Raw genomic sequence first — 42,627 nt, 5'->3', positions numbered from 1 at the left:
GCTGGCCGGGGGGCGGGCCGTCGAGCAGGGCCCGACCCGAACCGTCCTCTTCTCACCCCGAACGCCCGAAGCGCGGGCCTACCTCACCGGAGAACTGCCTTGGACATCCTTCGCCGCGGCATCCTGACCCTCGGACTGCTCGCTGCCCTGACGGCGGCGGTCCCGGTCCAGGCCGAGCCGTCCTCGATCGTCGTCGCCTCGACCACCTCGACCGAGCAATCGGGCCTGTTCAAGCACATCCTGCCGTTGTTCAAGGACAAGACCGGCATTGCCGTGAAGGTCGTGGCCCTGGGCACGGGCCAGGCCCTCGACGCCGCGCGCCGGGGCGATGCCGACGTGGTGCTCGTCCACGATCGCCCGGCGGAGGAGAAATTCGTCGCCGAGGGCTTCGCCAAGGCCCGCCAGGACGTGATGTACAACGACTTTGTCGTGATCGGCCCCGCCGCCGACCCGGCCGGCATCAAGGGCGCGACCCTGTCGGACGCCTTCCGCAAGCTCGCGGCCGCCAAGGCGCCCTTCGTGTCGCGGGGCGACCGCTCCGGTACCCACAGCGCCGAATTGCGCGCCTGGAAGGAGGCGGGGGTCGATCTCGCAGCGGCGCGGGGCGCGTGGTACCGCGATGTCGGCCAGGGCATGGGCCCGGCGCTCAACACGGCCTCGGCGTTGGGCGCCTACCTCCTCGCCGACCGCGGCACCTGGCTCTCGTTCAAGAACCGCGGCGACCTGACGATCCTGGTCCAGGGCGACACGCGCCTGTTCAATCCCTACGGCGTGATGCTGGTGAACCCGGAGAAGCACCCGACCGTGAAGGTGAAGGAGGGGCAGGCCTTCATCGACTGGCTGGTCTCGCCCGAGGGGCAGGCGGCGATCGCGAGCTACACGATCGACGGCGAGGCGCTGTTCTTCCCGAGCGCGGGCAAGACCGCGGACAAGAGCGTGGGCAAGGGCGGACAGTAAGGCCCCGGAACCCGGCCGGCCGGGTTATCCGAGCATCGACGGGGCCGCGTCCATCCGGATCGCGGCCCGGGCCTGCGCCGAGTCCACGTCCATCTGCGCGATCAGGGCCTCGGCGCTCGCGAATTTCTCCTCGCCGCGCAGGTAGGCCAGGAGTTCGACCGCGACCTCCTGGCCGTAGAGGTCACCGGAGAAATCGAACAGGTGGACCTCGAGGAGCGGCGCGCCGTCGTCGAAGGTTGGCCGGCGCCCGTAGCTCGCCACGCCCGCGAGCAGGCGACCATCCGCCAAGCGGACCCGCACGGCGTAGATGCCGTGCGCGAGTCCGCAGGATTCGAGGGCGAGATTGGCCGTCGGATAGCCGAGCGTCCGCCCGCGCTTGTCGCCGTGGCGCACGGTGGCCAGCACGAACCAGCGATAGCCCAGCAGCGCGTTGGCCCAGGCCACGTCGCCCGCCGCGAGCGCGGCCCGGATCGCGCTCGACGAGATCGGCGCGTCGCCCGGCCCGGCCGCGACCGCGGGCACGATCCGGCAGGCGATGCCCGCCCCGGCGCAGAGCTCGGCCAGGATCGCGGGGGTGCCGGACCGCCCGCTGCCGAAATGGAAGTCGTGTCCGATCACCACGCCGGACAATCCGAGATCGTCGCGCAGGAGCCCTTCCACGAAGCCCCGTGGGCTCGTGGCGGCGAGCCCCCGGTCGAACCGGCGCACGAACAATCCGTCGAGGCCGAGACGGGCGAACACGATCTCCTTGGCCCGCGGGCCGGTGAGGCGGAACATCGGCTGATCGGGGGCGAAGAAGGCGCGCGGATGCGGCTCGAACGTCAGCACCGCCGACGGGCGCGATCCGGCCTCGCGCCGCACCGTCTCGATCAGGGCGCGGTGACCCCGATGCACGCCGTCGAAATTGCCGAGCGCGGCCACCGCCCCGTGCAGAGCGGGCGGGACGGGATCGTCCTCACGGCAGACCGCGAAGGCACGGCCCACGGGGTTCGCACCGGTCTCCGTCCCGAGGGACGGGGCGTTCGGATCGCCTGACGGCATCGGCTCCTGCGAAGGCGTGGCTGCGGTCCGGCCGGGAGCGGCGGGACGGGGCCCGTTCCGATCGGCCCGGGCCGGTCTCCGGGCGCTCCCGAATTGGCGAAATCCGCCTGTCGGGTCAAGCGAGGCGGCGGGCCGAGGCGCCGCGATCGCCCGCCGCGCGACGGGCCTCGCGTTCCGAATGCGAGGCCCCTCTCGAAAGCGCCTCGCGCGCCGCCTTCGCGCCCGGTCCCGCGGGGCGCCGCAGGTCCCCTCCCCCGGGATTCGAGACTGTGCCGCCGCCGTCCGCGCGCCGGGGTCGGCGGTTAACCGCTTCGCAATTCGCGCGTGTCTAATGTCTCGAAGACGGGAGACCCCCTCGCCTCGCCTCTGGGACGCGACGCCGTTCGCGCGGGCGGGCCGCCGGAACCGACACAGGGACAACGGAGCACGATTCAATGGCCCTCGACCTCAGCATGCCGATCCTGGTGGTCGACGACTACCAGACCATGGTGCGCATCATCCGCAACCTTCTGAAGCAGCTCGGCTTCGAGGATGTGGACGAGGCGTCCGACGGCACCGCCGCCCTCGCCCGCCTGAAGGGCCGCAAGTACGGCCTCGTCATCTCCGACTGGAACATGGAGCCGATGACGGGCTACGAGCTTCTGCGCCATGTCCGCGCCGACGAGGGCCTGCGCACGACGCCGTTCATCATGGTCACGGCCGAGTCGAAGACCGAGAACGTCATCGCCGCCAAGAAGGCCGGCGTGAACAACTACATCGTCAAGCCGTTCAACGCCGCGACGCTCAAGACCAAGATCGAAGCGGTCTGCGGCGCCTGACCACGCCGCTGGTGCCCACCTGCGGCCGTCGCGTCCCGCGCCGGTCGCGGGACGGTGCCGAGGACGCGTCCTCCGGGAGCACGCTCGAGAGTTTACCCATGGGACCGATGGCAGCATTCGCGCGCGACGCCCGGTCGCAGCCCTCCACCCCGTCGGCGATGGTGCGAGAACTCCTCGACATCGCCGACTACATCGCCAACTTGCGGGATGCCATTGCGCTCCTGCGGGCCAACGAACTGACGCGCGACCGCCTGCCGATGGTCCATGAGGAGCTCGGCGAGGTGGTGGCCGCCACGGCGGGCGCCACCAACTCGATCATGGGCAATGCCGAGGCCATCCTCGCCTTGCCCGAGTCGCCCGGATACCGCGCCGCGGTCGAGGCGAAGATCTACGACATCTTCGAGGCCTGCGCCTTCCAGGACATCACCGGCCAGCGCATCGCCAAGGTCGCTGAGGCGATGAGCCAGCTCGAAGGTCGCCTCTCCCGCTTCAGCTCCGCGGTGAAGGCCCGGGACGCCGCCGGCGTCGATGAGGCCGAGAGCACCCGCCGCAGCCGCAACGAGGCGCTCCTGCTCAACGGCCCGCAGGTGGGTGGCCCCGCCACGGCGCAGGATGCCATCGACGCTTTGTTCGACTGACCGAGGCGAACCGCCCCGTCCGGTGCGGGCCCGGCTCGCGGACGTTCGCCGCCCCTCGAGGAACGCGCCGGCTGCGGCGGCGGAAAACCCCTCCGCGTGGAACGAGGCGCCCGGGCGGGTTACGGCCAAGCTGCCTTGATCGCGTCACCGCTTGTGCGAAAAACTGTCTAGGTCGTCCCGGACAACGGGCGTGGATTCGAACCAACGGATCCTGAGGGGCTGACCATGGCGAGCATCGACAAGCGGCCGGACCGTGCGACCGGCGACGTCCTCGACCGCGCCCGCGCGCAGGGGCGCCTCGAACATTCCATCGCGACCACCCTGCTCGTGATCGCCGCCGCCCGTGCCGAGCGGCAGGCTCCGCCGGTCCACGCTGCGCGCCAGCGGCTGGCCGAGATCTACGGCGCGACCCGCCTGCGCCGCCGCCTGGAGCGCGAGGCCCCGCCGGCCTGACGCGGGCTCCCTGTGATTCGCTCCTCCGGCCGGTTCCCTGGCCCGGTCGCGGCGCGGCGTCCACCGCGTCGGGCGTCGACGCGAGCGCCGACGCGCTTTCCAGCCTGATCCATCCGGACGATCGAAACGCCCCGAGGCCGGCCATGGCCTCGGAGGCTCAGCCCGCTCGGCGCAGGAAGTCGCGGAAGGGGCGGCGCTGGGGGGGCGGGGTCGGCGGCGGGTCTGGAGGCGGAGGCGGCGCCGCGGCCTGATTTTCCGTGAGGATCTCCGTGCGCACCGCCCGCGGCGCGGCGAAGACCGTGCCCTGCGCCAGCGGGACGTCGAGGTCGATCAGGTCCGGCACCTCGGTCTCGCTCTCGACGCCGGTCGCCACGAGGCGGATGCCGGCGCGGGCGAGCGACACCACCAGATCCTCGAAGGCGATTTCGGGCCTGGCCTCCGGCGGCAGCGGGCGCAGCAGCAGGCCCGCATGAACCTTGACGTGGCCGATCCCGCGTTCGGCGAGCGCGACGGCGTCGAAGCGCAGGTCGATCGGCCGGTCCATCACGAAGCCGATCCGGCCCCTGAGACCGGCGAGAAGGGCCGCCTGCTCGGCGTCGAGATTGCGCCAACTCGCCTGCGGCAGGGCGAGCAGGACCCGGCCGGCGAGATCCGGCCCGTCCGTGACCATCCGCCCGAGGGAGCGCAGGAAGCCCGGCTCGAACAGCGAATGCGGCGTCAGGCCATAGGCGACGGATGCCGGGCTGCCGCGGCCCTGGAGATGCCGGGCGATGGTGGCGACCCGCTGGAGCATCCGCCGGTCGAGCGCCGTGGTGCGGCCGTGCCGCTCCAGCACCGACAGGAAGGCGTCGGGCGTCAGGATGTCGGCCCCGACCCGCAGCCGCGCCAGGGCCTCGTAGGAGACGACCTTGCGCTGGGGCAGTGTCACCACCGGCTGTAGAAACACCTCGAGGCCGTCGCCGTCGAAGGCCTCGACCAGGGCCGCCTCCGCCGCCGGATCGCGGGGGGGCAATTCCGGTCGCGGCCCGGACGGCAGGCCGGTGCGCGGGATGAGGCGGGCCGGGGGCGGCGACAGCTCCGGCGCGGGCCCGCGGGTCGCCCGCAGGGCCGGCTCCGGGGACGGGATGATCGAGGCCTGCGGGACGACCAGGGGGGGGGCCGGACGGGCCTCTTCCTTCAGCCGGGCGATGTCGCCGTCCTGGTTGGCCACCACCGCGGCGAGCTCGCGCACGATGCCGCTGAGCAGTCCGATCTCCGCCGTGACCTCCTCGATGCCGGCGGCGAGCCTCGCCTCCAGCGCCCCGGCGGCCTCGCCCGGCGCGGCGGCCTGGGCAGGCGACGAGGCAGGGGACGAGGCGGGGGACGGCACCGCCTGGTTGCGGCTCTGGACGAGGGCGGAGGCGACCGCTTCCAGCTTCACCAGACGCTGCGACAGGACGCCGATCTCCCGCGAGACGACCTCCTGCGCGGCGTCGAGGGCCACGAGGCGGCGGCGCAGGAACAGTCCGGCGACGATCGCAAGGCCGGACACCCCGGAGGCGGCCCAGAGGGGGGCGACATAGGCGAGAGGGACGAGGATCAGGGCGCCGATCACGCCGAGAATCCAGGGAGTGCGGCGCGGGCTGATCGTCGAGGCTTTCGGTGTCTTCACCGTGGATCGGCGCGCTTCTTCTCGGGCGGCGACGCGCCGCGATGTCTTCGGAACGGATCGGGTCACGCCCCGAGGCCGGGCGGCGGCGGGCGTCGGCTTCGCCCCGGGCCCGTCGTGCCGCCAATGTCGCCGAGCCCGTACCACGCCGCAAGCCGGCCGGCCGGCTTCTCCCGGGCGAATGCGGCCTCCTTCCCCGGTCTTGCGCGTTCGACTTGTCATCGGCGGCGCCGGTGACGACATGGTGCGGGTCCGGGTGCGCCGTGGAACGGCCGCGCCCTGCCCTGCCGGGAGGTCTTCATGGATGCCAGCCGCCCGAACCCGATCGACCTCATGATGCGCGTCGACGGCATGACCTGCGAGGGCTGCGCGGAGGCTGTGCGCCGCACGATCCGGCGGCTCGACCCGGAGGCGCAGGTTTCGGTGGACGTGGCCCGGGGGCGCGTCACCGCGACGACATGCGCCCAGAGCCTCGACGTGGCCCAGGCACTGACGAAGGCGGGCTACGCCGCCTCGGCGATGACGGGCTGAGGGCGCCGTGGTTGGGCAGGAGGCCTTTCGGAACGACCTCGACGCGTGGTGGATGCCGTTCACCGCCAACCGAGCGTTCCAGCGCGCGCCGCGCCTGCTCGCAGGGGCCGAGGGGCTGCATTACCGCGACAAGACCGGCCGGGAGATTCTCGACGGCATCGCCGGCCTGTGGTGCTGCAATGCCGGGCACGCCCGCGCCCCGATCGTCGCGGCGATCCGCGCGCAGGCGGGCCAGCTCGATTACGCGCCGCCGTTCCAGTTCGGCCATCCGGGGGCCTTCACCCTCGCGGCGCGGCTCGCCGCCCTCGCCCCGGCCGGCCTCGATCACGTCTTCCTCTGCAACTCGGGCTCCGAGGCGGTCGATACGGCCCTGAAGATCGCCCTCGCCTATCGTCACGCCCGTGGCGAGAGCGGGCGGACCCGCTTCATCGGCCGGGCGCGGGGCTATCACGGGGTCGGCTTCGGCGGCATCGCCGTGGGCGGTTTGCCGAACAACCGCCGCGTCTTCGGTGCCGGGCTGGCCGGCATCGACCATCTGCCCCACACCTATGACCGGGAGCGCCAGGCCTTCACCCGCGGCGAGCCCGAATGGGGCGCCGACCGCGCCGACGCGCTCGAGGGGATCGTGGCGCTCCACGATGCCGAGACCATCGCCGCCGTCATCGTCGAGCCGATGGCGGGCTCGACCGGCGTGCTGCCGCCACCGCAGGGCTATCTCCGGCGGCTTCGCGACATCTGCACCCGCCACGGTATCCTCCTCATCTTCGACGAGGTCATCACCGGCTTCGGACGTCTCGGCCACGCCTTCGCCGCCGAGCGCTACGGCGTCACGCCGGACATGATCTGCTTCGCCAAGGGCGTCACCTCGGGCGCCGTGCCGATGGGCGGGGTGATCGTCGCCGATCCGATCCACGCCGCGTTGATGCGGGGCCCGGAGCGGGCGATCGAGCTGTTCCACGGCTATACCTATTCGGGTCACCCGCTCGCCTGCGCGGCGGCGCTCGCCGCCCTCGACCTGTACCGGGACGAGGGCTTGTTCGAGCGGGCGCGGGCCCTGGAGCCCGCCTTCGCCGACGCCGTGATGACGCTGCGCGGTGCGCCGAACGTCCTCGACATCCGCACCGTCGGTCTCGCCGCCGGCATCGACCTCGCGCCCCGGGCGGACGCGCCGGGGGCCCGGGGCTTCGCCGTGATGGAGCACGCCTTCCACGATCACGATCTGGTGGTGCGGGTTTCCGGCGACACGCTGGCCTTGTCGCCGCCGCTCATCGTCGGCGAGACGGAGATCGGCGAGATCATCGAGCGTCTCGGCGCCGCGATCCGGGCCGCAGCCTGATCGTTATCCCTCACGGAAACGGCATCCCCTGAAGAAACTTCTCGGGGTTTCTCAAAAAAATCCGAGACGCATTTTCTCCCGCCTTCGCCCAAACTGCCGCGATCGGGTTATCGTGGCCGGAAGGTCCGTCCTTTCGGGCCGTGCGTCGGTGCGTTCGCGCCCGCGCCACAAGAAACGACGGTGAGAGAAATGCCCTCAGACATCGAGATCGCCCGCGCGGCGACCCTGAAGCCCATCGCCGAGGTCGCCACCAAGATCGGCATCCCCGACGAGGCCCTGCACAATTACGGCAAGCACATCGCCAAGATCGACCACGACTTCATCAAGTCGCTCGACGGCCGGCCCGAGGGCAAACTCGTGCTGGTCACCGCGATCTCGCCGACGCCCGCGGGCGAGGGCAAGACCACGACCACGGTGGGCCTGTCCGACGGCCTCAACCGCATCGGAAAGGCCACCGTCGCCTGCCTGCGCGAGCCCTCGCTCGGCCCCTGCTTCGGCATGAAGGGCGGCGCGGCCGGCGGCGGCAAGGCGCAGGTCGTGCCGATGGAGCAGATCAATCTGCACTTCACCGGCGATTTCCACGCCATCACCTCGGCGCACTCCCTCGCGGCGGCGCTCATCGACAACCACATCTACTGGGCGAACGAGCTCAACATCGACGTGCGCCGCATCCACTGGCGCCGGGTCGTCGACATGAACGACCGGGCCCTGCGCGCGATCAACCAGTCGCTTGGCGGCGTCGCCAACGGCTTCCCGCGCGAGGACGGCTTCGACATCACCGTCGCCTCCGAGGTCATGGCGGTGTTCTGCCTCGCCCGTGACCTCGCCGATCTCGAGGAGCGCCTCGGCCGCATCGTCATCGCCGAGACCCGCGACCGCAAGCCGGTGACGCTGGCCCAGGTGAAGGCCACTGGCGCCATGACGGTGCTGCTCAAGGACGCCCTTCAGCCCAACCTCGTCCAGACCCTGGAAGGCAACCCGGCGCTGATCCATGGCGGCCCCTTCGCCAACATCGCCCATGGCTGCAACTCGGTGATCGCCACCCAGACCGGCCTGCGGCTCGCCGACTACGTCGTGACGGAAGCGGGCTTCGGCGCCGATCTCGGCGCGGAGAAGTTCCTCGACATCAAGTGCCGCCAGACCGGCCTGAAGCCCTCCGCGGTCGTCATCGTCGCGACCATCCGGGCGCTCAAGATGCATGGCGGCGTCAACAAGAAGGATCTCGCCAGCGAGAACCTCGAGGCTCTCGAGAAGGGCTTCGCCAACCTGGAGCGCCACGTGACGAACGTGCGGAGCTTCGGCCTGCCGGTGGTCGTGGGCGTGAACCACTTCTTCCAGGACACCGACGCGGAGCACACCCGGCTGAAGGAGCTGTGCCGCGACCGGCTCCAGGTCGAGGCCATCACCTGCAAGCATTGGGCGGAGGGCGGCGCGGGCGCCGAACAGCTCGCCCAGGCCGTGGTCAAACTGGCCGAGGGCGAGCAGAAGCCGCTCACCTTCGCCTACGAGACCGACACCAAGCTCACCGACAAGATCAAGGCCATCGCGACCAAGCTCTACGGTGCGTCCGACATCCAGATCGAATCGAAGGCCGCCGCCAAACTGTCCGGCTTCGAGAAGGATGGCTACGGCCACCTGCCGATCTGCATGGCCAAGACGCAGTACTCGTTCTCGACCGACCCGACCCTGATGGGCGCGCCCTCGGGCCATCTCGTCTCGGTGCGCGACGTGCGCCTCTCGGCGGGCGCGGGCTTCGTCGTGGTGATCTGCGGAGAGATCATGACGATGCCGGGTCTGCCCAAGGTCCCGGCGGCCGATACGATTCGCCTCGACGCCAACGGGCAGATCGACGGCCTGTTCTAGGACGTCGATTCCGAAGGGTGGTCGCCGGCTGTCGCGACGGCAGCCGGCACGAAGAGCGAGGGCGTCGTCCTGGGGCTGTGACCCAGGACGACGCCCTCAAAACGTTTTTACGGGTGCCTGTTCGACGGGTCCGCAAAGCCACCCTGGCGGGGCCGGGTTCGCCATCGGGCTGAGCGGCCGGGTTCGGCCGTTCCTGGGTGCGGCTTTTCTGAAATCGACGCGGGCGATGCGCCGGCGATCGGCCGAGCGCCACGAGCCGCCCGTCACGCCGATGCGCGCGGGGGCGGGATCCCGGTCGACAACCCCGTTCTCTCGCCCGTTCTCTCGTGGTGCGATCCGCGGCGCTTTCAAGACTCCTGCTCCCTGAGCCCGATCCGGAACCGCCCGGCCGAGCCTGAAGGGTGCCGTTCTCAGAGCATGCTGGGAAGGATGCGGTCCGGCGGGCGGTGGCCGTCCATGAAGGTCTTGATGTTGATGATGACCTTCTCGCCCATGTCGGTGCGGCTCTCGTGGGTCGCCGAACCCATATGCGGCAGCAGGACGACTTTGCCGGTGCGGGCGAGCCGCACGAGCCGCGGGCTCACGGCGGGCTCCTGCTCGAACACGTCGAGGCCGGCCGCCGAGATCTCTCCCGCCTCGATCAGCCGCGCCAGGGCATTCTCGTCGATCACCTCGCCGCGGGCGGTGTTCACCACGATGGCCTCGGGCTTGAGCAGTTTGAGGCGGCGGGCCGAGAGCAGGTGATAGGTCGCGGGCGTGTGCGGGCAATTCACCGAGACGATGTCGACGCGCGCCAGCATCTGGTCGAGGGATTCCCAGTAGGTGGCGTCGAGCGATTCCTCGATGCTCGTCGGGACCCGGCGGCGATTGTGGTAGTGGATCGACAGGCCGAAGGCCCGCGCCCGCCGGGCGAGCGCCTGGCCGATGCGGCCCATGCCGACGATGCCGAGCCGCTTGCCGGTGATGCGCCGTCCGAGCATCCAGGTCGGCGACCAGCCCGTGGTCCAGTCGTCGTCGGGAATGATCCGGGCGCCCTCGGCGATGCGGCGCGCCACGGTCAGGATCAGCGCCATGGTCATGTCGGCGGTGTCCTCGGTGAGGACGCCCGGGGTGTTGGTGACCGTGATGCCGCGCTCCAAGGCGGCGGCGACGTCGATGTGATCGACGCCGTTGCCGAAATTGGCGATCAGCCGCAGGTTGGGGCCCGCCTGCGCGAGAAGGCCCGGACCGATCTCGTCGGTCACGGTCGGGACCAGCACGTCGGCCTCGCGGATCGCCGTCGCGAGCGCCTCGGGCGAGAGGGGCGCATCGTCGTGGTTGAGACGGGTGTCGAACAATTCGCGCATGCGCGTCTCGACCGCGTCCGGCAGACGCCGCGAGACGACCACGAGCGGCTTGCGCTTCAACGACGACATGTATCCTCCCCGCGACGCCGTCCGTCCCCGGTCGGGAGCCTGGCTTACGCTCCCTTAACCACGCTGCGGCCAGATGGGGCCGGAAAGCGGACCGGCCGGCCTCCGGTCGCACCGCAGGACGTCCGGCCTCTCTACCAGAGAGGTCGGGGAACACAATGCGGACCGGTCTGCGGTGTGCGGATCGGCCCTCCGAAGGAACCACGGATTGAAAGACGACGGACCATGCGCCCGCCCGCCCTTCCCTTGGTGAACCCCGCCCGCCTCGCTCTCCTCGCGGCCGTGCTCGCCCTGCTCACCCCGCTGACCTCGCGGGCGGCGCCCGCCCCCGTTCCGGAGCTGAACCGGGGGCCGGTGACCAAGCTGCCCCTGCCCCGTTACGCCAGCCTCAAGACCGATCGCGTCAACCTGCGCGAGGGCCCGTCCAAGGACCATCGCACCCTGTGGGTGTTCCAGAGGGCCGGCCTGCCGATCGAGATCGTCGCCGAGTTCGAGACGTGGCGCCGCATCCGCGATTCGGAGGGCACGGAGGGCTGGGTTCTGCACTCGCTGCTGTCGGGCCGGCGCACCGCCCTCGTCATCCCGCCTTCGGGCGAGAAGGCGGACGCGGCCAAGTCGATCGTGCCGCTGAAGGCGCGGGCCGACGATGCGTCGGGCGAGGAGGCGCGGCTGCAACCCGGCGTGATCGGCAGCGTGAAGAGCTGCACCGGACAATGGTGCCGCCTCGTCGTGGCCCTGCCGGAGAAGCGGGGGGATGTCGACGGCTACATCCGCCAGGACCGCCTCTGGGGGGTCTACCCCGACGAGACCCTCGACTGACACGAAAAAGGGCCCGGAAACGGGCCCTTTTGCCGTCCGATCCCGTGCGCCGAATCAGGCGCGGCCGGACGTGGCGCGGCGGCGCAGGCGCACGATGACCTCGACGCCGGCGATCTCCATGCCATCGGGGGCCTCGGGCAGCGAGTCGACCGAGATGCCGCATTCCGGCATGTCGATGACGGCGCCTTCCTCCTCGAGGAAGAAGTGGTGGTGCTCGCTCGGGTTGGTATCGAAATAGGCCTTCGATCCGTCCAGCGCGAGCTGGCGCAGGAGGCCGGCCTCGGTGAACTGATGCAGGGTGTTGTAGACGGTCGCGAGCGAGACCGGCACCTTGGCCCGCATCGCCTCGTCGTAGAGCATTTCCGCGGTCAGGTGACGGTCGCCGCGCCCGAACAGCAGCCAGCCGAGAGACAGGCGCTGACGCGTCGGGCGCAGCCCGGCCCGGCGCAGACGATCGCGCAGGTCGGACAGCGGGCAGCCGCGCCGCGGGCCGGCCGGATCGGCCGACGAGGGGGCCCGCGCGTTCAACACGGCCTGGAGAGGCGTCAGATCGGACATTGCTGGGACTGATTCCCACAAACGGAACAGAACACGAGAGGAAAAGTATACGGAGGATACCTCGCTGCGGCAACCCGAGCAGGGCCGTCCGTCTGTGGTCGCAAGGGGGGGCTGCGTGCGGGAGGGTCCTCCGGCCTGCCTCCGGGCGGGAGCGGCGGCTTTGAGCGGGCGCGAAGGCTGTGCTAACGAGGCGCCGTTCCCGTCATTTCCCGTCCGGCGACCGTTCGGACACCGTCCGTCAACGAGGACTCGCACCCTCTCCATGGCCTCTCAAGAGCAGCAACCCGACGATGCGGCACCGCAGCGGGCTTCGAGCTACGCCTATGACGAGCTCCTGGCCTGCGGACGGGGCGAGCTGTTCGGGGCGGGCAATGCCCAGCTTCCCCTCCCGCCGATGCTGATGTTCGACCGCATCACCTCGATCGGCACCGAGGGCGGCGCCCACGGCAAGGGCCACGTGCGCGCCGAGTTCGACATCCGCCCGGACCTCTGGTTCTTCCCCTGCCACTTCAAGGGCGATCCCGTCATGCCCGGCTGCCTGGGCCTCGATGCCCTGTGGCAGCTCGTGGGCTTCCATCTGGGCTGGCTCGGTGCCCTGGGGCGCGGCCGGGCGCTCGGCGTCGGCGAGGTGAAGTTCTCGGATCAGGTCCTGCCGAGCGTCAAACAGGTCGTCTACGGGATCGACATCAAGCGCGTCCGCACGGGCAAGCTCGTTCTCGGCATCGCCGACGGCTGGTTGGAGGCGGACGGACGGCGCATCTATGAGGCGAACGACCTGCGCGTGGCCCTGTTCCGGTCCTGACCTCGGCGAAGCGCGGCCGCGCGCGGCAGCCCGACGCGGCGCGCGGGGGGGCTGACGACGCCCCGGCCCTGCCCGGCAGGCGGTGCTCATGGGGGTGCTTCTGCATCATTCCGCAGCACACGGCGGCTCCGAGCGATGCAGGCAGTTGAGATTGGGCGCGCATCATCCTAACTGACGCCCTGAGGAAACGCCGCGTTGACCGCGGCGCAAGAAGCCCGAGCCACCATGCGGCGTGTCGTCATCACCGGGATGGGCATCGTCTCGTCCATCGGCAACAATACCCAGGAGGTTCTCGCCTCCTTGCGCGAGGCCCGTTCGGGCATCGCCTATGCCGAGGCGCAGGCCGCCCACGGCTTCCGCAGCCAGGTCGCGGGGGCACCATCCCTCGTGGCCGAGGAGGCGGTGGACCGACGGGCCATGCGCTTCCACGGCGGTGGCACCGCCTGGAACCATGTCGCCATGGAGCAGGCGATCCGCGATGCGGGCCTGGAGCCCGGCGAGATCTCGCACGATCGCACCGGCATCATCATGGGGTCGGGCGGACCGTCCACCCGCACCATCGTCGAATCGGCGGCGATCGCCAGGGACAAGGGCCCGAAGCGGGTCGGTCCCTTCGCGGTGCCGAAGGCGATGTCCTCGACGGCCTCGGCGACGCTCGCGACGTGGTTCAAGATCCGCGGCGTGAACTACTCGATCTCCTCGGCCTGCGCGACCTCCAACCACTGCATCGGCAACGCGGCCGAGATCATCCGCGGCGGCCGGCAGGACATCATCTTCGCGGGCGGCTGCGAGGAACTGGACTGGACCCTCTCCGTCCTGTTCGATGCCATGGGCGCCATGTCATCGCGCTACAACGACACGCCGGCCCGCGCCTCGCGTGCCTATGACGCGAACCGCGACGGGTTCGTGATCGCGGGCGGCGCGGGCGTGCTGGTGCTGGAAGAGTACGATCACGCCAAGGCGCGGGGCGCGCGCATCTACGGCGAGGTGGCGGGCTACGGCGCGACCTCCGACGGGCACGACATGGTGGCGCCCTCCGGTGAGGGCGCGGTGCGCTGCATGCGTCAGGCCATGGAAGACCTGAAGGGCGTCACGATCGACTACATCAACCCGCACGCGACCTCGACGCCCGTCGGCGACGACAAGGAGATCGAAGCGATCCGCGAGGTGTTCGGAGCGGGTGACGCTTGTCCGCCGATCTCGGCGACCAAATCGCTCACCGGCCACTCCCTTGGCGCGACCGGCGTGCAGGAGGCGATCTACGCGCTCCTGATGATGAACAACGGCTTCATCTGCGAGAGCGCGCATATCGACGAACTCGACCCCGCCTTCGCCGACATGCCGATCCTGCGCGAGCGGCGCGACGGGGCCAAGCTCGGCCACGTCATGTCCAACTCCTTCGGGTTCGGCGGCACCAACGCGACCCTGGTGCTCAAACACCCCGACGCGTGAACGGACAAGCTCTGGCCGGGGCGCTTTTGCAGTGCCGCGGCCAAGCTTCTTCAAACCTTCGCAGTTGCGAAGAGTACGGCGTAGCTTACGGCCAAGTCTAGGATCGGCTGATCTCGGAACCGACCCGCGTCTTGCGCGTTTGGGACTTGTGATCGGAAACGTGCCATGATCGGATTTCTCGCCTTTGTCTGTGTTGCCGGCCTCGGTGTCGCAGGCAGTCTCGCGTGGCGCGCCAAACAGGCGCTGATCGACGATGCTCAATCAGGCACGCGCGGCTACTTCTAAGCTCCGTCTGTCGTCTCAAGCGGCCCCGTCGCCCCGCGGCGGGGCTTTCGCTTGTCGGGTGCCGCGCGTGGACAGCGCGGCGTTCGGCGGGCTAAGCGTCGTCGCGGGCGTTGCGGCGTCCCACCGGGAAACGCGTATGGGTTCGAGCGAATGACAGGTTTGATGGCAGGCAAGCGCGGCCTGATCATGGGTGTCGCCAACGATCACTCAATCGCCTGGGGCATCGCCCAGACGCTTCACCGGCATGGCGCACAGCTCGCCTTCACCTACCAGGGTGAGGCCCTCGGGCGCCGAGTGGCGCCGCTGGCGGCCTCGGTCGGCTCCGACATCGTCCTGCCGTGCGATGTCGAGGACATCGCCACCGTCGATGCCACCTTCACCGCCCTCGACGAGCGCTTCCCCGAGGGCATCGACTTCGTCGTCCACGCCATCGGTTTCTCCGACAAGGCGCAGCTCAAGGGCCGCTACGTCGACGTGACGACCCGCGCGAACTTCACGCGGACTCTGACGATCTCGTGCTTTTCCTTCACCGAGATCGCCCAGCGGGCCGCCGCGCGCATGCCCCGGGGCGGCTCGCTGCTCACGCTGACCTATGCGGGCTCGACCCGGGTCATGCCGAACTATAACGTGATGGGCGTGGCCAAGGCGGCGCTCGAGGCGTCCGTGCGCTACCTCGCCACCGATCTCGGCCCCGACAACGTCCGGGTCAACGCCCTGTCGGCCGGCCCGATGCGGACGCTGGCGGGGGCCGGCATCGCCGATGCCCGGCTGATGTTCAATCACCAGAAGGCACACGCGCCCCTGCGCCGGACCGTGACGCTCCAGGACGTCGGCAATTCGGCGCTCTACCTTCTGTCCGACCTGTCGGGCGGCGTGACGGGCGAGATCCACTTCGTCGATTCGGGCTACAACATCATTTCGATGCCCCGCCCCGAAGTGCTCCAGGCCCAGGACGAGGCCGGCGTCGTCGGCGACGACGTGTCGTGACCGCCCCGGGCCTCGCCCCGGAGCCAGGCCCCACGCCCGCATCATCGGTCACCCCAGCCAAATGTCCGGGTTCGCGCGGCGGGATGAGCCCGCCTCTCGGGTGTCCCCAGAGGGGTTGCCACTCCGGCAAGCCGGTCGCGACGGGCGGTCGGAGCCCTCGACCAGGATCCCGCATCTCGGATCCGCGGCGAGGCTCTCGGGCCCGGAGCCGCATCGGATTGTTTCGGGGGCCGGCCTCGATGGCTCCGGCCGATGTGCGAGCGTGTCGTCGCGCCGCTTGTCTGTGCATCCCCTGCATCCCAGGGTGCGGCCCGCGATGATCGCCTCGATTCGAGCTCGGCTCCCCTCCCCCGTCCTCGCCGGCCTGCTGCTCGTCGGCAGCGGCGGCGCGGCCGTTGCCCAGAGCGTGACGCTCGATCTCGGCGCGGGCGGCACGACCGAGCGGGCGCTGCAGCTCGTCGCCCTCGTCACGGTGCTGGCCCTGGCGCCCTCGGTGCTGGTGATGGCGACCGCCTTCACCCGGATCGTCGTGGTGCTGTCGATCCTGCGCTCGGCCCTCGGCACGCAGACCGCGCCGCCCAACGCCGTCATTGTCAGCCTCGCTCTGTTCCTGACCGCCTTTGTCATGGCGCCGACCGGGCGTGAGGCCTACCGCTTCGGGATCGAACCCCTCATGGCCGGGCAGATCAGCCAATCCCAGGCCTTCGAGCGGGCCTCCGCACCCTTCAAGACCTTCATGCTGCGCAACACGCGCGAGAAGGACCTGAAGCTCTTCCTCGACATGGCACGCCAGCCCACCCCGGCCGGTCCCGAGGCCCTGGGCCTTGAGATCGTGACCCCCGCCTTCATGATCTCGGAGTTGCGCCGCGCCTTCGAGATCGGCTTTCTCCTGTTCATCCCCTTCCTCATCATCGACCTCGTGGTCGCGTCCGTTCTGATGGCGATGGGCATGATGATGCTGCCGCCCGCGACCGTGGCGCTGCCGTTCAAGCTGATCTTCTTCGTGCTGGTCGATGGCTGGACGCTGGTGGCGGGTTCGCTCGTTCAGAGCTACGGAAGCTGACGCTGGCGCCCGCGCGCGCCCGATCGAGCAAGGACGCGAACGTATGGACCTGACCACCGTCACCGCGCCGTGGGCCCCGCGGATGCTGAGCATCCTGCGCATCGTCTCGGCGCTCATCTTCTTGGCGCACGGCACGCAGAAGATCCTGGGTTTCCCGGCGAGCAGCATGAACCCGCCGCTGCTGTCGCTCTCGGGCATCGCCGGCCTACTCGAACTCGTCGGCGGCGCGCTTCTCGTCGTCGGCCTGTTCAGCCGGCCGGTCGCCTTCCTTCTCTCGGGCCAGATGGCCTTCGCCTACTTCATCGCCCATGCGCCCAAAAGCGTCTTCCCGGCGCTCAATGGCGGCGATGCCGCGATCCTGTTCTGCTTCGTCTTCCTCTACATCGCCTTCGCCGGACCCGGCCCGTGGAGCCTGGACGCCCAGCGCGGGCGCGGACGCTTCTGACCGCTCTCCCCCTCAGGGCAGCGACGCCAGCAGGGTCCCCTTCAGCAGGGCGACGAGTTGGCTCTGCTGGGTCGTCCCGGTCTTGCGGAAGATCGGCTCCAAATAGGAGCGAGCGGTCGAGAGGCGCAGGTCGCACGCCTCGGCGGCCTCTTTCAGCGGCAGGCCGGCGGCGAGGGTGATCGCCAGCTGCGCCTCCCGCGGCGTCAGGTCGTAGAGGCCCGCGGCGACCCCGGGCGAGGGCACGTTCCCGGACATGCCGATCCCGGCCAGCACGACCAGCGTGAAGCCGCCCATGATCTCGTAGGCCGCGCCCCGCAGCGGCATGACGTGTACGATTCCGGCGGACCGCTCGCGGGTCGCCGGCACGGGAATCGAGCGCGCGACGGAGGCCGCTTCACCCGTGGCGAGGATCTCGCGCAGCATTCGGTTTGCCACTGGATGGGCGAGGATGAGACGGCCATGTGCGCCGGGCAGGATGTCGGGCGTCGCCTCGAGCAGGTGGTTGACCGCGACGACCCGGTCCCCGCCCGCGAGCACGGCGGCCGGCAGCCCGACGCCCGCCAGGGTCGCGACGGCCGCCCGGGCCTGTTCGAGGCCGAGACGCGCCGCCATCAGGACCGCGCGGGCGAGATGGGGCCGCAGGGCGTCGAGCCGGTCGATCGCCCCGGATTCGTAGGGCCCGTCGGCGATGCGGCGCTCGCAGGTGACGACCGCCTGCTGGCCGAGGGCCAGGGGGATGATGGTGCCGATCTGCCAGCCGAGACCGAGGGCGGCGAGGCTGCGCCCGACCGGATCGTCGCGCCTCTCCTCCTCCGTCAGTCCGGCCGACACGTCCTGGAAACCGGCCCAGCGAGCCCGGGCGGCGACCTTCTCCCGCGGATTGACCTTCCAGGCCCCGCTCAGCGTGAAGGCCGTGAGGCTGTCATGGGTGAGACGGGTCGCCTTGAAGCGCGGCGGGGCGACCGGATCGAACACCAGAAGCGACGAGGCCGCGGCCCCGCACACAGCGTTGACCTCATCCAGGACGCCGGCCCAGCGATCGGGCACGAAGGCGGCCTCGTAGATGCGTTCGACCAGATCTTCGGGCATCGAGTCTTGCGCGAGTCCTTCGGACGCCTGCAACCGAGCCTCGTCAGTCTACAGGATCGATCCGAGAGGGCGAGACCGGATCTCGGGATACGCTGACGCGGCACGAGGACGGAGCGAGATCAGTGCCCCCTGAAAGATGTCCCCTGGAATCTGGCCTCTGTGAGTGGGGTCTGGTCTGTGCGGTCGTCCTATTCGGACGAGCCGGAAACCACTGTTCGGGACGATCCTCTGGAACGCTCGTCGCCGATGGGGTCCCCGGTTCGGCACGGGGGCGCGCGATCCAACGAGGATGGAGAGGCGCGCGCTCGCTTCGGTTCGATCGCGCACGAGTCTAGCCCGGCGGCGTCGTGCCCGGGGCCTCGGCGCGGTTGCCGGGCACCTCGCTGCCCCGCTCCGGCACGGCGGTGTCGGGGTAGCGGCGGCGGTACTCGGCGAGGAAGGCCGCAAGCGTCTCGGCTTTCGTCGCCTTCAGCGCCGCCTCGCGGAAGGCCGGGTTGCGGGCGGCGTCGGGGCGGGTCAGCATCGCGAAGGTGCGGGCATCCGCGCTCTCGGCCATCGCACCCGCGAACTTCGCCTTCAGCCGTTCCAGACCCAGGCTCTCCCCCGCCAGCCCGTAGGCGATGCCGGCGCGGATCACGTCGGCGCGGGCCGCGTCGTCGAGGGGCTTGCCCGATTGCCAGGCCGGTCCCAGCATCGCCTCGTGCGCCTCGCCGGTTTCGCGCCAGCGCCGGGCCGACCACAGGATGTCGGCCCGCAGCCGCTCGGCATCCGCGCCGGTCTCACCCTCGATGGTCTCCAGGGCGAGGTCCGTGCGCGACAGATCGGAGAGCGCGCGGGCCCGCAGCAGGGCACGGGCGCGGCGCACGTCCTCGGGCAGCTCGGGAAGATGGGTGGCATCGAGGGCCGCGAGGGCGTCGAGCGCCCTCCCCTCCATGAGCCGGATCGTGGCGAGCCGGGCCGCGACCCCGGCGCGGGCCGCACCGCTCAGGCGGTGACGGATCTGGTAGTCCAGCAACTCGTCGGCGGAATCGAGCAGGTCGAGGGCGACGAGCCGGTCGGCGAGCCGCCGCACGATCTCGTCGGCCTGCCGCCCCGGCGGCGCGAAGTCCTGGAAATCGAAGTAGAGGGCCAGCCCCTCGATGCCGCCGAGCCGTTCGCCGCGGGCGCCGAGGAACAGTTCCTCAAACACTCTCTGGGCCCGCTCGTGCAGGGCGCGGATCTCGGGGTCATCCGGCGCCAGGACGTTGCCGCGCCGCGCGGTGGTGAAGATCTTGCGCCAGCGCCCGGCCTCCTCGTAGAGGCCGCCGAGCGTCGCCAGCGTCCCGATCTCGGTCGGGCCGCCGTGCCACATGAGCTGGAGCCCCTCGAGCCGGTCGATGGCGTCGGGCAGCGGGGTCTTGCCGAGGGCGTGGCCCAAGGCCGCCGCCCGCAGGGTCGCCGCCGCCGCCACGGGCCAGGGCGCCCGCTCGCTCAAAGTCTCGTAGGCCGGCAGGGCTGCGACCCCGCGGCCGGTCGCCTCGTCGATGCGCGCGCGCAGCAGGGTGAGCCGGTCGCGGGTCTCGTCGTTCGCCGCCCGGGTCGCCGCAGTCGAGGCGCGCGCGGCCTCGGCCCAGTCCCCGATCTCGACGGCGGCTTCGGCGGCGGCGACGTGGAACAGCGAGGCCAACGGCTCCGGGTAGCGTTCCAGCACTGGCTCGCCCGCCCGCAGGGCGGCGTCCGCCTCGCGCCAGCGGCCGGCTCGCGCCTCCGCGAGCCCGCGCCAGAGTCGCGCCTCCGGATTCGCGGCGAAGGCCGCGTCCGTCAGGAGCTTGCGGGCCTCCTCGGCCCGACCGATGCGCAGGCGCAGGATGGCCCGCATCAGGACCGTCCTGCGGTCGCCGTCGATCACCACGTCGTCGCTCGCAGCGGCGTCGAGGGCGCCGAGCGCTTCCGCGTCGAGGCCGTTGGCCATCATTGCCCCGGCGAGGGCGAGCCGCGCCTGACCCCGGTCCCGGCGATGGGCGTCGAGCGCGACGGTCTGCAACTCCCGCAATGTCTGCCGCACGTCGCCGCGCTGGGCCCGCTCCCAGGCGTCGCGATCGATCACGAGGTCGGCCACGGGGCCGACCGGCGGGTCGGCCGGCCGGGACACGCCGGACACAGCCATGCCGCCCTCGCGCGCGATGGCGATGCCGTCGAGTTCGGGCCGTACCGTGAGGTCGTCGGCGAGCGCCAGGACCGCGAGCCCGACGCGGCTCGGGATCAGCTCGAAGTCCACGAAGCGCTGAGCCTTGGCGACCCCCGCGTGGCGAAGGCCGTCCGCGGTGACGACGGCGATGCGTTCACCGTCGAGGTCGAGCCAGCCGGCCGGGCCGGGGCCGGGCAGGCGCAAGCCGATGCCGATCCGGCCCTGGGGGCCTGGCGCCCGCTGGGCGATCAGGCTCTCGCTTGGGGTCAGGCCCTCCCCGGCCACCAGCTCCCAGCCCTCGGGCTCGGTGACCGGCAGGAGATCGACGAGGCGCCCCGCGGGCGGCTTGAAGCGCAGCATGGTGAGGCCGCCGCTGCGGGTGGGCCGGCCGACGGGCGTGAAGCCGGTCCGGACGGGATCCGGCACCGTGACCAGGTCGGTCGTCGCGAACACCACCGTGACGAGGCCCGCCCGCTCGAACAGGGCCGCGGGGACCCGCCTGGCGAAGGGGAAGACGAGCCCGGAGCCGGCCTTGCGCGAGGGCTCCGCTGCGGCCGCAACGGCGGACGCCGGCTTCGCCGCGGCCGGCGGCGACGTCTCCCGGCCGGTGTCGGCGGCGCTCCGCGGAACGACGGGGGCCTGCGAAGCGGCGGGCGCCGGCGCGTCGGCGGGCTTTGGCGGCTTGGTCAGGAAGTCGATCGTCCACAGATCCTCGTCCCGGGCCGTCGAAACGGTCATTCCGTCGGCCGGGATGGCGATGAGGCGCGCTTCGCCGGCCTCGGTCTCGATGGTGAGGCGGCCGATGGCGGGCTCGAGCCGCCCGCGCAGGGAGAGGTCGTCGATGCGCCACGCCCCCGGCAGGGTCAGGCGGGTTCCGGCCCCGTCCGGGGCGAAGCGGCCCTCGCTGCCCGCGGGCAGGCGCAGGCTGATCCGGGTCCGCACGGCACCGCGCGACAATTCCAGGGCGATCGGGCGCGGCGGGGGCGCCGGGTTGCGCGCCTTCAGGCTGGCCTCGGCCGCCGCGGCTCGGCGGGCGAGCGCCGCCACGGTCTCCGGCGGGAGCGGCGGCGGGTAGCCGCTCCAGCTCTCGGGCAGGAGGTCGATGAACACCTGCTCGGCGGCGTCCTGGACGTTGACCCGGTAGGGACGCTGCAGGGCGAGTCGAAGGGCGGAGCCGTCAGGATCGCGCCGCACCGCGGAGACGTAGTCGGGCATGCCGGCGGCGATCCGGTCGGGCCCGGGGGAGACGGGCTCGCCGAGGCCGAGCACGAGGACGGCGCCCGAGAGCTTCGCCTTCACGGAGACCGGGGCGTCGAAGGTCAGGATGATGCGGCCATAGCCGTCGGCCTGCGCGCCCTTGGCCAAGATCAGCCGGGCCGCCTCGACGTCGAAGGCAATGCCGCACAGGGCGAGGGCGAGGCCCGCCCGCAGGATGGCCTTCCGGGCGCCCCAGCCCGGCGGCCGACGCGATGCCTGACCGGCCCGTCCCCCCATCACCCCCGCCCGCACTCGCTGCGGCCGCGCCCATCCGGGCCGGCCGCCATACGCCACTCGTGCGGGCACTCTCGCCGAACGCGGTGAATGGGCGCTTAAGCCGGGAGCGGTGGGCTACGAGGCTTTCCGCCGGATCAGGCCCGGCACGCTGGTGCCCTTCTCGCCGAACAGCTCCTCCGCCTTGCGGCAACTCGCCGGCACGTCCTTCCGGTAGGCCTCGGTGTAGCTCATGCTGCGCATCAGCAGCTCGCCCTTCGAGATCGCGTCGAGATCGACCCCCATGGCGGCGACGACGGCCTTGAACCGCTCGTAATCCGGGCTCGCCTCCGGGCAGGCCTCGCCCACGAAGCGCACGAGCCCCGCAAGCTTGACCGCATTCGCCTGCTGGCGGTCCGTATCGCTCGGCGGCGCCTGTTGGGCCGAAGCCGCCATCGGCAGCGCGAGCAGAAGGGCCGTGGCAGCCGCGACGTGTTTCATGGGTGTCTCCCTGAGGATGTGGGGTCCCGGGACGCGCCGCCGGCCGACAGACCAGCCGCGGACGCGGCGGCGCAACGATGCGGTCCAAGGACCCCTCAGAACGGACTTATTATTCCGTCTTTATTTTCGACAGGGCAGCATAGCAGGGATTTGTCAGAAGTTCTGCCGTCCGCCGAGGCAAGCGTCGGCAAGACCGGCGCAATGTCTTGGGATCTCGCATCCGGGACGGCAGGCGCGCAGCGTCGGCCGAATCGGCTCCGTGGACCGCGGCGAAAGACCGTCCTGCCCCGGGTCGCGGGGCAGGACCGCCCATGTCACGCCGCCTTGCGGGTCTCCAGGAACGCGCTGTGCTCGGCCAGCAATGCGCCGCTCAGCGCCTTCTCGATCAGGGCCCGCGTGCCCGGGACGCCGTAGAGGGCGATGAACGAGCCGAAGCGGGGGCCCTGCGCCTCGCCGAACAACACGTTGTAGATCGAGGCGAACCACGTCTTGGCCACGCCGTGCCGCCCGTCCGGGCTCTTGGCCTTGCCCGAGAGGTCGGGGAAATGGCGACGGCCGACCTCGTAGACGATCGCCTGGAGCGCCTCTGGATCGGTCGAATCCTCGTGCTCGGTCAGGGTCTGCGACAGGTCGCGCAGGGCCGCGGCCTCCTCCTCGGTGGGCGCACGGTACTGCTTCTGCGGGCGCACGAAGTCCCGGTAATAGGCGAGCGCCCGCGTGACGAGGCTGGCGAGGCGCGGATGCGTGTCCGGCCCGACGGTGGGCGCGTAGCGGCGGATGAAGCCCCACAGCACCGCCTCGTTCTCGGCATTGGCCACGGCCACGAGGTTGAGCAGCATGCCGAAGGAGAGCGTGGTGCCCGCCTCGTCGATGGTTTCGACGGCCGGCGGGGCGCCCCTGTGCAGATGCCAGACCGGATTGCCGAGCTGGTGCTTGGCCTCCTGGCCGGCATAGCGGCCGAGGAAATTGTCGTACTCGTCGACGTGGCGCGGGATCACGTCGAAGAACAGGCGCTTGGCCTCGCGCGGCTTGTTGTACATGAACAAGGCGAGCGACTCGGGCGTCGCGTAGGTCAGCCACTCGTCGATCGTCAGGCCGTTGCCCTTCGACTTCGAGATCTTCTGACCCTTCTCATCGAGGAAGAGCTCATAGTTGAAGCCTTCGGGCGGCTCGGCGCCGAGGGCGCGGGCGATCTGACCCGACAGCTTGACCGAATCGATCAGATCCTTGCCGGCCATCTCGTAATCGATGCCGAGCGCCACCCAGCGCATCGCCCAGTCGGGCTTCCACTGCAGCTTGGCGTGGCCCCCCGTCACCGGGGTCTCGTAGGCTTCCCCCGTCGCCGGGTCGCGCCAGACGATGGTGCCGGCGGACGGCCGAACCTCGTCGATCGCCACCTGCATCACGTGGCCGGTGACGGGGTGGATCGGCAGGAAGGGCGCGTAGGAGGCCGAGCGCTCCGCCCGCAGGGAAGGCAGCATGATCGCCATCACGGCGTCGTAGCGGTCGAGCACGAGGCGGAGCGCGTCGTCGAACACGCCCGAGCGGTAGCACTCGGTCGCCGAGCGGAATTCGTACTCGAAGCCGAAGGCGTCGAGGAAGCGGCGCAGCTCGGCGTTGTTGTGGTGGCCGAAGCTCTCGTGGGTGCCGAACGGGTCGGGGACCTTCGTCAGCGGCAGGTTGAGTGCCTCGGCCAGGGCCGCGCGATTCGGCACGTTGTCCGGGACCTTGCGCAGGCCGTCCATGTCATCGGAGAAGGCAATCAGCCGGGTCGGCACCGCGTCCTTCGTCAGCACCCGGAAGGCGTGGCGCACCATCGAGGTGCGGGCCACCTCGCCGAAGGTGCCGATATGCGGCAGGCCCGAGGGGCCGTAGCCGGTCTCGAACAGAATCTCGGCCTTGGGCTTGCGCTCCAGCCGCGCCACGAGCTTGCGCGCCTCCTCGAACGGCCAGGCGGCGGCGGAGGCGGCGGCCTCCAGGATGTCGGGATCGAGGCGAAGGGGCGTAGACATCGGGAACGGCTTTGCGTGAGGCCAGCGGGCGCCGGCCGGTTCGATCAGGAACGGAGCGGGCGCGCGAAGGGGCGCACCCTATGGAGCGGTACCAGCTGGGTCAACGCGGCTCATCCACGGCCCAAGACCAACAGCCAGAGGATCGTGGTCGCGGCGCCGGCCAGTGTCGAGACGAGGACGGCGGCGGCCACCAAGCCCTGTTCGGTCTTGTAGCGGACGGCGAGCAGGTAGGAGTTGATGCCGACGGGGCTCGCGGCGAACAGCACCGCCACGCCCGCATAGGCCGGCGGCATGGTGAAGACGTGGAAGGCCAGGAGGTAGACCGCAAGCGGATGCACCAGGAGCTTGAGCGCCGAGACCACGCTCGCCCCCGGCAGGTCGTGCAGCACCTTGTAGCGAGTGAGGCCGGCGCCGAGGGCGATCAGGGCGCAGGTCGAGGCGGTGCCGGCGAGCGCGTCGATCAGGGTCTTGGGAATGCCCGAGAGGGAGAGGCCCGTCGCCTTCATGGCCATGCCGACGACGAGAGCCTGGAAGATCGGGTTCTTCACAAGGACGAGCCCCAGCGTCTTGAGGCGCTGTCCCAGCGGGCGCCCACCCTCCGACTCGATCATGAAGGTCGCCACGCCCATCATCAGCGGCAGGTGCACCGCGAGCAGCATGAAGAGCGGGAAGGCGCCGGCCTCGCCATAGGCCTGGAAGATCATCGGCACGCCGACGAAGACGGTGTTCGACTGGCTCGCGGCGAAGCCGTGCAGCACGGTACCGCGACGGTCGACCCCCTCGTATTGCCGCGCGATCAGCGAGCCGATCGCCCAGGCGACGGCGACGCCGCCGAAATAGCTGACCCAGAACCCCCAGGCGATCTCGCCCGTGAGTCCAGGCCGGGTCAGCGTGGCGAGAATCAGCGCCGGCACGGCGAGCGCGAAGACGTATTCGGAGAGTCCGTCGCTCACGCGCTCGGAGATGAGCCCGGCCAGGGAGGCCAGCCAGCCGATCAGCACGATCCCGAAGATCGGGATGATGAGGGTGAAGGCGGTCATCGGCCGCTCAAGCTTTCGATCGGCGAAACGAAAAAAGGCCGCCGGACGAGTGTGTCCAGCGGCCTCCCGATCTCGATGCGGCCGCGCCAGGGCGGCCTGGCGACTTACGCCGCGGCGGGGGCCGCGGTCTCAGCGAGCTTCTTCTCGATGTCGCGCTTGAGCAGGCGGGCCGTCTGCGACAGCTCACCCTCGCGGGCCTTCACGAGGAAGGCGTCGAGGCCGCCACGGTGCTCGACCGAGCGCAGGGCATGGGCGGTCACCCGCAGGCGAACCCGGCGGTTGAGCGTGTCCGACTGCAGCGTGACGTTGCACAGGTTCGGCAGGAACCGGCACTTGGTCTTGTGGTTCGAGTGGCTCACGAGATGACCGACCTGAACGGCCTTGCCCGTGAGTTCGCAGCGACGCGACATTGGTACAGTCCTGTCAACGTTTGGCCGGGTCTCGGCGCTGAAGCGTTCGGCAAAGCCGCACGGCTCGCGCGCCGAGGGCATCGAACCCTCGCGTCAATCGATACCGGCGGAGTCCTATGGAAGTGGCGAGCCTATAGGGGAGGCCGACCGGATTCGTCAAGGTGGAAAGCGGCAGCGCTGGGGCGGCGCACCCCCGTCGGGCTCGCTTGAGCCGGGTGCCCGCGCGACCAGACAGGTGAACAAAGCCAGGGCGACGAGGAAGACCGCGAGGCCGAGGCCGGTGGCGACCATCGCGAAATCCGGCCCGACCACGGCCAGGGCGGCGCTGCGGCCCGCGACGGTGTCGGCGGCGGCGATGAGGACGCCGACGAAACTCTCGCCGACAAGGAAGCCGGAGGAGAGCAGCACCCCGCGGCGGCGCACCGCCTCGTAGGCCCGATCCTGATCCGCATCCCGAGCCACCGACCGATGGCGGGCCCGAAACGTTCGCTCGCTCGCCCAGGCGATCACCCCGCCGATCGCGATGGTAACGACGACGGTCAGGGGCAAATAGATCCCGATGCCGACGGTCAGGGCCGGAAAGGTCCGGCCCCTCCGGCGCAGCCACGATTCGAGGGCCACGAGCCCCGCGCCGAGCCCCATCCCGATCACCACCATGCGCCAGGGCAAAGCGCCGTGGACGATGCCGCTGGCGATCTGCGTCATCAGCGCGGCCTGGGGCGCCGGCAGAGCCGCGCCGGCATCCATCTCGGGACGCGGCAGGGCTCCGACGAAGCCGTAGGCATTGTACAGGAGCGCCAGCAGCGGCCCGATCACCAGGGACCCGACGCCGACGCCCGCGAGCAGCACCGTCTCCTGACGCCACGGCGTCGCATCGACGAGCTGGCCGGTCTTGAGATCCTGCAGATTGTCGTTGGCGATCGAGGCCATGGTGACGATCACCGAGGCGACGAGCAGGGCGAAGCCGATGACGAAGCGGTCACCCTCGGGCCCCGCGGCGCGCCCGATCAGGAGCGGCAGCAGCAGGGCGACCAGCATGGTGGTGAGGATGCCGATGCCCGAGATCGGGCTCGAGGACGAGCCGAGGAGGCCGGCGAGGTAGCCGCAGGCCGCCGCCATGAGGAAGCCGAACAGCACCGCAAACAGGGTCGCGGCGAGAATCAGGACGCCGTAGAGGCGCCCGAGCTCGGCCCCGGCCGCGAACCAGCCGAACAGGCCCGCCAGCGGCAGGGTGAGGAATGCGGCGGTTCCTGCCACCCAGGTGATCGGAATGTCGCGCTCCTGCCGCGGCAGGTCGCCGAGGCCCCCGCTGCCGCCGCGGGCCGCCGTCAGGGCATCGCGGATACTGGCGAGGATCGGCCGCGCGAGCCGGCCAACCGTCCAGAGTCCGCCGACCGCGATGATGCCGGCCCCGATCAGCCGCACCTGCTCCGACCAGACCGCCTCCGCCGCCGCGGCCGGCTCGGCGCCCCCGCCCGGGCCGAGGGCGGTGAGGATCGGCACCGCCGCCCCCCAGGCGATGGCGACGCCGGTGAGCAGGGCCAGGCAGGCGCCGATCCCGACGAGGTAGCCGACGCCGACGAGCGCGAGGGAGAAGCCGGTCCCCAGGCGGAACACCGCCTGGCCCGCCTGGATCGTGGCGTGCAGCCCCTCGCCGAGGACGCGCAGGCCGCTGGTGCCGAGCGCGATCAGCGCGGCGGCCGTGCCGGCGCCGAGAAGCGCCCGCAGACTTTGCCCCTGATCCGCACCGCCCTGCGCCGGGTCGCCCGCCCGCAGCACCTCGGCGGCGGCGACGCCTTCCGGAAACGGCAATCCCGCCCCCTTCACCAGCGCCCGCCGCAGGGGAATCGAAGAGGCGACGCCGAGCAACCCGCCGAGGAGGCACACCCCGGCGGTCTGCCAAAAGGGGAAGCCGTGCCAATGGCCGATCAGGACGAGGCCCGGTAGGACGAGGATGACGTTGCACAGCGTCCCGGCCGCCGAGGCCTGGGTCTGGACGATGTTGTTTTCGAGGATCGAGGGGTTCCCGAACAGCCGCAGCAGGCCCATCGCCAGCATCGCGGCGGGGATCGACGACGAGAACGTCATCCCGGTCTTCAGGCCCATGTAGATGTTGGCGGCCATGAACACGACCGTGATGGCCGCCCCCAGCGCGAGGCCGCGCCATGTCATCTCTGGAGGGTGGCTCCTGGCGCCCCGCTTGTTCGGCTCGGTCTGCGCGTCCGGTTGCGCGTCCATGCGGCGGGCCTCCTCTCGGGCTCGACAGCCTCCGCGGGCGGTGGGGCGGAGGATGCCGGATCGTCGGGCCCCCGACGCCGAGCCGCGGTCGATTCAACCGGAAACCGTGTTCATCAGTAACGGTTCTGATGTCGATCGAACGATGGAGATTTTTAGCCATCACTCCAAGGCTTAACTCAGGTTAAATCGCGCGCCTCGAAAGCGAATTTCGGAACAAGAACGATCAGCTCCGGTTCTCGGCCGTTGCGGGCTCCGGGGATGCGACGAAGGCCTTCCGCACGACGGAAGGCCGCTGCCCGGGCCCCGATGCGCGATCGGACGAGGGCAGGTGATTGATGCGGCAGGAACGACCGGACACGGAGGGGGCGCTCGTCGCGCTGATCGGATCGGTGCGGGAGACCGGCTACCGCTTCACCACGGTGACGCCTGCGAGCCATGCCCGGGTCAACGCGCGCCCGGACGCCCTCTGGGCCCGCGACCTGCGCGACATCTTCGGGTGGAGCCGGCCGTTCCGCGAGGCGATCGTGTCACCGGAGATGCTGGCGGCGATGCGTCGTGCGGGCGTGGTCGAGCCCGTCGAGGGGGGATGGCGCGCTACGATCCGGCTCTCGAGCCTCGACGGCGAGCTGTTCCTGCACACGGCCTATCCGCCGAACGCGACGGACGCGGTGTTCTTCGGGCCCGACACCGTCCGCTTCGTCTCGGCCGTCACGGCCTTTCTTGCCGAACGCGCCGCCCCCGTGCGCCGCGCCGTGGATCTCGGGGCGGGTTCGGGAGCCGCCGGGATCGCGGTGGCCAAGCGCGCGAGGGACGCCGAGGTCCTGCTCGTCGACATCAACCCGGCCGCCCTGCGGGCCGGGCGGATCAACGCCAGGGCCGCGGGCGTCACCAACATCGTGCCCCGGCAGAGCAACCTCCTGCGCGAGGTCGAGGGCGCGTTCGACCTCATCGTCTCGAACCCGCCCTTCATGATCGACCGCGGCGGGCGCACCTACCGGCATGGCGGCGGAGCCTACGGCGAGGGTCTGTCCCTGGCCGTGGTGGAGGCGGCGGCCGAGCGCCTCGCGCCCGGCGGCAGCCTCGTGCTGTTCACGGGCTCGGTCATCGTCCGCGGTGGGGACCCCTTCCGCGAGGCCGCCCTTGCCGTCTGCGCGCGCGCGGGGCTGCGGGTCGCGTACCGGGAGTTCGATCCCGATGCCTATGGCGAGGAACTCGATAGCCCGGCTTATGCCGAGGCCGACCGCATCGCCCTCGTGGTGCTGACCGCCACCCGCCCGGCCTGACGGCCCCGAACCGAGGACAACCGCCCCATGGCCGACACCGAGAACGGACCTTCGCCGGACCCGCGGGCCGCCCTGTTGCAGGCAGTGCTCGACGGGCTGTCACGCCCGCAGAAGCAGTTGCCGGGCAAGCTCCTCTGGGACGAGACCGGTTCGGACTTGTTCGATCGGATCTGCGGCAGCGCCGACTATTATCCGACCCGGACCGAGATGGCCCTCCTGCCCCGTGTCGCGGCGGAGGTGGCGGCGCTGATGCCTCCGGGGGCGACGGTGGTGGAGTTCGGCAGCGGTGCGAGCCGCAAGATCCGAACCCTGCTCGATGCTCTCGAGCGGCCGGCCCGCTTCATCGCCCTCGACATCTCCGGCGCCTACCTGCAGGCCGCGATCGAGCGCCTCGCGCCGGACTACCCGCAGGTCGAGATGATTCCGGTCTGTGCCGACTATTCGCAGCCGGTGCATCTGCCCGTTGGCCTGGCGGGCGCGCCGGTTCTCGGCTTCTTTCCCGGCACCAGCATCGGCAACTTCCTGCCCGCCGAGGCGGCGCTGTTCCTGCGGCGCGCCCACACCACCCTGGGGCCGAGCCGTTTCCTCGTCGGCGTCGACCCGACCCACGACCGCACCCGCCTCGCCCGTGCCTACGGCGATGCCGATGGCCTGATGGCGGCCCTGCACCGCAACCTGCTCGCGCGGCTGAACCGGGAATGCGACGCCGATTTCGACCCCGACAATTTCCGGCATGAGGCCCGGCTGCGGGACGATCCCTTCCGGGTGGAAGCGCATCTGACGGCGCTCGCCCCCGCCACCTACCGGATCGGCCCGACGCCGATCCGGTTCGAGGCCGGCGAGAGCATCCACACCGACAACTCCCACAAATACACGCCCGAGGCGTTCCGGCGCCTCGCCGGGCGGGCCGGCTGGCGCTCGAAGCAGGTCTGGCTCGACCCGGAGGAGGGATTCAGCCTCCACCTCCTCGCCGCCTGAGGCGGGCTCATCCGCCCTGGAGGTTGTCGGCGAAGTCGTCCGGCGTCTGGCCGAAGGCCTCGAGGACCGCGATGTTCTCCAATTCGCCGGTCTCGTCGTCGGCGACGATCCGCAACGCCGCCGCCCCCGGCATCCGCGAGGCCCAGGCCTCTGCCTTCTTGAGCGCGCCGCTTTCCGTGCCGACGACCTCCTTCGCGCCCGGCACCAGCCGCTTGCGCTTCAGCTCAAACGCCTGGACGACGTAGGTGGTCTTGAGGGCCATGATCGCAGATTCCGAAACGGGTGGCCGCGGACCCTAGCGGCTCCCCATTCCCTGTCGAGCGCGCAGGCCGTCGCGTGCCATCGGGCGACCCGGCGAACGCCGCCTCCGCCGGATCGGGAAACGGATCGAGGCGCCTGTTCGACGATCGCCCTTGAACTCTGTCTCCGATCCTGGCGTTATTCGGCACGATATTTCCGGGGATGTGCCGATGTCGGGCGAGTGCTGGCTCTACGCCACCTGCCAGGGTGAGTTTCGGATCGAGCCCATGCGCCTGGCGGGCACGGCATGCTTCGCCGTGTTGTGGGAGGATGAACTCCTCGGTTGCTACGAGACGCCCGCGGTCGCGGCCTCGAACCTGTCCCGAAACCTCGTCCATAAGCCGCGTTGCGGCCTGGATCTTCGCCGCCTGGGCCTGCCGCCGACCCTGACGGACTGGGCCTATGTGCCGGCGGGTTCTGGATCGTATCGCACGGACGCGCAGGGCAAGGACGGCGCACGACCGGGTGCGTGACAGGCACATCCGGTGAGCTGGCCCGTTGGCGAGACCGCCTGCCGCCTTCGCGGCTGAAAGTGCCGCGGAAACCTGCAGGCGTCTAACGGCATTGATCCGGCGAAACGTTTTGCATGCCTCCACCCCGGTTCCGGTGGCCGGCGTGCAACGATCAAGGACATCACGGCATGAAACGGACCACACTCGCCGCTACGGCGCTCGGCTGTCTCGTCATGGGCACCGTCGGCGCACAGGCCCAGTATGGCGGCCCGGGCGGCCCGTTCCCGCCGGGCACCGTCATCCAGCGGCAGAACAACACCACCGGCAACAGCGTCGACTACATCATCGCGCCGGGCCCGACCGGCGCCGACACGATCACCACCAATTCTGCGGCCGGTGGAAATGCCGGTCAGCCCGAGCGGGCGATCCCGCAGGGCAGTGCCGGCGGCGGCACGGGCGGTAGCAGCCGCTGATCGGCTTTCGAAGTCAAATCCACCGCCCCGGCGCGACCCTCGGGAGCGCCGGGGCCCTCGGCCGATCATCTCTGGACGACGGGTCGGCTGATTGGTCGTGGCGGTGGCCACCGGCCCCGCACACCTTTTCGGGCGCAAGATCCCTCACTTGCGCGAAACTCCGGTGCCCAGGACCGACTTTGCCCCGGGTGCAGCACGGCGCGGGTCAACGGCTGCCTGCCGGGGCGAGGACCCGCTTCAGTGTTCCTCGACGGCCGGAGCGAGGATCCGCGGCGTCTGCTGATGTTGCACCACACGCCACACATCGTGCGACAGGCGCCGATAGGTCGAGGTGCAATGCGCCTCGTAGGTCTCGTCGCCCTTCGTCGCCTTCACGCTGTAGGCGATCACGATCAAGCCCTCCTGGGGGCGGGCGATCCGCCCATCTGCGAACGTGGCCGAGGTCCAGCGCGGTGTGTCCGCCACCGCCGCGATCGCCTGATCGCCACCGAGAATGTAGGGCGGCTGCGGCAAGGCCATGAGGCACTCGTCGTCGACCAATTCCCGGTAATGGTCCGCTCCGCCGGTCCAGAGGCTTTCCTCGAACGACCACACCCGTTCATCGTCCACGGCGTATTCCTCTCTCCGATGGAATCTTCGGAGAAGTGCCCGCCGTGCCGTTCGTTCCCCGACACCGCGTCGCAGGCCGCGCCGCACGCTCTCCGTGTCACGGGCGCCCCGATGCCGGCCCGCCGACGAGATGCGGCGACGCTCCGGCCCCCGGTTCGTCCGGGCGGCGGAAGGCAGCATCGTAGAGACCATTGGGTTCGTAGCTGAAGAAGGCCATCGCCCAGCCGGCTTGTCGCGCGAAATCGGTTGCGGCCCGGTGGACCCCGTATCGCCCCATCCAGGGATCGATATGGGCGAAGTCGTTGAAGACGAGGTAGCCGCCCGGCCGGATCTTGGGGGCTGCCGCCTGCGCGTCGCGCAGACAGCCCTGGTAGGAATGGTCGCCGTCGACGTAGACCCAGTCGAAATGGGCATCCGGGAACGTCGCGATGACCTCGTGGGTCAGTCCCTCGTGCCGGGTGACCTCCGGACCGTCCAATCCCTGCGACTGGAAATGGGTGAAGTCGATATCGACGAGGTGCAGCCGCGCCGGGCGGTTCGCGGCCAGGATATGCCGGGCAAAGTCCCCTTTGTAGGTGCCCAGTTCCGCGACCTGTCCCGCTGCCGGGAGCTGCGCGACCAAGGCTTCCCGCGAGGGACAGAATCGGCAATCGGTCATGAGTTCGGCGGGAAAGGCCGCGCCGCTCTGGACCGCCCTGAGGCCGCGCACGAGGCGGTAGGCGCGCCGCACCACGTCCGGCGACAGCTTCCGCAGGCGCATTTCGGTCCGCTTGATCAGACCATTCGACATCGCATCGACTCAGGCTCCAGGAATCGAGGGGCCTTCTACCTCGATTAGCGGGCCGCACCATCCGGCTCCGGGCCGAAGGCCGATTTCGATCGGGATGGCTGGCCGAACTTGCGCGGCGGGCAAGAGGCATCGCCACCCGGCGGCTGAACCGCGCTCTCGCCCTGGATGGCTCAGAGGGTCAGGCCTGCCCCCGCCCTCCCTCCGCTCGACCCGGCGGGTGCCGGGCCGCGTGTCTCAGGGTCGACGAACAAGACCCGTGAGCCCGATGTCGATAGGCCCCGTCGGCGGGCCATGCGCCCGCCTCGGTCAGTTCCGCTTTCCGAGCCTCGTCGTCGGGGTGTGGGTTCGAAGGGCCATCCTCACCGCCAGCGAGATACTCCCATCACTGCCCTTCGGCGAATGCCGGGGATTTGATCGCGTTCGTGACGTGTTTCTTGTGAGCGATCGCGCGGTAGGACTGAAGGACTTCGACCCAGTATTCCGGGACATTGTCCGTGACCGGCACGTAGGGCGCAAATTTCCGGATATAACCAACGTACAAGGTGTCGGTGATCTTCTCCACCTGGCCGGCCTTGTCTCGGTCGTTCTGAACCAGATGGAGGAGATTGGCCCGGCTTCCAAGGTCCCTGAGCACCTTGTCGAGCTCCTTGACTTTGGCCAGGGGCGGGGCGCTGTTCATCTTGAACACCAGCGTCAGATCAGGATCCCTGAGTTCCGCCATGAACTTCTTGTAAAGATGAACGCGCTTGCTGTTTTCTTCTTTATAAAGAACCTTACGCCGGGCTTCGTCGTCCACGAAATTGCGTTGGCCATCGACGACTTCGCTTCGAAGGACCGAATGAAATTGTATCCCACTCGACGTATCCGTGACCATATCACTCCAAGCCGGAACGAGATGGTCGAACTTGTAGAAATTCTCCTGCGGCGTTTTCAAGAAAGCGATCAAATGGTCGATATTCATGATTCGGGCCCACTTCAGGAGGCCGCCCTGATCGTAGCCAAAATGCCTCTGGATGAATCCGAGCTCGCAATTGTCGCCCAAACTAATGAATGACTTGATCCAAGCATGATCCTCGTCCTGCATGCTCATGAGATTACGCCCTTCCTTATCTTGTATCGTGGCGGCCCGGAGAACGAGCCCCGTGCGACCAAGATCCTTGAATTCAGACCCTTCGACCGGCTCGACGGCTTCGATCTGTTCTGCAGTCAGGATCGGCAAAACCGCGTCGGCGTGACCTTGCGTGGTCCCCAGCATCAGCCATGCACACCCGGCAACTAGCCAACGTCCCATTCTCGCCTCCCAGGTCCCTGGCGCGCGCTCCTGCGCGACTGCCGAGGGTCTTGCGCCGTCGTGGAGGTTTTATGGCCGGAACTTGCCCTAAGGCTCTAGCACGATTGTGATCGCTGTCGACCTCGCCGGCCTTGAAGGCGGTCAGGAAGCGTCACCTTCGCTCAAGAGACGCGGGAGGGACGGGCCGCCGAGCGGAGCCCCCCCAATCAGCCCGGCGCCTGCGATCGAAAGGCAGCGGGCCGGCCATCCGCCTGCCGTCCAGACTTACCGGTCGGGCGGATGCGTCAGGGAAGTGGTGGGCGGTGAGGGACTCGAACCCCCGACCCTCTCCGTGTAAAGGAGACGCTCTACCAACTGAGCTAACCGCCCCCGGCCCCGTTCGCGGCACCGTTACGGAAGCGCGCCCCTCGGCGCAAGCGCGGCGCGCCGTCCGGTCGCTCGATCCCTCCGATCCACGCCGAAAACGGCCCCCGGAGCCGGAGCTCCGAGGGCCTTCGTATCACGTTCGGGTGTCAGACGGTCAGTGAGCGATGACTGCCGTGCCGTCGTCCTCCCGGGCCGGGGTCTTGGCCGGAGCCTTGGCCGGGAGCGGCTCGTCCCACTCGATCGCCTCGGGCTGGCGCACCAAGGCGTGCTGGAGCACCTGATCCATCCGCGAAACCGGGATGATCTCAAGGCCCTGCTTCACGCTGTCGGGCACCTCGGCGATGTCCTTGGCGTTCTCCTCCGGGATCAGCACCGTCTTGATGCCGCCACGGAGCGCGGCGAGCAGCTTCTCCTTCAAGCCGCCGATCGGCAGAACGCGACCCCGCAAGGTCACCTCACCGGTCATCGCGATGTCGCGGCGCACCGGGATGCCGGTGAGCGTCGAGACGATGGCGGTGGCCATGGCGATGCCGGCCGACGGACCGTCCTTCGGGGTCGCCCCCTCGGGAACGTGGACGTGGATGTCGCGACGCTCGAACAGCGGCGGCTCGAGACCGAAATCGATCGCCCGCGAGCGGACATAGCTCGCCGCCGCCGAAATCGACTCCTTCATCACGTCCCGCAGGTTGCCCGTGACCGTCATCTTGCCCTTGCCGGGCATCATGACGCCCTCGATCGTCAGCAACTCGCCGCCGACCTCGGTCCAGGCCAGACCCGTCACCACGCCGACCTGATCGTCCGCGTCGATTTCGCCGTAGCGGAACTTCGGCGGGCCGAGGAATTCCGGCAGGGTCTCGGGGTTCGCCTCGACCTGCGTCACCTTGGTGATCAGGATATCCTTCACCGCCTTACGGATCAGGTTCGAAATCTCCCGCTCCAAGTTACGGACGCCCGCCTCCCGCGTGTAGCGGCGGATGAGCATCATCAACCCGTCATCGGTGATCGACCACTCGTCGGCCGCCAACCCGTGCTTCTTCATGGCCTCGGGGATCAGGTGGCGACGGGCGATCTCCCGCTTCTCCTCCTCGGTGTAGCCGGCGATCCGGATGACCTCCATCCGGTCCATCAGCGGGCCGGGGATGTTCAGCGTGTTGGCCGTCGTCACGAACATCACGTGCGAGAGATCGTAATCGACCTCCAGGTAATGGTCGTTGAACGTGCCGTTCTGCTCCGGATCCAGAACCTCGAGGAGCGCCGCCGACGGATCGCCGCGGAAATCCATGCCCATCTTGTCGATCTCATCGAGCAGGATGAGCGGGTTCGAGGTCTTGGCCTTGCGCATCGACTGGACGATCTTGCCGGGCATCGAGCCGATATAGGTCCGCCGGTGACCGCGGATCTCGGCCTCGTCGCGCACGCCGCCGAGCGACATCCGCACGAACTCGCGCCCCGTGGCCTTGGCGATCGACTTGCCGAGCGAGGTCTTGCCGACGCCGGGCGGGCCGACGAGGCAGAGGATCGGGCCGGTGAGCTTGTTCGCCCGCTGCTGCACGGCAAGGTACTCGACGATCCGGTCCTTGACCTTGTCGAGGCCGAAATGGTCCGAATCGAGCAGAGCCTGCGCTCCGAGGAGGTCCTTCTTGATCTTCGAGCGCTTGCCCCACGGGATACCGAGCATCCAGTCGAGATAGTTGCGCACGACGGTCGCCTCCGCCGACATCGGCGACATCTGCCGCAGCTTCTTGAGCTCGGCCGTAGCCTTGTCGCGGGCCTCCTTCGTCAGCTTGGTCTTCTCGATCTTCTCTTCCAGCTCGGCCAGCTCGTCACGGCCGTCCTCGTCGCCGAGTTCCTTCTGGATCGCCTTCATCTGCTCGTTGAGATAGTATTCGCGCTGGGTCTTCTCCATCTGCCGCTTCACGCGGGTCCGGATGCGCTTCTCCACCTGCAGAACGGAGATCTCGCTCTCCATCAGCGACAGCACGCGCTCGAGGCGCTGCGCCACCGTGGGGATCTCCAGGATCGCCTGCTTGTCGGCGATCTTGACGGCAAGATGCGAGCCCACCGTGTCGGCGAGCTTCGAGGGCTCGTCGATCTGGGTCACGGCGGAGACGACCTCGGGCGAGATCTTCTTGTTGAGCTTCACGTAGTTCTCGAACTCGGAGATCACCGAGCGGGCGAGAGCCTCGGCCTCGACGCGGTCACCGAGGTCGTCGTCGAGGGTCAGGGCGCGGGCCTCGTAGAACTCTTCCGAGCGCACGAACTCCTCGATCTGGGCGCGGCCGGCGCCCTCGACCAGAACCTTCACGGTACCGTCGGGCAGCTTGAGGAGCTGGAGGACCGATGCGAGCGTCCCGATCTTGTAGATCGCGTCGGTCGCCGGATCGTCGTCGCTGGCGTTGATCTGCGTCGCGAGCAGGATATGGCGCTCCGAGCGCACCGCCTCCTCGAGGGCACGGATCGACTTCTCGCGCCCGACGAAGAGCGGCACGATCATGTGCGGGAACACGACGATGTCGCGAAGCGGCAGGACGGCGTAGGAGCCCGTCGAACCGGGAACGACCGGCTGGCGCGATTTCGACTGGGTCATGGGGTCTTCCCTTATGTGCTGACGCCGGGCATCCGCTCCTCGTAGCGAGCAAGCATCCTGCCAGGTGCCGACCGGGCCGCGAAGGGTCGGAAACGATATGATATTGGCGGCTGGTGGCGCGGCCTGGGCACCTTCAAGAAAGAGAAAAGCGTGCCGGCTGCGCTAAGCCTCAGGTGGTTCTTGGCCGGTACGCTTTCAAGCGGTCCGGAGGGGCCGGCGGAGGCGGAACGGAGAAGGGCCGCCGGCCTTTCGCCGACGGCCCTCGCCGCATCCCGATCAAGCGCTGACGCTGGCCGGCGCGTCCTTGTTGCGGTCGCCGTGGATGAAGAGCGGCCTGGACTTCCCGTCGACCACTTCGGGGCCGATCACCACCTGCTCGACCGAGTCGAGCCCGGGCAGGTCGTACATCGTGTCGAGCAGGATGGTCTCGAGGATCGACCGGAGGCCACGGGCGCCGGTCTTCCGCTCGATCGCCTTGCGGGCGACCATCGACAGCGCCTCGTCCTGGAAGGTCAGCTCGACGTTCTCCATCTCGAACAAGCGCTGGTACTGCTTCACCAGGGCGTTCTTGGGCTCCTGGAGGATCTTCTTCAGCGCGGCCTCGTCGAGATCCTCGAGGGTCGCCAGCACCGGAAGGCGGCCGACGAATTCGGGGATCAGGCCGAACTTGAGCAGGTCCTCCGGCTCGACCGAGCGGAAGATCTCGCCCGTCCGGCGGTCGTCCGGAGCCTGCACGCTCGCGCCGAAGCCGATCGAGGTTCCCTGGCCACGGGCCGAGATGATCCGCTCCAGCCCGGCGAAGGCGCCGCCGCAGATGAAGAGGATGTTCGTGGTGTCGACCTGCAGGAACTCCTGCTGCGGATGCTTGCGGCCACCCTGGGGAGGCACGGAGGCGACCGTGCCTTCCATGATCTTCAGAAGGGCCTGCTGCACGCCCTCGCCCGAGACGTCGCGGGTGATTGAGGGATTGTCCGACTTGCGGGAGATCTTGTCGATCTCGTCGATGTAGACGATGCCGCGCTGCGCCCGCTCGACGTTGTAGTCCGAGGCCTGGAGCAGCTTGAGGATGATGTTCTCGACGTCCTCGCCGACATAGCCGGCTTCCGTCAGCGTCGTCGCGTCCGCCATGGTGAAGGGCACGTCGAGGATGCGGGCGAGCGTCTGCGCGAGCAGCGTCTTGCCCGAGCCCGTCGGCCCGATCAGCATGATGTTGGACTTGGCGAGCTCGACGTCGTTGTGCTTCGTGGCGTGGGCGAGCCGCTTGTAGTGGTTGTGGACCGCCACCGAGAGGACCTTCTTGGCGAAGTCCTGGCCGATGACGTAGTCGTCGAGAACGCGCCGGATCTCCTTCGGGGTCGGCACGCCGTCGCGGCTCTTGACCAGCGAGGACTTCGATTCCTCGCGGATGATGTCCATGCACAGCTCGACGCACTCGTCGCAGATGAACACCGTCGGGCCCGCGATGAGCTTGCGGACCTCGTGCTGGCTCTTGCCGCAGAACGAGCAGTACAGCGTGCTCTTGGAGTCGTTGCCGCCGGTCTTGCTCATATCGGTCTCCGGTTCGCGGGCGCGGCCCCAGCCAGGAGGGCACGCGCTTCGGTCATAGATGTAAGCGCATCCGCCTAAAGAAACAGTCACACCGCGCGGATGCGTCGGGAGTGAGGCGCTCGAATCCCGATGCAACCATGCGCCCGCCTCGGGATCAACCGGGCCGGGGCCCGGATCGGGTGCCGAATGGACGCATGGTTTGCCGGCGTGCCACGAACGCCGCACCCGGCGAAAAGGCCGCTCAGGCGGCGGCCGGCTCCGGGCGCTTGTGCAGGATCTCGTCGATCAGGCCGAACTCCTTGGCCGCGTCGGCGGTCATGAAGTTGTCGCGCTCGAGCGCCTGATGGATGGTCTCGTAGTCGCGGCCGGTATGCTTCACGTAGATCTCGTTGAGGCGCTTCTTCAGGGCCTCGATCTCGCGGGCATGGATCAGGATGTCGGTCGCCTGTCCCTGGAAGCCGCCGGAGGGCTGGTGCACCATGATCCGGGCGTTGGGCAGGGCGAAGCGGTGGCCGGCCTCGCCCGCCGACAGCAGCAGAGAGCCCATCGACGCGGCCTGACCGACGCAGAGCGTGGTCACCGGGCAGCGGATGAACTGCATGGTGTCGTAGATCGACAGGCCCGAGGTCACGACGCCGCCGGGCGAGTTGATATAGAAGGAGATTTCCTTCTTCGGGTTCTCGGCTTCGAGGAACAGGAGCTGCGCCACCACGAGCGACGCACCTTGATCCTCGACCGGACCCGTCAGGAAGATGATCCGCTCGCGCAGCAGGCGGGAGAAGATGTCGAAGGCACGCTCGCCGCGGCTCGACTGCTCGACCACCATGGGCACGAGCGAGTTGTGGAAGTATGCGACCGGATCTCTCATATCAGCCCTCGGCTCCGGAATCCGGCCCCGGGCGAATCGCCCACGGCCGGAGGGTTACAGCGAACACGGCGGCCGTTAACGCCACCTGATCTCGTGTCTCTCGCGGGTACCCGGTCGCCGGGTGCCCCGCCGCGGGTGGCGGGACGGACCGTGAGAGACAGTTCGATCGCCGCCCGCCCCGGAGCCGGAGGGGCGTCGATCAGCCGGCAGCCGTCTCGGCGGCCGGCTCCGTCTTCGTCGCGTCCTCAGGCGCGTCGCCCTTCGACGCCTTGCCGGCATCGGCCTCCTCGTCCTCGGCGAAGAGCGCCTCCTTCGAGACGGGCTCCTCGACGACTTGGACCTGCCCGAGGACGTGGTCGACGACCTTCTCCTCGAACAGCGGCGCGCGAAGCTCGGCGAGCGCCTGCGGGTTCTTCCGGTAGAAGTCGTAGACCTGCTGCTCCTGACCCGGGAACTGCCGGATCCGGGCGAACAGGGCCTGGTTGACCTCATCGTCCGAGATCTTGATATCGGCGGTCTCGCCGACTTGCGCAAGCACCAGCCCGAGCCGCACGCGGCGCTCGGCGATCTTGCGGTACTCGGCCTGCGACGCCTCCTCCGTGGTGCCCTCGTCCTCGAAGGTCTTGCCCCGGTTCTTCAGGTCCTGCTCGACCTGCGCCCACACGGCGGCGAACTCCTGGTGGACGAGGCTCGGCGGCAGATCGAAGGCGTATTTGCCGTCGAGCGCGTCGAGCAGCTCCTTCTTCAGCTTGCGCCGGGACTGCGCCTCGTAGTCGGAACCGATCGCCTTGGAGATCGCCTCCTTGAGCTTCTCGAGGTCGTCCATGCCGAAGCGCTTGGCGAGCTCGTCGTCGATCTTGGTCTCGCCCGGCGCCTTGACCGCCTTCACGGTCACGTCGAACTCGGCATCCTTACCGGCGAGCTGCTCGGCCTGATAATCGGCCGGGAAGGACACCTTCACGAGGCGGGCATCGCCGGCCCGGGCACCCACGAGCTGGTCCTCGAAGCCCGGGATGAAGCTGTTGGAACCGAGTTCCAGCGGCACGTCCTCGCCCTTGCCGCCCTCGAACTCGGTGCCGTCGATCCGGCCGACGAAGTCGATGGTGACCTGGTCGCCGCTGGCGGCCTCGGCACCTTCCTCGCGATCCTCGAACGTGCGGCCATCCTTGGCCATGCGCTCGAGCGCCTCGGTGATCTCCTCGTCGGAGGGCTTCACCACGAGCTTCTTGATCGTGACGTCAGACAGGTCGGCGAGCTCGAAGCTCGGCAGCACCTCGAGCTTCACCTTGAAGGCGAGGTCGCCTTTGGCGTCGAGCGCCCGCTCGATGATGTTCTGTTCCTCGTCCTTCGGGAACTCGATCTGCGGCTCGAGGGCGAGCTTCAGGCCCTTGTCGCCCACGATCTGCTGGTTGGCCTCGTTGACGGCGTTCTGAAGAACGTCGGCCATGACCGACTTGCCGTAGACCTTGCGCAGGTGAGCGACCGGCACCTTGCCAGGGCGGAAGCCCTTGATCTGGACCTTGCCCTTGATGTTCGAGAGCTCGGTGTTGAGGCGCTCCTCAAGCTCAGTCGCGGGTAGAAGCACCTGAAACTCGCGCTTCAGCCCCTCGGAGGTCGTCTCGGTCACCTGCATCGTCGTTCGTCCGCTGTTCTGAACCGTAAATCACGTCTTCGCTGTCGCAGCGCGGTGGGGATACCCTGGCGGGAGGCCCCGATCGCGGGACCTCGGCTCAGAACCGATTCGGTCCCGGCGCCGATCCCGAGCGCGGACTTGGTGCGGGCGGAGGGGCTCGAACCCCCACGTCTTGCGACACTGGAACCTAAATCCAGCGCGTCTACCAGTTCCGCCACGCCCGCGAGCGCTTGAGCGACACAAGCCCTGACCGGGCCTTCGAAGCGCGCGTCTATAGCACGCGCGCTCGGAGCCGCAGCAAAAAACTTGAGCCGGATCGGGCACGCCAACCGCTGTCCGGTTGGCGCTGCCCGGCGGGCACGGCTACAACGCCCGCCGCCCGATCCGTCACCGCCGAGACCTCATGCGCAAGCCCGATCCGAAGGCCCCTGACGCGACGGGAGCGCCCCGCGAGGGGCTGTCCCGGCGCCTGATCCTGGCGGGCGGGGCCGTCCTGGCGCTGGGGCCCCAGCCTGCCGCCGCCCAGGCGCCCGCGCGCAAGGCGGCGCCGGAGCCCAAACCTGCGCTCGAGGCCAAACCCGACGCCCCGCCGGCCCCCGCGCCGAAGCCGCTGAAGGCCGCCCCCGCCCAGGCCCGCCTCAAGCCGGCGCCGGCGCCCGAGACCGCGGTCTGGCGCCTCGGCAGCGAGACGGCGCCGCCTGTCCTGCGGATCAAGCTCGGGGAGGCGGTGAGCCTGCAGGTCGAGAACGCCACCGACAAGCCGCTCGCGCTCCACTGGCATGGGGTGCGCAACCGTAACGCCATGGACGGGGTCGGCGGGATCACGCAGGCGCCGATCGCGCCGGGCGAGACCTTCCTCTATGCGTTCACGCCGCCCGATGCCGGCACCTTCCTGATCCGTCCCCTCGTCGTCGGGGGCGCGGGCGAGCCCTCCGGCCGCGGACTCGCGGGGCTTCTGGTGGTGGACGAGCCAACCCCGCCCGCGGTCGATCAGGACGTGACCCTGCTGCTGCAGGACTGGCGGCTCGACGATGCGGGCGCGCTCGTCCCGTTCGGCCAAGTGGCCTTCGCCGCCGCCGCCGGGCGGCTCGGCAGCGCGGTGACCGTGAACGGCATGCCGGTCCCCCTGGCCCTCGAAGCCCGCCCCGGGAGCCGGCTGCGCCTGCGGCTCGCCAATGCCTGCAACGCCCGCGTGATCCGGCTGCGCTTCGATGGGATCAAGGCCTTCGTCGCCGCGGTCGACGGGCAGCCGACCGACACGTTCGAGCCCTTGAAGGCGACGCTTCCCTTCGCCCCGGGCACCCGCTACGACCTCCTCCTCGATGTGCCGGCCGAGCTGCCGGCGCAGGCGGGCCCTGCCGGCACGATCCTGGCCCTGGTCGGACAGGGGCTCGCGCTGGCCACGATCACCCTC

General features: G+C 69.7%; 37 protein-coding genes, 2 tRNA genes and 1 pseudogene (1 of these 40 cut by a window edge). 19 read left to right on the top strand and 21 right to left on the bottom strand.

The window, feature by feature from the left end:
* Together LW587_RS03495 and LW587_RS03490 are read left to right on the top strand one after the other, a co-directional pair.
* Positions 1-127: pseudogene (locus LW587_RS03495) on the top strand (ABC transporter ATP-binding protein); the annotation flags it as partial.
* Positions 100-957, top strand: coding sequence for an extracellular solute-binding protein (locus LW587_RS03490; protein ID WP_232628205.1), 858 nt, complete (start codon positions 100-102; stop codon positions 955-957). The pseudogene LW587_RS03495 and the gene LW587_RS03490, both read left to right, overlap by 28 nt.
* 24 nt (positions 958-981) lie before the next feature.
* Here LW587_RS03490 and LW587_RS03485 read toward each other — a convergent pair whose 3' ends face one another.
* Positions 982-1,998, bottom strand: coding sequence for a bifunctional riboflavin kinase/FAD synthetase (locus tag LW587_RS03485; protein ID WP_232628204.1), 1,017 nt, complete (start codon positions 1,996-1,998; stop codon positions 982-984).
* A gap of 434 nt (positions 1,999-2,432) precedes the next feature.
* Here LW587_RS03485 and LW587_RS03480 point away from each other — a divergent pair, with 434 nt between their 5' ends.
* From LW587_RS03480 to LW587_RS03470, 3 genes are all read left to right on the top strand, one after another.
* Positions 2,433-2,816 carry a response regulator gene (locus LW587_RS03480; protein ID WP_056243882.1) on the top strand — a complete coding sequence of 128 codons (384 nt, stop codon included), beginning with the start codon at positions 2,433-2,435 and terminating at the stop codon, positions 2,814-2,816.
* 107 nt (positions 2,817-2,923) lie between these two features.
* The gene (locus LW587_RS03475; RefSeq protein WP_232628203.1) at positions 2,924-3,454 is read left to right on the top strand and encodes a protein phosphatase CheZ; all 531 of its coding nucleotides are present in this window, start codon (positions 2,924-2,926) and stop codon (positions 3,452-3,454) included.
* A gap of 225 nt (positions 3,455-3,679) precedes the next feature.
* Entirely contained in the window at positions 3,680-3,907 is a 228-nt protein-coding gene (locus LW587_RS03470) for a hypothetical protein (protein ID WP_232628202.1), read from the top strand.
* Positions 3,908-4,064: 157 nt separating this feature from the next.
* On the opposite strand, the gene LW587_RS03465 is transcribed toward LW587_RS03470, so the two are convergent.
* Positions 4,065-5,558, bottom strand: a complete 1,494-nt coding sequence (locus LW587_RS03465; RefSeq protein WP_232628201.1) for an EAL domain-containing protein — start codon at positions 5,556-5,558, stop codon at positions 4,065-4,067.
* Between the two features lie 297 nt (positions 5,559-5,855).
* Here LW587_RS03465 and LW587_RS03460 point away from each other — a divergent pair, with 297 nt between their 5' ends.
* The 3 genes from LW587_RS03460 (at position 5,856) to LW587_RS03450 (ending at position 9,285) form a co-directional block, all read left to right on the top strand.
* Positions 5,856-6,086 (top strand): heavy-metal-associated domain-containing protein, encoded by a 231-nt coding sequence (locus LW587_RS03460; protein WP_232628200.1) that lies wholly within the window; start codon positions 5,856-5,858, stop codon positions 6,084-6,086.
* A 52-nt stretch (positions 6,087-6,138) separates the two neighbouring features.
* Positions 6,139-7,422 carry an aspartate aminotransferase family protein gene (locus LW587_RS03455; RefSeq protein WP_232628214.1) on the top strand — a complete coding sequence of 428 codons (1,284 nt, stop codon included), beginning with the start codon at positions 6,139-6,141 and terminating at the stop codon, positions 7,420-7,422.
* A gap of 189 nt (positions 7,423-7,611) precedes the next feature.
* A complete protein-coding gene (locus LW587_RS03450; protein ID WP_232628199.1) occupies positions 7,612-9,285 on the top strand; it encodes a formate--tetrahydrofolate ligase in 1,674 nt (557 codons plus the stop codon).
* 410 nt (positions 9,286-9,695) lie between these two features.
* Here the strand turns inward: LW587_RS03450 and LW587_RS03445 are convergent, their stop codons facing one another.
* The gene (locus LW587_RS03445; RefSeq protein ID WP_232628198.1) at positions 9,696-10,700 is read right to left on the bottom strand and encodes a 2-hydroxyacid dehydrogenase; all 1,005 of its coding nucleotides are present in this window, start codon (positions 10,698-10,700) and stop codon (positions 9,696-9,698) included.
* 222 nt (positions 10,701-10,922) lie between these two features.
* Here LW587_RS03445 and LW587_RS03440 point away from each other — a divergent pair, with 222 nt between their 5' ends.
* Positions 10,923-11,516 (top strand): SH3 domain-containing protein, encoded by a 594-nt coding sequence (locus LW587_RS03440; RefSeq protein ID WP_232628197.1) that lies wholly within the window; start codon positions 10,923-10,925, stop codon positions 11,514-11,516.
* A 54-nt stretch (positions 11,517-11,570) separates the two neighbouring features.
* Here LW587_RS03440 and irr read toward each other — a convergent pair whose 3' ends face one another.
* A complete protein-coding gene (gene irr / locus LW587_RS03435; RefSeq protein ID WP_232628196.1) occupies positions 11,571-12,074 on the bottom strand; it encodes a Fur family transcriptional regulator Irr in 504 nt (167 codons plus the stop codon).
* A 262-nt stretch (positions 12,075-12,336) separates the two neighbouring features.
* On the opposite strand from irr, the gene fabA reads away from it, so the two are divergent.
* The 5 genes from fabA to LW587_RS03410 all read left to right on the top strand — a co-directional run bounded on the left by fabA (position 12,337) and on the right by LW587_RS03410 (position 17,108).
* Positions 12,337-12,876, top strand: coding sequence for a 3-hydroxyacyl-[acyl-carrier-protein] dehydratase FabA (gene fabA, locus LW587_RS03430; RefSeq protein ID WP_232628195.1), 540 nt, complete (start codon positions 12,337-12,339; stop codon positions 12,874-12,876).
* Positions 12,877-13,101: 225 nt separating this feature from the next.
* Positions 13,102-14,328 carry a beta-ketoacyl-ACP synthase I gene (fabB, locus tag LW587_RS03425; protein WP_232628194.1) on the top strand — a complete coding sequence of 409 codons (1,227 nt, stop codon included), beginning with the start codon at positions 13,102-13,104 and terminating at the stop codon, positions 14,326-14,328.
* Between the two features lie 435 nt (positions 14,329-14,763).
* Entirely contained in the window at positions 14,764-15,600 is an 837-nt protein-coding gene (gene fabI, locus LW587_RS03420; protein WP_232628193.1) for an enoyl-ACP reductase FabI, read from the top strand.
* A gap of 316 nt (positions 15,601-15,916) precedes the next feature.
* Positions 15,917-16,663: a flagellar type III secretion system pore protein FliP gene (gene fliP / locus LW587_RS03415; protein ID WP_232628192.1), complete on the top strand. Its 747-nt coding sequence runs from the start codon at positions 15,917-15,919 to the stop codon at positions 16,661-16,663.
* Between the two features lie 43 nt (positions 16,664-16,706).
* Positions 16,707-17,108, top strand: coding sequence for a DoxX family protein (locus tag LW587_RS03410; RefSeq protein ID WP_232628191.1), 402 nt, complete (start codon positions 16,707-16,709; stop codon positions 17,106-17,108).
* A gap of 12 nt (positions 17,109-17,120) precedes the next feature.
* Here the strand turns inward: LW587_RS03410 and LW587_RS03405 are convergent, their stop codons facing one another.
* From LW587_RS03405 to LW587_RS03375, 7 genes are all read right to left on the bottom strand, one after another.
* Positions 17,121-18,197, bottom strand: coding sequence for a helix-turn-helix transcriptional regulator (locus LW587_RS03405; RefSeq protein ID WP_232628190.1), 1,077 nt, complete (start codon positions 18,195-18,197; stop codon positions 17,121-17,123).
* Positions 18,198-18,528: 331 nt separating this feature from the next.
* Complete coding sequence (locus LW587_RS03400) at positions 18,529-21,858, bottom strand: hypothetical protein (protein ID WP_232628189.1); 3,330 nt, start codon at positions 21,856-21,858, stop codon at positions 18,529-18,531.
* Between the two features lie 114 nt (positions 21,859-21,972).
* Positions 21,973-22,335: a hypothetical protein gene (locus LW587_RS03395; protein WP_232628188.1), complete on the bottom strand. Its 363-nt coding sequence runs from the start codon at positions 22,333-22,335 to the stop codon at positions 21,973-21,975.
* A gap of 314 nt (positions 22,336-22,649) precedes the next feature.
* Complete coding sequence (locus LW587_RS03390) at positions 22,650-24,347, bottom strand: lysine--tRNA ligase (protein ID WP_232628187.1); 1,698 nt, start codon at positions 24,345-24,347, stop codon at positions 22,650-22,652.
* A gap of 110 nt (positions 24,348-24,457) precedes the next feature.
* On the bottom strand, positions 24,458-25,387 hold the full coding sequence (locus LW587_RS03385; protein WP_232628186.1) for an AEC family transporter: 930 nt from the start codon (positions 25,385-25,387) through the stop codon (positions 24,458-24,460).
* A gap of 104 nt (positions 25,388-25,491) precedes the next feature.
* Positions 25,492-25,797, bottom strand: coding sequence for a 50S ribosomal protein L28 (gene rpmB, locus LW587_RS03380; RefSeq protein WP_232628185.1), 306 nt, complete (start codon positions 25,795-25,797; stop codon positions 25,492-25,494).
* A gap of 156 nt (positions 25,798-25,953) precedes the next feature.
* On the bottom strand, positions 25,954-28,035 hold the full coding sequence (locus LW587_RS03375; RefSeq protein WP_232628184.1) for an OPT family oligopeptide transporter: 2,082 nt from the start codon (positions 28,033-28,035) through the stop codon (positions 25,954-25,956).
* A 335-nt stretch (positions 28,036-28,370) separates the two neighbouring features.
* Between LW587_RS03375 and LW587_RS03370 the strand changes: the two genes are divergently transcribed.
* Positions 28,371-29,318 carry a methyltransferase gene (locus tag LW587_RS03370; RefSeq protein WP_232628183.1) on the top strand — a complete coding sequence of 316 codons (948 nt, stop codon included), beginning with the start codon at positions 28,371-28,373 and terminating at the stop codon, positions 29,316-29,318.
* A gap of 27 nt (positions 29,319-29,345) precedes the next feature.
* Positions 29,346-30,296, top strand: a complete 951-nt coding sequence (gene egtD / locus LW587_RS03365; RefSeq protein WP_232628182.1) for an L-histidine N(alpha)-methyltransferase — start codon at positions 29,346-29,348, stop codon at positions 30,294-30,296.
* Positions 30,297-30,303: 7 nt separating this feature from the next.
* Here egtD and LW587_RS03360 read toward each other — a convergent pair whose 3' ends face one another.
* A complete protein-coding gene (locus tag LW587_RS03360; protein ID WP_232628181.1) occupies positions 30,304-30,558 on the bottom strand; it encodes a hypothetical protein in 255 nt (84 codons plus the stop codon).
* Positions 30,559-30,709: 151 nt separating this feature from the next.
* Here LW587_RS03360 and LW587_RS03355 point away from each other — a divergent pair, with 151 nt between their 5' ends.
* Positions 30,710-31,069, top strand: coding sequence for a hypothetical protein (locus LW587_RS03355; RefSeq protein WP_232628180.1), 360 nt, complete (start codon positions 30,710-30,712; stop codon positions 31,067-31,069).
* A 167-nt stretch (positions 31,070-31,236) separates the two neighbouring features.
* Positions 31,237-31,521: a hypothetical protein gene (locus LW587_RS03350; RefSeq protein WP_442919086.1), complete on the top strand. Its 285-nt coding sequence runs from the start codon at positions 31,237-31,239 to the stop codon at positions 31,519-31,521.
* Positions 31,522-31,758: 237 nt separating this feature from the next.
* Here LW587_RS03350 and LW587_RS03345 read toward each other — a convergent pair whose 3' ends face one another.
* The 9 genes from LW587_RS03345 to LW587_RS03305 form a co-directional block, all read right to left on the bottom strand.
* Positions 31,759-32,130, bottom strand: coding sequence for a DUF4440 domain-containing protein (locus tag LW587_RS03345; protein WP_232628179.1), 372 nt, complete (start codon positions 32,128-32,130; stop codon positions 31,759-31,761).
* A gap of 97 nt (positions 32,131-32,227) precedes the next feature.
* Positions 32,228-32,920 (bottom strand): class I SAM-dependent methyltransferase, encoded by a 693-nt coding sequence (locus tag LW587_RS03340; RefSeq protein ID WP_232628178.1) that lies wholly within the window; start codon positions 32,918-32,920, stop codon positions 32,228-32,230.
* Between the two features lie 382 nt (positions 32,921-33,302).
* Positions 33,303-34,211 (bottom strand): hypothetical protein, encoded by a 909-nt coding sequence (locus LW587_RS03335; protein ID WP_232628177.1) that lies wholly within the window; start codon positions 34,209-34,211, stop codon positions 33,303-33,305.
* A 293-nt stretch (positions 34,212-34,504) separates the two neighbouring features.
* Positions 34,505-34,580: transfer RNA gene (locus LW587_RS03330), tRNA-Val, on the bottom strand.
* A gap of 151 nt (positions 34,581-34,731) precedes the next feature.
* The gene (gene lon / locus LW587_RS03325) at positions 34,732-37,164 is read right to left on the bottom strand and encodes an endopeptidase La (RefSeq protein WP_232628176.1); all 2,433 of its coding nucleotides are present in this window, start codon (positions 37,162-37,164) and stop codon (positions 34,732-34,734) included.
* A gap of 276 nt (positions 37,165-37,440) precedes the next feature.
* On the bottom strand, positions 37,441-38,712 hold the full coding sequence (clpX, locus tag LW587_RS03320; RefSeq protein ID WP_232628175.1) for an ATP-dependent Clp protease ATP-binding subunit ClpX: 1,272 nt from the start codon (positions 38,710-38,712) through the stop codon (positions 37,441-37,443).
* A 241-nt stretch (positions 38,713-38,953) separates the two neighbouring features.
* A complete protein-coding gene (locus LW587_RS03315; RefSeq protein ID WP_232628174.1) occupies positions 38,954-39,580 on the bottom strand; it encodes an ATP-dependent Clp protease proteolytic subunit in 627 nt (208 codons plus the stop codon).
* A 199-nt stretch (positions 39,581-39,779) separates the two neighbouring features.
* The gene (tig, locus tag LW587_RS03310; protein WP_232628173.1) at positions 39,780-41,213 is read right to left on the bottom strand and encodes a trigger factor; all 1,434 of its coding nucleotides are present in this window, start codon (positions 41,211-41,213) and stop codon (positions 39,780-39,782) included.
* A gap of 139 nt (positions 41,214-41,352) precedes the next feature.
* Positions 41,353-41,437, bottom strand: a tRNA-Leu gene (locus LW587_RS03305).
* Between the two features lie 179 nt (positions 41,438-41,616).
* On the opposite strand from LW587_RS03305, the gene LW587_RS03300 reads away from it, so the two are divergent.
* Positions 41,617-42,627: the 5' portion of a multicopper oxidase family protein gene (locus LW587_RS03300; protein WP_232628172.1), read on the top strand. The gene runs 501 nt beyond the window's last position; the window shows 1,011 of its 1,512 coding nt (coding positions 1-1,011); its start codon is at positions 41,617-41,619; its stop codon lies beyond the right edge, outside the window.

Source organism: Methylobacterium sp. Leaf118 (assembly GCF_920984675.1).
GTDB lineage: Bacteria > Pseudomonadota > Alphaproteobacteria > Rhizobiales > Beijerinckiaceae > Methylobacterium.
The sequence above is the reverse complement of the archived record's forward strand: the minus strand, read 5'-3'. Positions and strand labels throughout refer to the sequence as shown.

Coding starts and splice junctions, on each gene's coding strand:
- fabB (WP_232628194.1), top strand. CDS start 13,102: ATGCGGCGTGTCGTCATCACCGGGATGGGCATCGTCTCGTCCATCGGC.
- fliP (WP_232628192.1), top strand. CDS start 15,917: ATGATCGCCTCGATTCGAGCTCGGCTCCCCTCCCCCGTCCTCGCCGGC.
- LW587_RS03375 (WP_232628184.1), bottom strand. CDS start 28,035: ATGGACGCGCAACCGGACGCGCAGACCGAGCCGAACAAGCGGGGCGCC.
- LW587_RS03360 (WP_232628181.1), bottom strand. CDS start 30,558: ATGGCCCTCAAGACCACCTACGTCGTCCAGGCGTTTGAGCTGAAGCGC.
- LW587_RS03350 (WP_442919086.1), top strand. CDS start 31,237: ATGAAACGGACCACACTCGCCGCTACGGCGCTCGGCTGTCTCGTCATG.
- LW587_RS03395 (WP_232628188.1), bottom strand. CDS start 22,335: ATGAAACACGTCGCGGCTGCCACGGCCCTTCTGCTCGCGCTGCCGATG.
- LW587_RS03485 (WP_232628204.1), bottom strand. CDS start 1,998: ATGCCGTCAGGCGATCCGAACGCCCCGTCCCTCGGGACGGAGACCGGT.
- LW587_RS03450 (WP_232628199.1), top strand. CDS start 7,612: ATGCCCTCAGACATCGAGATCGCCCGCGCGGCGACCCTGAAGCCCATC.
- fabA (WP_232628195.1), top strand. CDS start 12,337: ATGGCCTCTCAAGAGCAGCAACCCGACGATGCGGCACCGCAGCGGGCT.
- egtD (WP_232628182.1), top strand. CDS start 29,346: ATGGCCGACACCGAGAACGGACCTTCGCCGGACCCGCGGGCCGCCCTG.
- lon (WP_232628176.1), bottom strand. CDS start 37,164: ATGACCCAGTCGAAATCGCGCCAGCCGGTCGTTCCCGGTTCGACGGGC.
- tig (WP_232628173.1), bottom strand. CDS start 41,213: ATGCAGGTGACCGAGACGACCTCCGAGGGGCTGAAGCGCGAGTTTCAG.
- LW587_RS03315 (WP_232628174.1), bottom strand. CDS start 39,580: ATGAGAGATCCGGTCGCATACTTCCACAACTCGCTCGTGCCCATGGTG.
- LW587_RS03455 (WP_232628214.1), top strand. CDS start 6,139: ATGCCGTTCACCGCCAACCGAGCGTTCCAGCGCGCGCCGCGCCTGCTC.
- LW587_RS03335 (WP_232628177.1), bottom strand. CDS start 34,211: ATGGGACGTTGGCTAGTTGCCGGGTGTGCATGGCTGATGCTGGGGACC.
- fabI (WP_232628193.1), top strand. CDS start 14,764: ATGACAGGTTTGATGGCAGGCAAGCGCGGCCTGATCATGGGTGTCGCC.
- rpmB (WP_232628185.1), bottom strand. CDS start 25,797: ATGTCGCGTCGCTGCGAACTCACGGGCAAGGCCGTTCAGGTCGGTCAT.
- LW587_RS03385 (WP_232628186.1), bottom strand. CDS start 25,387: ATGACCGCCTTCACCCTCATCATCCCGATCTTCGGGATCGTGCTGATC.
- LW587_RS03340 (WP_232628178.1), bottom strand. CDS start 32,920: ATGTCGAATGGTCTGATCAAGCGGACCGAAATGCGCCTGCGGAAGCTG.
- LW587_RS03470 (WP_232628202.1), top strand. CDS start 3,680: ATGGCGAGCATCGACAAGCGGCCGGACCGTGCGACCGGCGACGTCCTC.
- LW587_RS03475 (WP_232628203.1), top strand. CDS start 2,924: ATGGCAGCATTCGCGCGCGACGCCCGGTCGCAGCCCTCCACCCCGTCG.
- LW587_RS03440 (WP_232628197.1), top strand. CDS start 10,923: ATGCGCCCGCCCGCCCTTCCCTTGGTGAACCCCGCCCGCCTCGCTCTC.
- irr (WP_232628196.1), bottom strand. CDS start 12,074: ATGTCCGATCTGACGCCTCTCCAGGCCGTGTTGAACGCGCGGGCCCCC.
- LW587_RS03480 (WP_056243882.1), top strand. CDS start 2,433: ATGGCCCTCGACCTCAGCATGCCGATCCTGGTGGTCGACGACTACCAG.
- LW587_RS03400 (WP_232628189.1), bottom strand. CDS start 21,858: ATGGGGGGACGGGCCGGTCAGGCATCGCGTCGGCCGCCGGGCTGGGGC.
- LW587_RS03390 (WP_232628187.1), bottom strand. CDS start 24,347: ATGTCTACGCCCCTTCGCCTCGATCCCGACATCCTGGAGGCCGCCGCC.
- LW587_RS03370 (WP_232628183.1), top strand. CDS start 28,371: ATGCGGCAGGAACGACCGGACACGGAGGGGGCGCTCGTCGCGCTGATC.
- LW587_RS03405 (WP_232628190.1), bottom strand. CDS start 18,197: ATGCCCGAAGATCTGGTCGAACGCATCTACGAGGCCGCCTTCGTGCCC.
- clpX (WP_232628175.1), bottom strand. CDS start 38,712: ATGAGCAAGACCGGCGGCAACGACTCCAAGAGCACGCTGTACTGCTCG.
- LW587_RS03410 (WP_232628191.1), top strand. CDS start 16,707: ATGGACCTGACCACCGTCACCGCGCCGTGGGCCCCGCGGATGCTGAGC.
- LW587_RS03445 (WP_232628198.1), bottom strand. CDS start 10,700: ATGTCGTCGTTGAAGCGCAAGCCGCTCGTGGTCGTCTCGCGGCGTCTG.
- LW587_RS03460 (WP_232628200.1), top strand. CDS start 5,856: ATGGATGCCAGCCGCCCGAACCCGATCGACCTCATGATGCGCGTCGAC.